The organism is Amaricoccus sp., assembly GCF_017993425.1.
Classification (GTDB): domain Bacteria; phylum Pseudomonadota; class Alphaproteobacteria; order Rhodobacterales; family Rhodobacteraceae; genus Amaricoccus.
This window is the reverse complement of the sequence record NZ_JAGOMQ010000008.1, coordinates 57,462-113,904: the sequence shown is the minus strand read 5'-3', so window position 1 is coordinate 113,904 and position 56,443 is coordinate 57,462. Positions and strand designations below refer to the sequence as shown.

Sequence of the window (56,443 nt, the reverse complement as noted above, 5' to 3'; positions counted from 1 at the left end):
CTCGATCGCCGCCCGCCACACGCCGTAGGCCTCCGGCCCGGCGACCGTCGGCCAGAGGCGGATCACCTCCGCGACCGCGGCCGGCAGGCCGCGCTCGATCCGCGCGCCCCCGGCCGCGACCCGCTCCAGCGCCGCGGCGAAGGCCGCCGCCGGGGCCTCGTCGGTCGGCAGGACCTCCGCGTCCTCCAGCACGAGGAGCCGCGTCCGCGCCAGCGTCGCCCCGCCGAGGTCCGCCGCCGGCCCGCCGGACAGCGCCGCGAGCATCAGGCCCGCATCCTCGACCGAGCGGCAGAGCGGCCCCACCGTGTCGAAGCCGGGCCGGAGCGGCGTCGCCCCGTCGAGCGGCAGCGCGCCGTGGGTGGGCTTGAAGCCGACGAGGTCGTTCCAGGCCGCCGGCACCCGCGCCGAGCCGGCGGTGTCCGAGCCGATGGCGGCGGCGGCCAGCCCGAAGGCGACCGAGGCGGCGGCGCCGGAGGACGAGCCGCCCGGCGCGAGCCCGGGGTCGTTGATGTTCGGCGAGGTGGCGGTGACCGGGTTGATGCCGAGGCCGGAGAAGGCGAGCTCGGAGAGGTGCGTCTTGCCGAGGCTGACCAGCCCGGCCCGCGCCGCGCTGGCCACCACCGCGCCGTCGCGCGCCGCGACCCGGCCGCGCAGCAGCGCCGAGCCCGCCTCCGTCGGCTCGCCGGCGAGGTCGAAGAGGTCCTTCCAGCTGACGGGGACCCCGTCGAGCGGGCCGCGGCGCAGGCCGAGCCTTGCGCGCTCCGCCGCCGCCCCGGCCTCGGCGCGGGCGCGGGCGGGCGTGGCGCGCACGTAGATGCGCGCCGCCTCCGGGTGCGCGGCGATGGCGGCGAGATACGTCTCGGCGAGCGCGCGCGGGTCGATCGCGCCCTCGCCTATGCCGCGCCCGAGCTCCGCCGCCGTCATCCACAACCAGCGCTCGTCCACGGCCCGTCCCTCCGCCTTTGCGCCAGCCTAGCGAGGCCGCCGCCGGCCGGCAATGCGCGGCCGTCGGGGGCGGTGGCACGCCCCGACCGCCGGGTTGGCCGGGCAGCGGGTCGGCCGCCTGGCGGGACCTGATCTAGATAGAAACTGGCGCTTCGGGCGAGATTGGGCATTTGGACCCGAGGCGTTCGATCTGCCTTGCGAGAGCCTTTGCGCGGGTCAGGCCGCCACGAGGGGCGAGGCAGTACTCAGGGCGCGGCCGGTCAGGATGAGGCGGGCGCGCTCCCGCGCCGCTTTGTCGCGGCGGCGCGGGAAATGCCATAGCCTAGTAAGCGCCGCTGAAGTGCTTGGCGACACGCACCGCAAATAGCAACGCGTACAGGTAGAGTTCGATGAGGGAATACATCATGTTCTTCCTTCCATCCGGGGTTGCAAGAAGGTGAGTTCGATGGGCGCTGTGTCTCCGTGCGCCGCGCAGGGCATATGCAGTACCCCGTGTGACCGGCGCGTGACGTAATGGACGCTCTCCTGTCACGCCGAGACCGGCAGGGGCGAGTCTCCTACGGCAGACAGGGAGCCTCCCAGGGGGGCTAACGGAACAGCGCTATCCCTGAGATCACGAGAGCGCCGAGCGATAGCCAAAGGGCGATCTTGGCCGTTCTGGTTTGCTGTTCGGCCGCTGTCGCGGCACGCTCAGCGGCCGGCGCGGATTTCGCTGCCTCCGCCGCGGCGACCCGGTTCAGGGTTAGTTCTTCCGCCGCTTTGGCATCCGCGCTCTCACGGTCCCGAGTTTTGAGCCCTTCTTCTACAATCGGCTTTTTTCTTGGGCCGTATACGCCGGAAGCGAGCTTCATTCGGACCGATGCCTGGCCCTCGGCTTCCAGCTCTGGAATCAAAGCTTCCGGATCGTCCAACTGATCAACCCGCCTCTTTAAGTCGCACCCCCGGTCCGCCGCCGTTCTCGGGGGATGAACTCGACGCCGGCGGCTTCGAGCGCAGAGCGGACGGCGGCGACGCTACTCGCGCGCGGCTTGCGCACCCCCGCCTCGAAATCAATTACGGTTGTTCGCGACGCCCGCCGGGAACTCGCATTGTTTGCGGAGAGTATGGATAGCAGCGAAGCGGCTGGCGAAATGGCCGCGGCGATCCGGCGCTACGCAGATATGAAGGATGGCGGTCGATGAGGCGCGACCTCGTGACGGCCGACATCAGCCGCCGCTGGCTCCTCCGGGCCGCGCCTCTCATCGGGGTGGCGTCCGCAGTCCCGCTCGACGCGCAGCCGGCAACCATTGACCAGAAGATCGTTGACCTGATCGCCGATCTTGAGCGTGTCGATGGATGGGAAATGGGCTCCACCATCTGCGCCAAGCTCTGGGTCGCGAGCGAGCTGCGGGCGATTGCCGGCATGGAGGCAAGCCCCTTCGGCGAGGAGATCGACCAGTACCACGCGACGAGGGCTGAGTATCTGGCCAACGCGCAGCGGCGGAACGGGGAATCGCAGGCGTGACCGCTTCGGCCAGCCGTATCGCCTCGCGGGCGGCTGGCCGGTTGTTACCTTAGGGTCTTTTCCGCTTCCGCCGCTTCCGTCTAACCTGTTGTTTTTGTTGGTGCCCGGGGGCGGATTTGAACCACCGACACGCGGATTTTCAATCCGCTGCTCTACCCCTGAGCTACCCGGGCACGGGGACGGGGGCCGTCAAGCGGGGCCGTCGATAGGCCAGGGCGCGCGCGCTGTCCAGCGAAAAGTCCGGCGTCACAGGGGCTGGCCGCGCAGCAGGCGGGGCAGCGCGCCGCCGAGGCCGGCGGCCTCGCGGATCAGCGCGCGCCGCACCGCCGGCAGGCGGTTGACGAGGCCGAGGCCGAGGTCGCGCGCGAGCCGCAGCGCGGGGTTGTCGTTGGAGAAGAGCCGGTTCAGCCCGTCGGTCGCGGCGGCGAGCGTCGCGGCGTCGAAGCGGCGCCAGCGCTGGTAGTCGGCGAGCACGTCCGGGGCGCCCGGGTCCTGGCCGCGGCGGCGGGCGGTGGCCAGCACCTCGGCGAGCGCGGCGACGTCGCGGAGGCCGAGGTTCAGGCCCTGGCCCGCCAGCGGATGCACGCCGTGGGCGGCGTCGCCGACGAGGGCGACGCGGTCGGCGACGAGGCGCTCGGCGAGCGACAGGCCGAGCGGGTAGGAGAACCGCGCCCCGGCGAGGCTGACCGCGCCGAGGAAGTCGCCGAAGCGGGGGCGCAGCACGGCGAGGAAGCCCGCGTCGTCGAGCCCGGCGATGGCGGCGGCGCGCTCGCGCGTCTCGGTCCAGACGATCGAGCTGCGGTTCCCCGGCAGCGGCAGGATGGCGAGCGGGCCCTCGGGCGTGAAGAACTGGTGGGCGACCCCGCCATGCGGGCGCTCGTGCGCGACCGCGGCGACCAGCGCGGCCTGGGGGTAGTCCCAGCCGACCCGGGCGACGCCGGCGCGGCGCGCCGTGGCGCTCGCCCGGCCGTCGCAGCCGACGAGGAGGCGGCCGCGGAGCGTGCGCCCGTCGGCGAGCGTCGCCTCGGCGAAGCCGGGACCGGCCGCCTGGCCGACCACCGCGGCGCCGTCGAGGACGGCGATGCGGGGCTCGGCTTCGGCCGCCGCGGCGAGCGCGCGGCGCAGGAAGCGGTCCTCGAGGAAGTGGCCCATCGGCCCCTCGTCGATCTCGGCCCGGTCGAAGTGCAGGAACCATGGGCTCGCCCCCTCGCCGGCGCGGCCGTCGCTGACCACGATCTCCTCGATGGCCTGCGCCTGCGGGCCCAGGAGCCGCCAGAGGCCGAGGGCCTCGAACATCCGCCGGGAGCTGAGGGCGAGGGCGTAGGCGCGGCCGTCGAAGTCGTCGCGGCCGCGGTCGGCGGCGGGGGCGGCGTCGATCAGCGCGCTGGTCAGCCCGGCCGAGGCGAGGGCGAGGGCGAGCGTCGGGCCGTTCAGCCCGCCGCCGACGATCAGCACGTCGCGGTCGATCTCCATGCCGCCAGCTATCCCGGGCGGCCGCGGATTGTCCACCCGCCGCCCGGCCCGGGGGCGCCGGACGCCCGAACCCGGGGCCGGCCTCGCACGTGCGAGAGGGGGCATGTGCGCGATGCTGCTGGGGGAGCCCGGGCAGATGCGGACGGGGCGACTTCTCGGCCTCGCCGGCAGCATCGCGAGCGACTGGCCACGAGGGCGCACGCCCCGGCATCGTGCGGGACAGCGCAAGAGTCGTGCCGTGCGCCCGCGCTCACCCCCCGCGCGGCCCCGTGACCCATCCTCACTGGCGGCGCGGCCTCCGGCGTCCTAAATCTCGCGCGAGAGGAAGCCCGATGCCCGACACAACCCGCGCGGCGCACGAGACCCCGCGTCACCTGCGCCGCCTCGCCGACCTGATCGACGCCTTCGCCCGCGCCGACGGCCCGCCGCCCGACCGGCTGGGCCGCTTCCTCGTCTGGGCGCTGCGCGGCTCCTTCCCGGCCATCCTCGTCACGCTGGCCGTCACCGTCGCCGTCGGCGCAACGGAAGTCGGCTCCGCCTTCGTCGTCGGCTGGCTGATCGACCTCGCCGAGGCCAAGGGCCCGGCCGAGCTCATCCCCGAGACCTGGCCGCTCCTCCTCGCGGCGATGCTGTTCTTCCTCCTCGTCCGCCCCGGCCTGATGGGCCTCGGCGCCGTGCTGACCGGCGTCACCATCGGCCCGAACCTCTATCCCCTCGTCCTCTCGCGGCTCAACCGCCACACCCTCGGCCAGTCGCTCTCCTTCTTCGACGACGACTTCGCCGGCCGCATCGCCCAGAAGCAGCAGCAGACGGCGCGCGCCATCACCGAGGTCGTGTCGGAATCGGTCAACACCCTCGGCTTCGCCCTCTCCGCCGTCGTCGGCTCGGTGGCGCTCGTCGCCGCGGTCAACGCCTGGCTCGCCGCCGGAATGCTCCTCTGGATCGCCGCCTACGTGGTGCTGATCCGCCGCTTCCTGCCGCGCATCCGCAAGAGCTCCACCGACCGCGCCGCCGCCCGCGCCGTCGTCACCGGCCAGGTCGTCGACACCATCACCAACATCGCCACGGTGAAGCTCTTCAGCCACGGCCTCCACGAGGACGAGGCCGCGCTCGGGGCGCTGGCCGGCTACCGCGGCGCGACGATCCGCTTCGGCTGGGTCACCGCGAGCTTCCGCACCTGGCTGATGACGCTCGCCGGCGCGCTGCCCGTGCTCCTCATCGGCGGCGCGCTCCTGCTCTGGACCCGCGGCCAGGCCTCCCCCGGCGACATCGCCACCGCCGGCCTGATCGCCACGCGCCTCGCCCAGATGTCCGGCTGGGTCTCGATGACCGCCATGGGCATCTTCTCCAACATCGGCGAGATCGAGGACGGGATGCGCACGCTCTCGCCCCCCCACGCCATCACCGACGCCCCCGAGGCCGTCGCGCCCGAGGCGCTGCGCGGCTCGGTCGACTTCGACCACGTCCGCTTCGGCTACGGCCGCAAGACCCCGGCGCTGGCCGATTTCGACCTCCACGTCCGCCCCGGCGAGAAGGTCGCCCTCGTCGGCCGCTCCGGCGCCGGCAAGACCACGGCCGTCTCGCTCCTCCTGCGCCTCTACGAGGTCGAGGGCGGCGAGATCCGCCTCGACGGCGTCGACATCCGCGACATGACCCAGGACGCGCTCCGCGCCCAGATCGGCATGGTCCGCCAGGAGACGGCCATGTTCAACCGCTCGGCGATGGAGAACATCCGCTACGGCCGCCGCGACGCCACCGACGAGGAGGTCATCGCCGCCGCCAAGCGCGCCGAGGCCCACGACTTCATCCTGACCTTGCGCGACTTCAAGGGCCGCGAGGGCTACCGCGCCCATCTCGGCGAGCGCGGCGTGAAGCTCTCCGGCGGCCAGCGCCAGCGCATCGCGCTCGCCCGCGTCATCCTCAAGAACGCCCCCGTCCTCGTCCTCGACGAGGCCACCTCCGCCCTCGACAGCGAGGTCGAGGCGGCGATCCAGGACACGCTCGACACGGTGATGGAGGGCAAGACCGTCGTCGCCATCGCCCACCGCCTCTCCACCATCGCGCGGATGGACCGCATCGTCGTCCTCGACGAGGGCCGCATCGCCGAGGAGGGAACCCACGAGGCCCTCCTCGCCCGCTCCGGCCTCTACGCCCGCTTCTGGCGCCGCCAGTCCGGCGGCTTCCTCGACGTCGCCGCGGAGTGAAGCGTCAACCGGACACGACGCGCCCTGTCTCCTCTGTAATGCCTTGTTTTCGCAGTCTACTCCGCCGGCTGACAGCTGTCGCCAGCGCCGGCGCGGGAAGAAGAGGCGGCCGCGGAGCCGCCTCTGGAGATGACGTCGTGTCGATGGCGCGACGAGGACCGGCGACTTCCCAAAGGGACGGCCGCCATGCCCTCACGTGAGCAGGTAGCCGTCGTGCAGCGACAGATCGGCGCCCCGCACGACAAGGAAATAGTCGTCGGCGTCGGGGATGCCGTCGCCGAGGCCGTCGCCGTCCTGGTCGATCTGGAGGATGGTGTTCACGCGGCCGGGGAGAGTCTCGATCTCCTCCTGATAGACTTGGAAGTCCCTGCCGCCCTTCACGGCGTCGCGGAAACGGATCTGGTCCCTGCCCTCCTCGAAGGCGTTGAAGAGCACCGTGTCGGTATAGGCGCCGAGGTCCGCCCGCGTCACGAGGATCACGTCGCGGGCCCCGTCGCGCGGCTGCGACGAGTCGCTCTGGAAGAACTCGACGTCCGGGTTGATGGTGTCGTTGCCCGCCCCGCTGACCAGGATGTCACAGCCGACGCCGCCATCGATGAAGTCGTTCCCAGCGCCGCCATCGATGTAGTCGTTGCCCTCGTTGCCCGTCACGTACCGATCGTCTCCCGCGCCTGCGTAGATGCGGTCATTGCCCGCGCCGCCGACGAGCTCGAAGTCGATGAAGTCGGTTCCCTGCAGGAAGTCGTTCCCTTCGTCGCCGAAGGCGCCGGATTGCCAGTCCCCGCTGGCCCGGCCGATCAGCCGGTCATTGCCCGCGCCGCCAGACGAGAACCCGCCGATCAGCAGGTCGTCACCCCCGCCGCCGTAGAAATCGTCGAAGCCGCCGCCGCCGATCATCACGTCGCGGTGCTTCGTCCCGAAGACGCCGAGGATGCTGCTGAACTCCTCGAGGCCGGGCTCGACGCTTGCCGCGAAGAAGTCGGTCCCCCCGAAACCGTCGCGCGCCTTCCCGATGACCGCCACGGTCCGGACATCGCCGTCGGCGTCGGTGAAGGTACGGCTGCCGCGGAACGACATGTCGACGAAGACGCCCTTCTTCGCACCGCTATAATCGACGTAGGCGCTGACGAAAACGTCCGGGGAAGGGCCGACCCCGTAGAGGTCATTGCCGCGCGTGCCCATGAAGAACGCAAATACCTCGCCCCCGCCGCCGAACAGCGTGTCCTTTCCCGCCGTGCCCTTGAAGGTGACGCTGTCGAATTCGTTCGTGTCCCAATCCGGCGTGTAGGCGCCCGGAACGAGTTGGACGTTGCGCCCAGCCACGAGATGATCGGTCACGATGGAGCCATCGCTATTGGCTTGCGCGAGGAAGTCACGGCTGTTGTTGATCGACACGTCCCTGATGCTCCTCTGAATCTTCGGCCGGCGCGGAGCTTCGCCCACCCGCTTCTCGACGAGCCCGCGCCCGGAGCAGCCTGCGCCCCGCACCTTCCCCCGTCCCGAAATCGCGCCGAAGCGCAGCCGAAATTTGCGCCGCGTCTGCGTCCATCATTCGCCGGAGCGCGCTCCGGCCGCCGGAACGTGACGACCCGAAGGCCCACCCCGCGCCGTCCGGGCCGCCGCCCGGGAGGAACGCCCCGCGCACGCCGGCGTTGTGCGGCGGAACCCGAGCAAAGGAGCCCCCGATGGAGACGAACGAAATTCACCGCGGACGGATGATCGACCACGTCCAGCTCGTCGTCGCCGACCTCGAGGCCAGCCGCACCTTCTACGAGGGCGTGTTCATCGCCATCGGCATCCCCATGGGCGGCAAGGGCGAGGGCTATTTCTGGGCCGACGAGCTCTTCGTCTCGACCGCCGACAGCCCCGCCGCGCTCGGCGAGCTCACCGGCCGCGTCCACCTCGCCTTCCAGGCCCCCGACCACGCCGCCGTCGACGCCTTCCACGCCGCCGGCATCGCCTCCGGCGGCCGCGACAACGGCGCCCCCGGCGAGCGCCCGCACCACCCGGGCTATTACGCCGCCTACCTGCTCGACCCCGACGGCAACAACATCGAGGCCGTCTACCACGGCAAGCACGACCGCAGCGCCGACTCGGTCAAGATCACCTTCCCGGCCTAGCAGCCCACCCCTTGCCGGCCCCGCCCCGGCGGCTAAGCTCACGCGACCGCCCGCCGCCGGAGGAGACAGCGCGCCGATGACCGCCGGAGCCGCCCTCGCCGACCGCGTCTCCCGCGCGCCGATCCCGCACGACCCCGCCCAGGCCGCCGAGGCCGCCGCCCTCTTCGCCGACGTCGCCCCAGCGGCGCGCGAGCTCCTCGCCGCCACGGCCGGCTGCTCGCCCTATCTCGGCGGCCTGATGCGCCGCGACCCCGACTGGCTCCGCGCCGCCCTCGCCGCGCCCCCGGAGGAAACCCTCGCCGCCCTCCTCGCCGCCGCCGACCCGGCCGACCCCGCCCGCAGCCTGCGCGAGGGCAAGCGCCGCGTCGCCCTCCTCGCCGCGCTCGCCGACCTCGGCGGCGCCTGGGACCTCGACGCGGTCACCGGCGCGCTCACCGCCTTCGCCGACCGCGCCGTCGCCACCGCGCTGACCGCGGCGCTGACCGCCGAGATCGCCCGCGGCAAGCTCCCCGGCGTGACCGAGGCCGACCTCGCCGACGCCGCCGGCCTCTTCGTCCTCGCCATGGGCAAGATGGGCGCGGCCGAGCTCAACTACTCCTCCGACATCGACCTGATCGTCCTCTTCGACGAGACCCGCCACGACGACGACGCCTATGCCGACATCCGCCGCGGCTTCGTCCGGGTGACGCAGAAGCTCGTCAAGCTCCTCTCCGAGAACACCGCCGACGGCTACGTCTTCCGCACCGACCTGCGCCTGCGCCCCGACCCCTCCGTCACCCCGGTCTGCATCGCCACCGACCCGGCCGAGCGCTACTACGAGAGCATGGGCCGCACCTGGGAGCGCGCCGCCTTCATCAAGGCCCGCCCCTGCGCCGGCGCGATCGACGCCGGCTGGAGCTTCCTCGACCGCCTGCGCCCCTTCGTCTGGCGCCGCCACCTCGACTACGCCGCCATCCAGGACGCCCACGACATGCGGCTGCGCATCCGCGCCCACAAGGGGCTCGGCGGCCCGATCCGCGTCCCCGGCCACGACCTCAAGCTCGGGGCCGGCGGCATCCGCGAGATCGAGTTCTTCACCCAGACCCGCCAGCTCATCACCGGCGGCCGCGACCCGAGCCTGCGCTCCCGCCGCACCCTCGACGCGCTCGACGCCCTGACCGGCAAGGGCTGGGTCGAACGCCCCGTCCGCGATGCGCTCACCGCCGCCTATGTCGAGCACCGCACCCTCGAGCACCGCCTCCAGATGCTCGACGACGCCCAGACCCACCGGATGCCGAAGACCGAGGAGGAGCTCGCCCGCCTCGCCGACTTCTGCGGCGCCCCCGACCGCGCCGCCTTCGCCGAGGCCCTGCGCGCCCGCCTCACCGAGGTCCACGCGCTGACCGAGCCGTTCTTCACCCAGGAGCGCGCCGCCGCGCCCGCCCCCGACCTGGCGGCGATCTTCGCCGACCCCGAGGCCGCCGCCGCCCGCATGGCCGACTGGCGCCGCTACCCGGCGATGCGCTCGGAGCGCGCCCGCTCGATCTTCAAGCGCATCGAGCCCGAGCTGCTCACCCGCCTGAAGGGCGCCGCCCAGCCGGACGCCGCCCTGATCGCGCTCGACGCCTTCCTCGCCCGCCTGCCCGCCGGCGTGCAGGTCTTCTCGCTCTTTGAGGCGAACCCGCCGCTCCTCGACCTCCTCGTCGACATCGCCGGCTCCACCCCCGAGCTCGCCCGTCACCTCGGCCGCAACGCCGGCATCCTCGACGCGGTGATCGGCGCCGACTTCTACAAGCCGCTCCGCGGCGCCGACGAGCTGCGCGCCGAGCTGACCGAGAGCCTCGCCGCGGTCCCCGACTACGAGCGCGCCCTCGACCGCGCCCGCGTCTGGATGAAGGAGCGCCAGTTCCGCATCGGCGTCCACCTTCTGCGCGGCCTCGCCGAGGCCGACGAGGCCGCCGCCGCCTATTCCGCCGTCGCCGAGGCCACCGTCGCCGCGCTGCTGCCCCGCGTCGAGGCCGAGTTCGCCCGCCGCCACGGCCCCGCCCCGGGCGCCGGCGCCGCCGTCGTCGCCATGGGCAAGCTCGGCTCGCGCGAGATGACGGTCTCCTCCGACCTCGACCTCCTCGTCCTCTACGACGCGCCCCCCGACGCCCAGTCCGAGGGCTCCCGCCCGCTCGCCGCGCCGGTCTACTTCGCCCGCCTCACCCAGTCGCTGATCGCCGCGCTGACCTCGCCGATGGCGGAGGGCGTCCTCTACAAGGTCGACATGCGCCTGCGCCCCTCCGGCCGCCAGGGGCCCGTGGCGGTCAGCCTCGCGAGCTTCCGCCGCTACCAGGCCGAGGAGGCCTGGACCTGGGAGCACCTCGCGCTGACCCGCGCCCGCGTCGTCGCCGGCCCGGCCGACCTCGGCGCCCGCGTCGCCGAGGCGATCGCCGGGACGCTCGCCCGCCCCCACGACGCCGCCAAGGTCCTCGCCGACGCCCGCGACATGCGCCGCCGCCTCGCCGAGGCCCATGCCGAGGCCGCGGCGAACCCCTGGGAGGTGAAGCTCGGCCCCGGGCGGATGATGGACATCGAGCTCCTCGCCCAGACAGGGGCGCTCCTCGCCGGCCTCGTCGGCGTCCGCCGCCCGCGGCAGATGCTCGACCGCCTCGCGCGATCCGGCTGGCTCCCCCGCGACGACGCCGCCCGCCTCGCGGCCCAGCTCGACCGCCTCGCCAGCCTCCAGCAGCTCGGCCGCCTCGCCGCCGACCACACGATCGACCCTTCCGAGGCCGGCGCCGGCCTCGTCCGCCTCGTCCTCGCCACCACCGAAGCCCCCGACCTCGCCGCGCTGAAGGCGCAGCTCGCCGAGGAGGCCGTGGCCGGCGCCGCCCTGATCAACGCCCGGTTGGCGGCAGGATGACCGGAGGTTGATGTCTATAGCACCAAGTGCTATATCACAGTTCGATGCGACGGAGTTCGGATGCGCATCTTCAAGACGAAGTGGTTCGGCCGCTTCGCGAGGCAGGAGAAGATCGCCGATGCGACGCTCGTGGAGGCAATCAGTCGCGCCGAACGGGGCGTCATCGACGCCGATCTTGGCCACGGGGTCATCAAGCAGCGGATCGCCCGTCCGGGCCAAGGCACGTCCGGCGGGTTCCGCAGCATCATCCTCTTTCGTCGCGAAAGCCGTGCCTACTTCGTCTACGGCTTCGCCAAGAGCGACCGAGGCAACATCCGGAAAGACGAGCTCGAAGCCTTCCGCAAGCTGGCGAGCGAGTTGCTCGATCTCGACGATGCCGCAATCGAGGCGGCCATGGCGAACGAGACGATCATGGAGGTGAAACATGACTGAGCCTTACAGGAGCGACGCCCTCGCCGCCGTCCACGAGACCGCCCTCGGACTCAGCGAAGCGGGCGTCCTTTCCCCGCGATCGATGAAGGAGTTCGACACGCTTTGCCTCACGCCGGTGGGGCCGCTGGCGCCGGAGGAGATCCGGGCCATCCGGGCGCGCGAGAACGTCAGCCAGGCGGTCTTCGCGCGCTACCTCAACGTCACGACCGGCCTCGTAAGCCAATGGGAGCGCGGGGAGAAGCGTCCGCGCGGCGCTTCGCTCAAGCTCCTCACTCTCGTGGCGACGAAGGGGCTCCAAGCTGTCTCCTGAACCAAGGCAGGAAGCCGGCCCTGCAAGGAGGATGCGTGATCGCGCGGCCTCCGGTCGCTCCTCTACGCGACACGCCTCGCCCGAGGCTGCGTGATGCGCCTCCCCATCGTCTACCACCCCGACTACATGGCCCAGCTCCGCCCCGGCCATCGCTTCCCGATGTCGAAATACGGCTACCTCCGCGAGGCGCTGGCCGCCCGCGGCCTGCTGCCTTCCTCCGGCGGCTTCCTCGCCCCGGCGCCGGCGCGCGTCGCCCAGGTCGCCGCCGTCCACGACCTCGGCTACGTCGAGCGCGTCGCGGGAGCGCGGCTGACGCCCGAGGAGGCGCGCCGCATCGGCCTGCCCTCCACGCCCGCGGTCGCCCGCCGCTCCTTCCTCTCCGCGGCCGGAACCCTGCTCGCCGCCCGCCTCGCCCTCGAGCACGGGCTCGCCTGCAACATGGCCGGCGGCTCGCACCACGCCGGCCCCGAGGGCGGCGCCGGGTTCTGCGTCTTCAACGACGTCGCGGTCGCCGCCCGCGCCCTCCTCGACGAGGGCGTGGTCCGCCGCGTGCTCGTGGTCGACTGCGACGTCCACCAGGGCGACGGCACCGCGCGCATCTTCGCCCGTGACCCGCGCGTCCTCACCCTCTCGCTCCACGCCGAGCGCAACTACCCGGCGCGCAAGGCCGTCTCCGACCTCGACTTCCCGCTCCCCGACCGCCTCGGCGACCGCGCCTATCTCGAGACGCTCGCCCTCGCCCTCGCCGCGACCGAGGCCTTCGCCCCCGATCTCGTCTTCTACAACGCCGGCGTGGACCCGTTCGAGGCCGACCGCCTCGGCCGCCTCGCGCTGACCTTCGAGGGCCTGCGCGCCCGCGACGCCCTCGTCCTCGCCTGGGCCCGCGCCCGGTCCCTGCCGGTCGCCGGCGTCCTCGGCGGCGGCTACGACGACGACCCCTGGCGCCTCGCCGCCCGCCACGCCCTCATCTTCGAGGAAGCCGCCCGCCTCGCCGCGTGACCCCGCGCGCGCCACTGCGCGGATTCACACTTCGTTAGATAGAAAATCAATGGGTTAGAGGGTTTTCACGCGTGAACACGGGGCGTGTTCACAGCATCGCCGGCACGACCTGGTCGGGCGGGCGGTGCCCGTCGGCATAGGTCTTGATGTTGATGATGACCTTCTCGCCCATCTCGATGCGGCCCTCGATCGTCGCCGAGCCCATGTGCGGCAGCAGGAGCACGTTCGGCAGCGCCCGCAGCCGCGGGTTGATGTCGTGGCCGTGCTCGTAGACGTCGAGCCCGGCCCCGGCCAGCTCGCCCGCCCGCAACATCCGGGTCAGCGCGTTCTCGTCGATCACCTCGCCGCGGGCGGTGTTCACCACGATCGCCGTCGGCTTCATCAGCTTCAGCCGGCGGGCGTTCATCAGGTGGAAGGTCGAGGGCGTGTGCGGCACGTTGATCGACAGGATGTCGATCCGCGTCAGCATCTGGTCGAGGCTCTCCCACCAGGTCGCCCCGTGCTCCTTCTCGATGTCGGGATGCACCCGCCGCCGGGCGTGGTAATGCACCTCGAGCCCGAAGGGATGCGAGCGCGCCGCGATGGCCCGTCCGATCGCCCCGAAGCCGAGGATGCCGAGCTTCTTGCCGGCGATGCGGTGGCCGAGGAGCGCGGTCGGGCTCCAGCCGTCCCAGTCGCCGCGCTGCATCAGCTGCGCCCCCTCCTGCAGCCGCCGCGGCACCGCGAGGATCAGCGCCATCGCCATGTCGGCGGTGTCCTCCGCCAGCACGCCCGGCGTGTTCGTCACCATGATCCCGCGCCGGAGCGCCGTGGCGACGTCGATATGATCGAAGCCCGCGCCGTAGTTCGCGATCAGCTTCAGCTTTGGGCCGGCGCGCGAGATCAGGGCCTGGTCGATCCTGTCGGTGATGGTCGGCACCAGCACGTCCGCCTCCGCGATCGCCTCGGCGATCGCCTCCGGCGCCATCGGCCGGTCGTCCGCGCTCAGAGTCGCATCGAAGAGCTCGCGCATCCGCGCCTCCACCATATCGGGGAGACGACGCGTCACGACGACTTTCAACCGGTTGTCGGCCATGCGGATTCCTGTTCCTCTCGCCGTGCGGTTCGGCTATGGTCGGCAGATAATTGCACGGGAGGGTCGGGGATATCCAGACACTTCCCGGCACGTCGAGGCGCCTTGAGCAGGGGTCCCGTCATGGCTCTGTCCGCCGCCCGCCTCCCCGGCGCGGTCCTCGTCCTTCTTCTCGCCGCGGGCGTCGCCCCGGACGGCCAGGCGCGCGCCGCCGCCGAGGCCGACCCGGCCGCCGCCGCGGCCCCTGCCGCCGATCCGGCGCCCGACCCGGCCGCCGCCGCGGCCCCTGCCGCCGATCCGGCGCCCGACCCGAACGTCGGCCCGGTCACCGGGATGCCGCTCCCCCGCTTCGTCTCGATGCGCGCCGAGAGCGCCAACGCCCGCCGCGGCCCCAGCCTCGACCACAAGGTCGACTGGACCTTCGTCCGCCGCGGCATGCCGCTCGAGGTGACGGGGGAGTACGGCAACTGGCGGCGGGTCCGCGACGCCGACGGGGCCGGCGGCTGGGTCCACCACACGCTGCTCTCCGGCATCCGCACCGTCCTCGTCGGCGGCGACGCCCCGTCCGCGCTCCGCGCCGACCCGAGCGAGACCGCCCCCATCCGCGCCTTCGCCGAGCCGGGCGTCGTCGCCCGCCTCGAGCATTGCCGCGGCGACTGGTGCGAGCTCGGCGCCGACGGCGTCAGCGGCTGGACGCACCGCGCCGGCCTCTGGGGCGTGCTGCCCGACGAGACGATCGAGTAGGGGCGCGCTCAATCCTTCCAGAAGTCGTCGAAGTCCGGCGCGTCCCGCGTCTCCTTCGCCGCCGCGCAGAACCGCTCGCCGCCGAGCGCCCCCTCGGCGAGAAAGAGCCCCCGCGCCGTCCCCAGCGCGATCAGCACGTCGACATGGCGCTGCAGCTGCTGCTCCGCCGCCATCCCCTCCGGCACGTCCTGCAGGACGGCGTTCGTCGCCGTGGCGACCTGCGCCTCGTCGAGCGCATAGCCCTCGCAGAGGCTCGCCACCGCGCCGTGGTAGGCGATCACGTTGAGCTGCGCGAGCTCGTCGTCGCTCACGAGGCCGCCCGTCCCCGGCCCGGCGGCCTCCCAGGCGGCCTGCAACGGGTCGGAGGCAGCCGCCCCCGGCCCGGCCGCCGCCGCAACCGCCGCCGCGCACAGAAGACGCCGGATCATCAGAAATACTCCCAGGTGGCGTTGGCGGCGAAGCTGCCGTCGTCGTGGTAGCAGGCGCGCTGCTTGTTGTAGCAGGTCACCCCGGGCTTCGGGGTGAAATGCCCGCCGGGATGCGAGTGATGGTGGTGGTTGGCGATCGCCGCCCCGACCGCGACGCCGGCGATCCCCGCGGCGATGGCCGCCGCCGTCGCGTCGTTCGGATACGCCGGCTGGATTTGCACGGTGAGCGCCGCCGCCAGCGCCGCCGCGCCGGTAAGTCGTCTCATCGGAACCTCATGCATGGCTTGCAGCCCGGCCAAAGCCGGAGCGTGAGCCTGCCACCCCCGCGCGAGCCCGCCAACGATTCGTTTCCACGGGACGCGCCCGCGCTTTGCGGCTGGAAATTCCCCTTCCGCTCGCGGTATGCTGGCGCCATGAACCGGAAGGACAGGCTGGCCGACCCGAACCCGTCGAGCCCGCGCGAGCGCGCGGCAGCTTGGCTGACGGCCGGACAGCTGCGCCCGACGCGGCAACGCCTCGCCTTGGCCGAGCTGCTCGTCGGGGACGGCCGCAACCGCCACGTTACCGCGGAGGGCCTGCACGCCGCCGCCACCGAGCGCGGGGCGCCGGTCTCGCTCGCCACGGTCTACAACACCCTCCGCGCCTTCTGCAGCGCCGGCCTGATCGCCGAGGTGACGGTGGACGGGACACGGTCCTACTTCGACACGCGCATCGACGACCACCCCCACTACTACTGGGAGGAGGACGGCAGCCTGACGGACGCGCCGGGCGACGCCGTGCTGCTCGCCGGGGCGCCGCGCGCGCCCGAAGGCGCCGTCGTGTCGCGCGTCGACGTGGTGATCCGGCTGCGCCGCACTGCCTGACGAATCCCGCTCTGGCGGGACGTCGTTCCGCAAGATCCGCCCTGCGGAGAAGAATCACTTGCCCGCGGCGACGGTTGGCGGTTTCCATGCGGGGACACCCACCGGAGCCCGAGCTTGCGCCTCATCGCATGGCTTGCCATCGTGCTGTTCGCCACGCTGGCAGGGGCCGGCGTCGTGGTCGCGCCGGCGACCGAGACGGCGGTGCTGTCCGCGGGGTGCTTCTGGTGCGTGGAGGCGGATCTCAGCCGCCAGCCGGGGGTGCTGGACGTCGAGACCGGCTATGCCGGCGGCAGCCTCGAGGACCCGACGTTCCGCGCCGTGGTGTCCGGCACGAGCGGGCACGTGCTTGCGGTGCGGGTGACGTTCGATCCCGCGGCGACCACGTACGACCGGCTGCTCGTCGCGTATTTCCTGGCGATGGACCCGACCGACGCAGGGGGGCAGGCGTGCGAGCGGGGGCGGGCCTATGCCGCGACGGTGTTCTACGTCGACGGGACGCAGCAGGCGGCGGCGGGGCGGATGAAGGCGCGGGCGACGGAGGTGCTGGGACGGCCGGTCACGGTCGCGCTGCGGCCGGCGGGGCGATTCTGGAAGGCTGAGGAGCAGTATCAGGATTACGCCGTAAAGAACCCGCTACGTTACGATTATTACCGGCGGGCCTGCGGGCGGGATGCCCGGGTGCGCGAGGTCTGGAAGGGCGGCGGCGTAGCGATGGCCGGGGGGCTGCCGCTGCCGGGCGAGGATGCGACGGGCCGGCCGCAGTGAGGGACGCATGATCGGAGACGCGCTGACCATCGGCGATCTGAAGGAGATGGCGCGGCGGCGCGTGCCGAAGATGTTCTTCGACTACGCGGACAGCGGCGCCTGGACGGAGGGAACCTACCGGGCGAACGAGGCGGACTTCGCGAAAATCCTGCTGCGCCAGCGGGTTCTGGTCGACATGACCGATCGCAACCTCGCCTCCGAGATGATCGGCGAGCCGGTCGCCATGCCGGTGGCGCTGGCGCCGACGGGGCTGACGGGGATGCAGCATCCCGACGGGGAGATGCTCGCGGCGCAGGCGGCGGAGGCGTTCGGGGCGCCGTTCTGCCTCTCCACCATGTCGATCTGCTCGATCGAGGATGTGGCAGGCGCGACCCGCAAGCCGTTCTGGTTCCAGCTTTATGTCATGCGCGACCGGGACTTCGTGGAAGGCCTCATCGACCGGGCGAAGGCGGCGGGGTGCTCGGCGCTGGTGCTGACGCTCGACCTGCAGATCCTCGGGCAGCGGCACAAGGATCTCCGCAACGGCCTGTCGGCGCCGCCGCGGTGGACGCCGAAGCATGTGTGGCAGCTGGCGACGCGGCCGGCGTGGTGCCTCGGGATGCTGGGGACCGAGCGGCGGACGTTTCGCAACATCGTCGGACACGCGAAGAGCGTCACCGACCTGAAGTCGCTGCCGGTGTGGACGACGACGCAGTTCGACCCGAGGCTCGCGTGGACCGACGTCGGCTGGATCCGGGAGCGTTGGGGCAAGAAACTGATTTTGAAGGGAATTCTCGATCCCGAGGACGCCCGGCGCGCCGTCGATACGGGGGCGGACGCGATCATCGTCTCGAACCATGGCGGGCGCCAGCTCGACGGGGCGCGGTCGTCGATCTCGGCGCTGCCGCGGGTGGTGGAGGCGGTGGACGGGCGGATGGAGGTGCATATGGACGGGGGGGTGCGGTCGGGGCAGGACGTGCTGAAGGCGCTGGCGCTGGGGGCGAAGGGAGTGCATATCGGCCGGCCGTTCCTGTGGGGGCTCGGGGCCGGGGGACGAGCCGGGGTGGCGCGGGCGCTGGAGATCATCCGGCAGGAGCTGGACATCACCATGGCGCTGTGCGGGCGGCGGGACGTGCGGGAAGTGGATGCGGGCATCCTCGACCGGGGGTGAACGCGCAATTTTCCCCGTCAGTGGACATCCTTCTGAAACGGCAGGAAAAAGCGGGACTGGAATGTGGCTGGAATCCGGCTGGAATCCGGCTTGCCATTTTTTCATGTCGGCTTAACCCCGGGCCGGCTCCTTGCGGCGGGGGGACGGGCGCCTAGATCCGGCGGAACCCGGAGACGCACGCCCATGATCCCGATTTCCGTCCTCGACCTCGCGCCGGTGCCCGAGGGCTCCACCCCCACCCGCGCGCTCGCCAACACGCTCGACCTCGCGCGCCATGCCGAGGCCTGGGGCTATCATCGCTTCTGGCTCGCCGAGCACCACAACATGCCCGGCATCGCCAGCGCCGCGACCGCGGTGGTGATCGGCGCGGTCGCCGCCGCCACGCGCACGATCCGGGTCGGCGCGGGCGGGATCATGCTGCCGAACCACGCGCCGCTGACCGTCGCCGAGGCCTTCGGCACGCTGGCCGAGCTCTATCCCGGCCGCATCGACCTCGGCCTCGGCCGCGCGCCGGGCGGCGACCAGATCACCATGCGGGCGCTCCGCCGCTACATGGGCGGCGCCGACACCTTCCCGCAGGACGTGGTGGAGCTCTTGCGCTACCTCGGGCCGGCGAACCCGGAGGCGGCCGTGCGCGCCATCCCCGGCGAGGGGACCGGCGTGCCGGTCTGGATCCTCGGCTCGAGCCTCTTCGGGGCGCAACTCGCCGCGCATCTCGGGCTGCCCTACGCCTTCGCCTCGCATTTCGCGCCCGACGCGGTCGAGCAGGCGGCCGCCGCCTATCGCGAGATGTTCCAGCCCTCGGCCTGGCTCGACCGGCCGCGCTTCATGCTGGCGGTCAACGTCTTCGCCGCCGACAGCGACGCCGAGGGACGGCGGCTGATGACCTCGATGCAGCAGGCCTTCGCCAACCTGCGGCTCGGCCGGCCCGGGCGCCTGCCGCCGCCGGTCGACGACATCGACGCGGTTCTCGACCCGCGGGTCCGCGCCGGCGTCGAGCACGCGCTCGCCTTCTCCGCCGTCGGGACCGCGGCCTCGGTGCGGCGCGCGATCGACGGCTTCGTCGAGCGCTTCGCCCCGGACGAGCTGATCCTGACCGGGCAGATCCACGACCACGCCGCGCGCCTGCGCTCGTTCGAGATCGCGGCGGAGGCGCTGGAGGCCCGCGCGCTCAGCGCGGCCGGGGCGCGATGATCTTGCCGGGATTGAGCAGGCCGGCCGGGTCGATCAGGTCCTTGATCGCCCGGGAGAGCGCCTGCTTCACCGGATCGGCGTTGCGCTCGTAGGCGGCGCGCTTTTCCAGCCCGACGCCGTGCTCGGCCGAGAACGAGCCGCCGGCGGCGGCGAGGCCGGCATAGAGCACGTCCTCGATCGCGTCATGCGCGGCGTGGGAGACCGGGCCGTCGACCGGCACGGTGATGTGCAGGTTGCCGTCGGCGAGATGGCCGTAGACGTAAGGGGCCCAGGCCGGGTCCAGCGCGGCCAGTTCCGCCTCGATCCGCGCCACGTAGGCGTCGAGGACGCCGCCGGGGACGGAGACGTCGAAGGAGGGCGGCAGGCGGTGCAGCCGCTCGATCAGCTCGGTCTCCTCGCGCAGCCGCCAGATCCGCCGCGCCTGCTCGTCCGAGGCGGCGACCACGCCGTCGAGGACGCCGGCCTCCTCCCAGACGGCGGCGAGCCCCTCCTCCAGCGCCGCCTGCGCGGCGGCGGCGTCGCCGGCGGCGACCTCGACGACGAGGATGCACGGGGCGTCGAGCGGCAGGAGGCCCGGCTCGTAGCCGAGCCCGCCGCGCATGAACTCGGCGAAGCGGCGCCACAGGATCTCGGCGGCGCGCAGGGAGGCGGAGGGCGCGGCGAGGAAATGCGCGACGATCCGCTGGGCGCTCGCGGCGTCGGGCAAGCCGACGAGGGCGACGGCGCTGGCGGCGGGGAGCGGCTCCAGCCGCAGCGCGGCGCGGGTGACGACGCCGAGCGTGCCCTCGGCGCCGATGAAGAGGTGCTTGAGGTCGTAGCCGGCGCTGGTCTTGAGCACCCGCGTCAGGTCGCGCAGCACGCGGCCGTCGGGCAGCACGACCTCGAGGCCGAGCACGCGGTGGCGCATCGTGCCGTTGCGGAAGGCCATGGCGCCGCCGGCGTTGGTCGAGATCATGCCGCCGATGGTGCAGCTGCCGCGGGCGGCGAGGTCGATCCCGGGATCGAGGCCGACCGCGGCGCAGGCCTCCTGCAGCGCGGCCAGCGTCACGCCGGCCTCGACGACGGCGACGCGGGCGGCGGGGTCGATCGCCTCGATCCGCTGCATGGCGCCGAGGTCGCAGATCACCTGCCCCGGCGCGGCAGCGGCCCCGCCGGCGAGGCCGGTGCGGCCGCCCTGGGGGACGAGCGCCACGCCGTTCGCGCCGCACCAGCGCACCAGCGCGGCGACGGCGTCGGCGTCGGGGGGGCGGACCAGCGCGGCGGCGGCGAGGTTGCGCGCGTCGGCGCCGGGGTCGCGGGAGGCGAGCTCGTCCGCGTCGCGGACGGTCGCGCCCGGAACGGCGGCGCGCAGCCCGGCGAGGAGGCTCGCGTCCATTGCCGGCGCGGTCAGGCCGCGGCCTTGCGCGCCCGCGCCGCCGCCCGCCAGCGCAAGAGGTCGCGGGCGAGGATGACGAGGACGGTGATGGTGATGAGGATCACCGAGATCGCCGCGATCGCCGGGTCGATGTTGTCGCGCATGCCGTTCCACATCTGCCGCGGCAGGGTGACGACGCTGAACGAGGTGATGAAGATGGTGACCGCGATCTCCTCCCAGGAGAGGATGAAGGCGAGGAACGCCGCCGAGATGATGCCGAAGCGGGCATTCGGCAGCACCACCCAGAAGATCGACTGCCAGAGCGAGGCGCCGAGGCCGCGGGCCGCCATGTCGATGCGCCGGTCGACGCGGGAGAGGGCGACGAGGAAGGTGACGAGGGCGAAGGGCGTCGCCACCACGACATGCCCGAGCACGACGCCGCCGATGGTGTCGAAGGCGATCCAGGGGATCACGTCGACCATCGAGGTCTCGAAGAAGTAGATGATGATTGCCGAGACGACCGGCGGCATCACCATCGGCAGGAACACCAGCGCCGCGAGCGCGATCGAGAAGCGGTTGCGCACGTACCAGAGGCCGAGCCCGAAGAGCACGGCGAGGATCGTGGAGATGACCGCGCTGATGACGCCGATGAGGAGGCTGAGCCGGATCGACTCGCCCCAGATCGGGTTGGTGAACAGCGCCTCGTAGTGGCGGAGCGAGTAGTTCCCCTTCGGCATGGAGAGGAAGCGCTCCGCGGTGAACGAGACCGGGATGATGGCGAGGAGCGGCATCAGCAAGAAGATGATGGCGACGTAGACGATGAGCGCGCTCATCCATCCCGGCTTGTCGGTTCCCGTCTGCGGTCTTGCCATCGCCGTCACCCGAAGAGCTTGTCGAGCCGCACCACCTTGTAGAGCACGAACCCGAGGATCACGACGACGACGAGGAGCATCACCGAGAGCGCCGCGGCGAGGCCCCAGTTCACCGTCTGGAAGAGCTGGAGGTAGATGAACTCGGCGACCATGACGCTGCGGCCGCCCGAGAGGATGGCCGGGGTGATGAAGAAGCCGAGGGCGAAGACGTAGACGATCACCGCCGCGCCGAAGATGCCGGGCAGCGTCATCGGCACGGTCACCGTCCAGAAGATGCGCATCCGCCCGGCGCCGAGGCCGCTCGCGGCCTGGAGGACGCGGGCGTCGACCTGGCGCATGGCGGAGGCGAGCGGGAAGACCGCGAAGGGCACGAGGAAGTGGGTCATGCCGACGATGGACCCGAACTCGTTCCTGACCATCGGCAGGGGGCGCGAGATGATGCCGATGTCCATCAGCGCCGAGTTGATGATGCCGTTGTTGCGCAGCAGGATCAGCCAGCCGAAGGCGCGGATCAGGACCGAGATCCAGAAGGGGATCAGCACGCAGTACTCGATCAGCCGCTGGCGGCTCGGGGGGCCGAAGACCCAGTTGTAGGCGATGGCGTAGGCGAGCGTCACCGAGGCGAGCGTGACGATGGCGCAGACGCGGACGGTGCGCAGGACGACGGCGCGGACGGTCTCGTCGGTGAAGACGCGGACGTACTGGCCGAGGCCGGGCTCGGGGTCGGTGAAGCTCCACTTCGCGACCCCGAGGAACGGCAGGACGTAGACGAAGAGGAGAAGGAGCGGCAGCGGCGCGAGCAGGATCGCGTAGCGTCCCCAGGCGTTCGACATCGCAGCCGCTCCTCCTTCCGATCAGGCCGAGACGAGGGCCAGGAACTTCTCCAGCGCCGCCGAGTAGTTGTCGGCGTACCAGTCCTGGTCGAGATTGATCTGCACCGCGACCGCCTCGGGCGAGACGCAGTTGAGGTGGCGCTGGTCCTCGGGGATCAGCGCGTCGGCCTCGGGGTTGGCGGGGCCGTTGCCGAGGGCCTCGAAAAGGACGACCTGGCTCTCGGGCTTCTGGGTGCTGGCGATGAAGTCCATCGCGGTGGCCGGGCCCGCGGGGTTGCCCTTGAGCGTGATCCAGCTCGACGGGTTGAGGAACGCCTGGTCGAAGGTCCACTTGATGCGGCCGCCGGTGTCGCGGCTGAGCAGGCTCGCGCGGGTGTTCCAGATGTAGCCCATCGCCGCCTCGCCCTCCATCAGGAGCTGCTGGCTCTCGGCGCCGGAGCCCCAGAAGCTGATGATGTCGGGCTTGAGCTGCTCGATCTTGGCGAGCGCGCGGGGGACATCGAGCGGGTAGAGGTCGGCCGGGGCGACGCCGTCGGCGATCAGCGCCGCCTCGAGCATGCCGTTCATCCACTTGTACATGGTGCGCATGCCCGGGAACTTCTCGGTGTCCCAGAAGTCGGCGGGCGACACCGGCGGCGCGTCGCCGAAGATCTCGGAATCGTAGGCGAGGACGTAGCTGAAGAAGTAGGAGGGCGTGACGAACTCGCGGTCCCAGCCCTTGCGGACCTTGTCGCGGCTGAGCTTCGACCAGTCGAGCGGCTCGAGCGCGCCCTTCTTGCCGAAGGCGATGCCGACGTTGGCGTCGGCGTCGATCACGTCCCAGATGATGGTCTTGCTGGCGATCTGCGCCTGGATCGCGCCCTCGGTCGGGCCGCTGCCGTCGATCTTGACCGGAATGCCGGTCGCCTCGGTGAAGGGCACGCCGAAGGCGTCGCCATAGGCCTGGATCGCGTCGCCGCCCCAGTTGCAGAGCACGAGCTGGTCGGCCGCGAAGGCCATGTTGGCGCGCAAGGAGAGCGGCACGCTGAGCAGCAGCGAGGCCGCCTTGACGAAGTTGCGCCGGCTGATGTCGCCCGCGGCGGCGCGGCGCAGCAGAATCTCGAAGCAGTCCTGTTGGAAGTGGTTCCTCATTCTTTTGACCTTCCCTGTCGTCATTCGTCGTCGGCCAGGATGTAGCCGCCGTCCACGGGCCAGCAGACCGTCACCGCGGCGCCGACCGGAAGCTCGGCGGCGGCGGAGCGGTCCGGGGCCGACAGGACCAGCCGCTGCCCGCCCGGCAGCGTCACCTGGAGGTTCATCTCCGCGCCGTTGTAGACCTTGTCGGCGATCGTCCCGGAGACCGCGTTGTCGCCCGGGCCGGGATCGCCGACCCGCAGGTGCTCCGGCCGCACCGCCAGCACGAGATGCCCCGCCTGCCGCGCCCCCTCGGCGATCGGGGCCGAGAGCGCGCTCTCGCCGTGCCGGCCGGTGGCGCGCCCGCCGGAGACGGCGCAGTCGACGATCGGCACGAGGTTGATGCGCCCGAGGAACTCCGCGACGAAGCGGCTCGACGGGCGGAGGTAGACGTCGCGCGGCGCGCCGATCTGCATCAGCCGGCCGTGGTCGAAGATCGCGATCCGATCGGAGAGCGCCAGCGCCTCGCTCTGGTCGTGGGTGACGAAGACGAAGGTGGTGCCGGTCTCGCGATGCACCCGCTTCAGCTCGCTCTGGAGCCCCTCGCGCAGGCTCTTGTCGAGCGCCGAGAACGGCTCGTCGAGGAGCAGCACCGGCGGATCGAAGACCAGCGCGCGCGCCAGCGCCACGCGCTGCTGCTGCCCGCCGGACAGCCCGTCGGGGCGCTTGTGCGCGTGGCCGGCGAGGCCGACGCGCGTCACCATCTCCTCGACCCGCTTCTTGATCTGGTCGGAGGGCACCTTGCGGACGCGCAGCGGGAAGGCGACGTTGTCGGCGACGCTGAGGTGCGGGAAGAGGGCGTAGCCCTGGAACACCATGCCGAAGTTGCGCTTGTCGGCCGGGCGATGGGTGATGTCGACGCCGTCCTCCTCGATGCGCCCGCTGGTCGGCTCGGTGAAGCCGGCGAGCGACATCAGGAAGGTGGTCTTGCCGGAGCCCGAGGGGCCGAGCAGCGTCACGAACTCGCCGGCGGAGATCGTGAGGTTGAGATCCCGGAGCGCGTGGAAGCTGCCGTACGTCTTGCCGAGGTTGACTGCGCTGAGTTGCGAGGCTCGGTGTTCGTGCGCGACCAACGCGTTCCCTCCCGGTAGGCTCGCGGCGACGATAAGGCCAAGTTCCCGCGTCCCGCAACGCCTTTCGCGCGGCCCTACACGGGCCTTCCACCGGCCGGGACGCCGCACTAGCATGGGCCGCGAGGAGCCGGCCGGAGACAGGCGGGCGTCGGGGAGGAGGCTCATCCATGTCCGATCGCGAGGACGTCGCGGCCCGCCGCGAGGACGCAGCCGCCCGCTGGGTCGACGACAACGCCGGCCGCCTCTCGGAATGGACCCGCACGATCTGGGACAAGGGCGAGACCGCGTGGCGCGAGTACGATTCCGCCGCCTGGTACGTGGCGCGGCTGCGCGAGGAGGGCTTCGAGGTCGAGGAAGGCTCGGCCGGGATGCCGACCGCCTTCGCCGCGCGCTGGTCGAACGGCCCCGGCGCGACCGCCGCGGCCTATGCCGAGTACGACGCCGTCCCGGGCAACTGCCAGGCGGCGAGCACGCGGCGCGAGCCGCGCCCGGGGCTCAACGTCCATGCCGGCGGCCATACCGACCCGCATTCCGCGCTCGGGACCAGCGCGCTCGGCGGCCTCCTCGCCGCCAAGGCCGCGATGGAGGCGACCGGGCTCGCCGGCACGCTGCGCTTCTTCGGCGAGCCGGCGGAGAAGGTCCGCGGCTCGAAGCCGATCCACGCCGCCGCCGGCTACTACGACGGGATCGACGGGCTGGTCAGCTTCCATCCCTGCTACATGCTGCCGCTCTGCAACACGGTGAGCTGGGACACCCATTGCGGCGCGGCCTATGCGATGGTCTACCGCTTCGCCTGCGACAGCCCGGAGACCTGGCTGCCGCGGACCGAGGGCCAGCCGATCCCGCAGGCCCACAGCGCCGTGCGCGCGCCCGGGGCCAACGACGCGCTCTTCTACATGTACAACACGTCCAAGGCGCTCCGGGACTCGATCCTCCCCCATACCGGCGGCTGGTCGATCAGCGAGGCGATCCTGACCGCGGGACAGGCGACCGCCGACAACCTTCCGGCGCGGCTGGCGGAAATCCAGTACATCCTCCGCGTCCCCACCGTGGAGATGGCCGAGCAGGCGACGCTGATCCTCGACCGCAACGCCGCCGCCGCGGCGCAGCTCGCGCATTGCGGCTGGGAGCGCATCTGGGTCTCGAAGTCGCGCCCCGGCCTCGCCAACCACGCGATCTCGCGCATGGTCTACGACAAGCTCGCCGCCGTCGGGGCCCCGCGCTGGGGCGAGGCGGCGAAAGCGATCGCCCGCGAGATGCAGGAAGCGGTCGGCCTCGCACCGATGGCCGAGCCGTTCCTGCCCGACTGCGAGCGGCTGATGGACCCGGAGGAGGCCGAGCGCATCCTGCGCCGCGACCTGCCGCCCTCCCAGGTGAACTACACGTCCGACGACTACACCGACATGTGCTGGCACACGCCGACGGCGCGGCTCTACGTGGCGCGGCCGATGCTGTCGGGGCCGCCGGGCTTCGCCTATCCGGACTGGGTGATGAACGCGCTCGGCGGCATCGCCGAGACGATCGACCCGATGGTGAGCTGCGCCGCGAAGACGGTCGCGCACTCCCTCCTCGCCATCCTCGGCGACGCGGACCTGCGCGCGGCGGCGCGGGCCGAGTTCGAGGAGCGCACCGGCGGCGGCGTCGGCGGATCGCGCTGGATCCCGCCGCTCTGCGACTACGCTCCGCCGATCGGCCTGCGCTGGCCGGAATACGTCACGACCGTCCGCGGTCGCGAATGGTGGATCCCGACCGCCGGCTACTGAGGGGACGCAAGGCCATGCGCGAGCTCTACGACCATCGCCCCAGCCACGCGGCGCGGAGCCCGTTCGCCGACCTCGCCCTCGTCGGCGGGCGGATCTGGACGGGCGATCCGGGCCTGCCCTGGTGCTCGGCGCTCGCCGTCGCCGGCGGGCGGCTCGTGGCGCGCGGCGATCGCGCCGACATCGACCACGCGATCGGCCGGTCGACGCGGGTGATCGACCTCGGCGGGCGCTTCGCCATGCCGGGCCTCTACGACATGCACACCCACCCCGACCTCGCGCTGGCGCCCCGCTACGCCGAGGACCTCGACATCGGCATCGTCGACCCGACGCCGGAGCAGGTCCGCGACGCGGTGCTCGCCTATGCCGCGAAAAATCCCGGCCGCGAATGGATCTACGGCCAGTACTTCGTGCGCTACACCTTCCGGCAGGCGGGGCTCGTGCCGGGCAAGGACTGGCTCGACAGCGTGCTGCCCGACCGCCCGGTCGCGCTCCTCGACCGGATGTGGGGCACGATGATGGTGAACTCCGAGGCGCTGCGCCGCGCCGGGATCACCGCCGCCACCCCCGACCCGACCAACGGCTACATGGAGCGCGACCCGGTCTCGGGCGAGCCGACCGGCCTCCTGATCGACGGCGCCTATGCGCTGATCCACGCCGCCATGCCGCCGACGCCCGTCCCGGTGCTGCAGGCCGCCTATCGCGACGGCGTGCGCTACCAGTCGGCGCGCGGCGTGGTGGCGACGAAATACGTCCACGTCTGCGAGAACCGCCTCGACGCGCTCCGCAACCTCGACCACGCCGGCGAGCTGACGCTGCGGGTCGAGGCGGCGATCAGCTGGCAGGACGACATCTTCCCGGTGAAGCGCCGCTGGGAGCTGATCGCCGGCGAGCGGCACTGGTACCGCTCGGCGCGCCTCGACGCCAACGCGGTGAAGTTCCACTTCGACGGCACGGTCGAGCCGCGGTCCTCCTTCCTGATGACCCCATGGGCCGGCAACGACGCCTGGCTCGGCAAGCTCAACCTGACGCCCGAGCACCTCGCCGACATGGTCTGGGACATGGACCGCAAGGGCATCCGCGTCATCGCCCACTGCACCGGCGACGCCGCCTCCGACACCTTCCTCGACGCGGTGGCCGCCGCCCGCCGCCGCCCCGGCGGGCTCGGGGTGCGCCACCAGTGCGCCCACAGCACCATCCTCTTCGGCTCGAACCTCGCCCGCTTCCGCGACCTCGGCGTCACGGCCGAGTTCTCCCCCGTCTCCTGGTACCCCTCCAGCTTCGTCTCGGGCGCGCGGCAGGGCTACGGGCCCGAGCGGCTGGCGCGGGCCTACGACATCAAGGGCGTGCTGGACGCCGGCGGGGTGGCGGTGATCGGCACCGACTGGCCGGTCAGCGTGCTGGACCCGTGGATCGCCCTCGAGACCATGGTCACCCGCGCCAATCCCTGGGGCGAGGTCGAGGGGACCTTCGGCGCCCCGATCCCGCTCGAGCAGGCGATCCGGGTGATGACCCTGAACGGCGCCTGGTCGATGGACCGCGACCACCTCGCCGGCACGCTCGAGGTCGGCAAGGCGGCCGACGTCATCGTGCTGGACCGCGACCTCTTCGCCATCGAGCCGCGCGGCAACATCGTCGCCACGAAGGTCGACCTCACCTTCGCCGACGGCCAGCTCGTCCACGACCGCCTCGGCGGCCACGACGCGGTCTGGCAGGGCGAGGCGCCGCAGCTGTGGTGAGCCCCCGCCGACCCGCCCGCCACGGCGTCAACCTTCGTGAACGAAGCGTTGACGCAACGGGAATTGTCTTGCCTTTACAACGACAAGACCCGCGTTTCACGCGTGATACAGCGTGTTTCCCCGGGATGCGCGCCGACCCTCGCCCCCGGCGGGCGGGCGCCCGGCCATGACCCCCCTCCCCGTCACCGTCGTCGGCGGGTTCCTCGGCGCCGGCAAGACCACGCTCGTCAACCACGTCCTCGCCGGCGACCACGGCCTGCGCGTCGCGGTGATGGTCAACGACTTCGGCGCGGTGAACATCGACGCCGCCCTCCTCGCCTCCGCCGAGGGCGGCGTCGTCAGCCTCGCCAACGGCTGCGTCTGCTGCGCGCTGAACGCCGGCCTCGTCGACGAGCTGGAAGCCCTCCTCGCCCGCAACCCCGACCTCGACCACGTGCTCATCGAGGCGAGCGGCGTCGCCGACCCGTGCCGCATCATGGACACGGTCCGCCACGCCCGCTTCCGCGGCCGCCTGCGCCCCGACGCCGTCGTCGTCCTCGCCGACGCGGCCGGCTTCGACGCCGCCCGCGCCGCCGCCCCCGGCCTCGCCGAGACCCAGCTCGACGCCGCCGACCTCGTCGTCCTCAACAAGACCGACCTCGCCGCCCGCGCCGCCCTCGACGCCTGGCGCGCCCGCTGGCTCCCCCCCGGCGCCCGCGTCGTAGAGACCGAGAACGCCCGTGTCCCCCCCGAGATCCTCTTCGACGCCCCCGCCACGCCCCACGCGCCGCACCGCCCCGACCACCAAGCGCCCGCCGCCGCGGCGAGCGACGCCCCGGCCCCGCACCGCGGCCGCGCGACGCCGACCGCCGCCGACCGGCTCAACGACGCCCATGCCCCGCACGCGACGCCCACCACCGCCGCCCTGGCAAGCGACGCCCCTGCCCCGCACGAACACGCCCACGCGACGCCCACCATCGCCGCGCCGGCAGGCGACGCCCCTGCCCCGCACCACCACGACCATGCGCCCGCCCCCGTCGCCCGGACCGGCGACGCCGCCGAACCGCACCGCCACGCCCACGCCACGCCGACCACCGCCGCCTGGACCAGCGACGCCCCCGTCGACCTGCGCGCCCTGCAAGCCGTGCTCGCCACGCTCCCCCCCTCCGTCTACCGCGCCAAGGGCGTCGTCGCCGCGACCGACGGCCGCACCCTCGCCGTCCACCTCGTCGGAACCCGCCTCGCCTTCGACCCGCTGCGCGCCCCCCCGCCGGGCCTCGCAAGATCGACCCTCGTCCTGATCGGCTTCGGCGCGGCGCCGGACTGGGACGCCATCCTCGCCCGCCTCGACGCCTGCGCCCGGGAGGAAGCCCTATGAAGACCTGCGGCGAAGTCCTCGTCGAGCTGCTCGAGGCCTACGGCATCGACACCGTCTTCGGCATCCCCGGCGTCCACACCGTCGAGCTCTACCGCGGCCTGCCGGCGACCCGCATCCGCCACGTCACCCCCCGCCACGAGCAGGGCGCGGGCTTCATGGCCGACGGCTACGCCCGCGCCACCGGCCGCCCCGCCGCCTGCTTCATCATCTCCGGCCCCGGCATGACCAACATCGTCACCGCCATGGGCCAGGCCTTCTCCGACTCGATCCCGATGCTGGTGATCTCCAGCGTCAACATCTCGAACGAGCTCGGCATGGGCGAGGGCCGCCTGCACGAGCTCCCCGACCAGAGCGGCCTCGTCCGCGGCGTCTCCGTCTTCAGCCACCGCCTGCTCCGCCCCGCCGACCTCCCCGCCGTCCTCGCCCGCGCCTTCGCCGTCTTCGACAGCGCCCGGCCCGGCCCCGTCCACATCGAGCTGCCCCTCGACGTCATCACCGCGCCTGCCGGCGACCTCCCCGTCGCCGCCCGGCGCACCCGCTTCCGCCCCGGCCCCGACCCCGACGCCATCGCCGAGGCCGCCGCCCTCCTCGCCGCCGCGCGCGACCCCTTCGTCGTCCTCGGCGGCGGAACCGCCGGCGCCGCCCCCGCCGCCCGCGCCCTCGTCGAGCGCCTCGGCGCCCCGACCGCGCTCACCGTCAACGCCAAGGGCGTGCTCCCCCCAGGCCACCCGCTCAGCCTCGGCGCCGGCCTCCCCTTCGCCCCGGTCCTCGCCGCGCTGCAATCCGCCGACGTCGTCGCCGCCATCGGCACCGAGCTCGGCGAGACCGACACGATGCTCTTCGGCGCCACCCTCGCGCTCGCGGGCAAGCTCGTCCGCATCGACATCGACCCCGAGCAACTGACCCGCAACGCGCTCCCCGACGTGGCGATCGCTTCCGACGCCGGCCTCGCCATGCAGGCCCTCCACGACGCCCTCGCCCCCCGCGACCCGGCTCCGGGCGCCGCCCGCGCCGCCGCGCTCCGCGCCGCCGCGGCGGCGGAGCTGCGCCCCGACTACGCGCTCCACGGCCGCGTCCTCGACGCCGTGGCCGAGGCGCTGCCCGGCGTCGTCATCGCCGGCGACTCGACCCAGCCGGTCTACGGCGGCAACCTCGCCTACGACCCCGCCGGCCCGCGCGCCTGGTTCAACTCCTCGACCGGCTACGGCACGCTCGGCTACGGCCTGCCCGCCGCCTTCGGCGCGCGGCTCGGCCTGCCGGAGGCGACGCCCGTCGTCGCGCTGATCGGCGACGGCGGCATCCAGTTCACCATCGGCGAGCTCGCCACCGCCGTCGAGCTCGGCCTCCCCGTCCCGATCCTGCTCTGGAACAACCGCGGCTACGGCGAGATCAAGCAATACATGATCGACCGCGACATCCCGCAGATCGGCGTCGACATCTACACTCCCGACTTCCAGACCATCGCCCGCGGCTTCGGCTGCCGCGCCATCCGCGCCACGAGCTTCGCCTCCCTCCGCGACGCGCTGCGCGAGGCGGTGCGCGCGGCCGGCCCGACCATCATCGAGATCGACGACCCGGACGTGCGGAGCTGGACATGAGCCTCGACGCGCTGATCCACCGCAAGGCGAGCCTCTTCATCGACGGCGCCTTCCGCGAGGCCCCGGGCGGGCGGCCCCTCGCCGTCGTGGACCCGTCCACCGGCGCGGCCTTCGCCGAGATCGCCGCCGGCGGCGCCGCCGAGGTCGCCGCCGCCACCGGGGCGGCCGCCGCGGCCTTCCCCGGCTGGGCCGCGACGGACGGCGCCACGCGGGCCGGCTACCTGCGCGCCTTCGCCGCCGGGCTCCGCGCCCGCGCGCCGGATCTGGTCGCGCTCCAGATGCTGAACAACGGCAAGCCGCGGATGGAGGCGGAGATCGACCTCGGCGACGCGGCCGCGACCTTCGACTACTACGCCGGCCTCGGCGAGGATCTCGACCGCCGCCAGGACACCCCGGTCCCCCTGCCCGACCCGGCCTATGCCGGCCGGACGCGGTTCGAGCCGATGGGCCCCGTCGGCATGATCGTGCCGTGGAACTTCCCGCTGGTCACCAGCGCCTGGAAGATCGCGCCGGCGCTCGCGGCCGGCTGCACCGTGGCGCTCAAGACCTCGGAGTTCACCCCGCTCGCCGAGCTCGCCTACGGCGACATCGCGCTCGAGGCGGGCCTGCCCCCCGGCGTCCTCAACCTGCTCACCGGCGCGGCCGAGGCAGGCGCCGCGCTCGCCGCCGACCGGCGGCTGCGCAAGCTCTCCTTCACCGGCTCGAACGCCGTGGGGGCCAGGGTGATGGCCGCCGCCGCGGCGCGCTGCCTGCCCGTCTCGCTGGAGCTCGGCGGCAAGTCCCCGATCGTCGTCTTCGCCGACGCCGACCTCGACCACGCCATCGACTGCATCGCCGGCGGCGTCTTCTACAACGCCGGCCAGATGTGCTCGGCCACCTCGCGGCTCATCGTCGAGGAAAGCGTCGCCCCCGCCCTCCTCGACCGCCTCGCCGCCCGCGCCCGCGCGCTCGCCGTCGGCCCGCCTGAGACCGGCGCCGACATGGGCCCGATCACCACGCGCGCGCAATACGACAAGGTCGCCCGCTATCTCGAGCGCGCCCGCGCCGAGGGCCTCGACCTCGTCGCCGGCGGCGAGACGCTCGCGGGCGACGGCTTCCTCGTCGCGCCGACCGTCTACGCCGACGTCCCCGAGGCGAGCTTCCTCTGGCGCGAGGAGATCTTCGGCCCGGTCCTCGCGACCCGCACCTTCCGCGACGAGGCCGAGGCGATCCGGCTCGCCAACGACACCGACTACGGCCTCGTCGCCACCATCGTCACCGCCGACCCGATCCGCGCCGACCGCGTGGCGGCGCGGATGGAGGCCGGCCACGTCTGGATCAACTCCCTTCAGGCGATCTTCCCCAACACCGCCTGGGGCGGCTTCAAGGCGAGCGGCATCGGCCGCGAGCTCGGCCCCTGGGGCCTCTCCGCCTATTACGGCGTCAAGCACGTCACCGCCGCCACGCAGCCGCCCGGCTGATACAGGTTTCCGGCCGATCGCCCCGGACGGCCGCGTCGGCGGTCGCCCATGACCCGGCGACATCTCCAGAGGGCGCCGGCGGGGAATTGGGGCGCCCGATGCGCCCGCCCTGGCGGCGCAATTGCCAACCCGCCGTCAAAAAGTGGCAAGCCGGATTCCAGCCAGATTCCAGCCGGATTCCAGCTCGTTTTTTCCGAGCCTTTTCAGGCCGCTTTGCCCCTTCCGGAGAAGATCAGGCCAAAACCTCCGCCACGGCCCTCTCCGCCCCTGCCGCCGCCGGCTCCATCGCCGGCCGGTCGAGGATGTCCGCGTCGATCCCCCGGATGTCCCGCCGCCCGCAGAGCGCCATGGTGATGTCGAGCTCGTTGCGCAGGATCTCGAGGCACCGAGCCACCCCCGCCTTGCCCCCGGCCCCGAGCCCGTAGAGGAACGGCCGCCCGATCCACACGCCCTTGGCCCCCAGCGCCACCGCCTTGAGGATGTCCTGCCCGGACCGCACTCCCCCGTCCATGTGGACCTCCACCCGATCCCCGACCGCATCGACGATGCCTGGCAGCGCCGAGATCGACGAGCGCGCCCCGTCGAGCTGGCGGCCGCCGTGGTTCGACACGATGATCGCGTCCGCCCCGCTGTCGAGCGACATCCGCGCGTCCTCCGGGTCGAGAATTCCCTTCAGAATCAACTTGCCGCCCCATTTCTCCTTGATCCACTCGACGTCCTTCCACGACAGGCGCGGATCAAACTGCTCCTTGGTCCAGGAGGAGAGCGACGAGAGATCGCCGACGTTCTTGGCGTGGCCGACGATGTTGCCGAAGCTGTGGCGCTTGGTGCCGAGCATCTTCAGGCACCAGCCCGGCCTTGTGGCGAGCTGCCAGGCGTGCTTCGGCGTCCACTTGGGCGGGGCGGAGAGGCCGTTTCGCAGGTCCTTGTGCCGCTGCCCGAGGATCTGCAGGTCGAGCGTCAGCACCAGCGCCGAGCACTTCGCCGCCTTGGCGCGGTCGATCAGGTTCTCGATGAAGGCGCGGTCGCGCATGACATAAAGCTGGAACCAGAACGGCTTGCGGGTCTCGGCTGCCACGTCCTCGATCGAGCAGATCGACATGGTCGAGAGGCAGAACGGCACCCCGAACGCCTCCGCCGCCTGCGCCGCGAGAATCTCGCCGTCGGCGTGCTGCATCCCGCAGAACCCGGTGGGCGCGAGCGCCACCGGCATGGCGACCGGCTCGCCGACCATCTCGGTGGCGAGGTTGCGGTCGGTCATGTCGACCAGAACCCGCTGGCGCAGCAGGATTTTCGCGAAATCCTCCTCGTTGGCGCGATAGGTTCCCTCCGTCCAGGCGCCGCTGTCGGCGTAGTCGAAGAACATCTTCGGCACGCGCCGGCGCGCCATCTCCTTGAGGTCGGCGACGGTGAGGGCGTTACTGGGCATGCGCGTTCTCCGCTTCCGCTGCGCGCCAATGGGCGCATTTCGTGGTCTGGCCGATGCCGGGATTGAGGCTGTTGGTCGGGTCGAGCGACCGGTAGAAGCCCGCGAGCTCGGGCTTGGCGTGGTAGAGGTGCCCGACATTGTGCTCCGCCGGATACTCGGCGCCCCGCTGGTCGAGCAACTTCCACATCGCATGCTCCAGCGCGAGACAGTCGACGCCCTTTCGCGCCACGTAGTCCTGATGAAAGACGTGGCAGAAGAAGTGCCCGTAGTAGAGCTTCCTCTCGATCTGCGCGTCGATCTCGGGCGGCAATCTTTCCACCCAGTCCCGATCGTCTCGCCGCAGCGCGATGTCGAGGGCGACGATATCCTCGACGGTCGACTGATGCACTGCGCGATACCGCACCGCCGCCCCGGCGACCGCGAAGCGGTGCAGGAACGCCGCCTTGCCCTCCTTCGGCGTGCATTCGAAGAAATCGCCCGTCGCCGAGGGGAAGAGCGTCGCGAGATAGGCCCGCGCCTCGGCGATCCCCGCCCCGCCCATGCGCAGCAGCAGGTGGTGCTCGAAGCGGTCGCGGAAGGCGTTCATCCGCGCCGGCAGGTGCTGCGGGAACAGAGCCGCCACGCCCTGCGCGAGGCGGTCGGTCAGCGTCGCCCCGAGGCCGAGCCGGTCGGTCAGCGCGTCCGCCCGCGCCTTGGCGGCGAAGAGGGCGGGCATCCGGTCGGTGCCGGCCTTCTCGATGAAGAGGAAGGTGTCCTTGCCGTATTTCGCAGCGACATCATAGGCGTCGCGGTGGATGTACTCCCCGGCGACCGGCAGGCTCTCGAACCGGGCGAGCATGTGGCGCCGGATCTCGGTGAGCTCGTCGGGATCGTTCGTCCCGACATAGAACACCGCCGTCTCCTTCTCCGCCTCGAAGGTGTCGAGGCGCACGGCGAACACCGCGAGCTTGCCCGCGCAACCGGCGGCCTCCCGCAGCCGCCGCGGATCGGCGTTGAAGCGCGCCGGCGTCGCCGCATCGACGTCGCGGACATGCGCGGCGTATTCCCGGTCGGACCCCCAGGCCTCCGTCGGCCCGGGCTCCGGCAACTCGCCGCGCTCCACGCGGGCGAGGATCTCCTCCGGGTCGTTGCCGAGCGGCAGGCCGAGGTGGTTGACCAGCGCGACCGAGCCGTCCTCGCGGACCTCGGCGTAGAGGGCCATCTCCGTATAGGCCGGGCCGCGGTGGATCAGCGCGCCGCCCGAGTTGTTGCACACCCCGCCGAGCACCGACGCCCCGATGCAGGAGGAGCCGATCACCGAATGCGGCTCGCGCCCCAGCGGCCGCAGCGCCTTCTCCAGCGCGTCGAGCGTGGCCCCCGGCAGGCAGACGACCTGCCGCCCGCCGTCTATCAGGTGGACGCCCTTGAGCCGGCGCAGGCTGACGAGCACGATCTCGCGGTCATAGTCGTCGCCCCACGGAGTGGAGCCGCCGGTCAGGCCGGTGTTCGCCGCCTGGAAGATCACGACGCGCCCCGCGGCGATGGCGGCGTTCAGCACCCGCCACTGCTCGACGAGGCTGCCGGGGCGGACCACCGCGGCGACCGGACCGGAGCCGTAGCGGAAGCCGCGGGTGTAGCCGCGCACGTCGCGCTCGGCCGTCAGGACATGGGCGGGGCCGACGATGCGGCGCAGCGCGTCGAGCAGCCCGTGTCGCGTGGTCATGGCGTTTCCCCTCGGTCGTTGGAGGTCCGGGGAGCGTCGCGCCCCCCGGACCGGGCCCTCAGTTGGCGGCCGGGGCGGCCTCGACCACCTCGGGCACCATCGAGGTGAACGGGTGGACGTAGGCCTGCGCCATCACGAGGCAGCCGACGAGGCAGGCGAGCGCGATCGAGTGGAAGAACACGAACCGGAGGATCGAGCCTTCGTGCCCGTACCACTTGGTCGCCGTCGAGGCGACGACGATCGACTGGGCGTCGATCATCTTGCCCATGACGCCGCCCGAGGAGTTCGCCGCCGCCATCAGCACCGGGTTGAGGCCGAGCTGCTGCGCCGTCACCTTCTGCAGGCCGCCGAACAGCACGTTCGACGCGGTGTCCGACCCGGTGACCGCCACGCCGACCCAGCCGAGCAGCGTCCCGAAGAACGGATAGAGCCAGCCGGTGTTGGCGAAGGCGAGGCCCATCGTCGCGTCGAGGCCCGAGTAGCGGGTGACGTAGCCGAGGGCCAGCATGCAGGCGATCGTGAGCAGCGAGAAGCGGATCATGTAGAGCGTGCGCCCGTACATCCTGAGCAGGCCCATCGGCGAGTAGCCGAGCACGAAGCCCGAGACGAGGCCGGCGAACAGGATGCCGGTTCCGGTCATCGACAGGATGTTGAAGGCGTAGACCGCGGCCTCGGGATGCGGCTCGGCGGAGACCGGCGGCATCTTCTGGATGAGCTGGTCGACGCCGGGGATCGCCCACTTCGCCACCCAGATCGAGTCGAGGAAGGCCTTGGCCTGCGGCACGCCCCAGATGAAGACGAAGATCGACAGGATCACCCACGGCAGCCAGGCGCGCAGCACGGCGCTGCGGTCCGGGCTCAGGTGGTCGTTGTGGGCGACCTCGCCCGCGTCCTTGGACGACCAGTCCTTCGGCGCCTCGGTGATCGGGTTCCGCGGCTGCCAGACCCGCAGGAAGCCGGCGAGGCAGACCATGGAGACGATCGCCGCCACCACGTCCACCAGCCACGGGCCGTGGAAGTTGGAGACGAGGTATTGCGGAATGGCGAAGGCGGCGCCGGCCACCAGCAGCGCCGGCCAGACCTCGATCATCCGGCGGAAGCCGACGAAGGCCCAGATCAGCCAGAACGGCACGATCAGCGAGAAGAACGGCAGCTGCCGGCCGATCATGCCGGAGAGCTCCATCAGGTCGAGCCCGGTCACCGCCGAGAGCGCGATCACCGGCGTGCCGAGCGCGCCGTAGGCGACCGGCGCGGTGTTGGCGATCAGCGACAGGCCGGCGGCCGAGAGCGGCGAGAAGCCGAGGCCCATCAGCATCGCCGCGGTCACGGCGACGGGGGTGCCGAAGCCGGCCGCGCCCTCGAAGAACGCGCCGAAGGAGAAGGCGATGAACAGGAGCTGCATCCGCCGGTCATCGGAGATGTTGCGGATCGAGCGGCGCAGGACGTCGAATTCCCCTTTCTCGTTCGTGAGCTGGTAGAGGAAGATGACGTTGAGGATGATCCACCCGATCGGCATCAGGCCGTAGCCGGCGCCGAAGATCGCCACCATGCCGGCCTTGCCGGCGGGCATGCCGAAGGCGACCACGGCGACGAGGAGGGCGCTGGCGAGGCCGAGCAACGCCGCGAGATGGGCGCGCATCTCGAAGATGCCGATGGCGCCGAGCAGCACCACCACCGGCACCGCCGCCAGTAGCGTCGACAGCAACATGCTGCCGAATGGATCGTAGACTTGCGACCATATCATGTGGGAACTTCCTCCGGGCCAGGCGCGGCGTGGTCCCGGACGCGCCGGCCGCCGCAGGTGTCACTCGTGGTCGGGCTGGGAAGCGGCGCACGCGGGCGGGCCTCCGGGGCTGCGGGCAGGCCCCGGGGAGACGGGGCCGGTTTCCTCCTGTGCGGTCCCGGTACTTTTCATGACCGGTGACGGAGACGTGGTAAATTAATCTTATCACGTCCGTCAACTGGAAAAATGGCTTCACCTTTGCGGCGGCGGCGGGTAGCCTCCGAGACCAACGCCTCGGGCCAAGGGACTGGAATCCCGCCGCGGCGCGGGAGCGACGGATGGCGAGGGACGGGATCAAGGGCGCGAGCGCGGCGGAGGCGACGGCGCGTCACATCGAGGATCTGATTCTCGAGGGATCGCTGCGGCCCGGCGAGGCGCTGCTGCCGGAGCGCGAGATGGCGATCCGGCTCAACGTGTCGCGCCCCACCCTTAGGCAGGGGATCAAGCTCCTCGAGGAGCGGGGGCTCCTCGTCGCGGAGGCGGGCGGCGGCCGGGTCGTGGCGGAGCTCGCGACGAGCGTGACGGACCCGCTCCTCGAGTTGCTGACGACGCGGGTCGAGGTGGTGGACGACTATCTCGAGCTGCGCGGGACGATGGAGGGGATGGCGGCGGCGCTGGCGGCGCGGCGGGCGAACGAGGTCGACCGGCAGACCTTGCGCGGCCGCATGGAGCGCATCGACGCGGCGCACGCCAAGGCCGACCCGCACGACGAGGCCGACGCGGACGTCGACCTGCATGTCGCGATCTACGAGGCGAGCCACAACATCGTGCTCCTGCAGGTCATGCGGGCGCTGTCGGGGATGCTGCGGCGGGGGGTCTTCCTGAACCGCGAGAAGCTCTACGCCCGGCCGGAGGTGCGCGAGGTGCTGCTGGAGCAGCACCGCGCCATCTTCGAGGCGATCCTCGCCCGCGATCCCGAGGCGGCGCGGCGGGCGGCGGAGGACCACATGACCTACACCAAGCGGGTGCTCGACGAGATCGCCGCGGCGGACGCGCGGCTGGAGATCTCGCTGCGCCGGATCGACGGCGGCAGCATCGGCGCAAGGGGCCGCCAGCGCCGGGAAGAATAGCTCCGCCCGGCTTGCGCCGGCCGGACCCAAGCGCCGCGTCGGCGTGGCGCAAGCGGGAGCGTTCCGCCCGCGGCGCGCTGGACCGTCGCACGGGTTTCGCCGTCTCCCCGCACCACGGTCACGGGCGGACCGGGGCCGACGCCGCTGCGGGATCAGTAGCCTTGCTGGCGGTCGACCTGGTGGAGGAACGGCAGGCCGGCCTCGCCGCGGCGGATGTTGTCGGCGACGACGCCGGCGGCGGTGGCGGGGCGGGTCGCGGAGGCGATGTGCGGGGTGACGGTCACCCGCGGATGGGCCCAGAAGGGATGCGCCGGCGGCAGCGGCTCGTCGCGGAAGGCGTCGAGGGTCGCGTGGGCGAGCCGGCCGGCGTCGAGGGCGGCGAGGAGCGCGGCGTCCTCGATCAGCGCGCCGCGGCCGGGGTTGAGGAGGAAGGCGCCGGGCGGGAGAAGCGCGAGCCGGGGCGCGTCGATCAGGCTCTCGGTGGCGGGCGTCGCGGGGAGGAGCAGGACGACGATCTCCGAGCGGCCCAGCAGCGTGGCGAGGCCGGCCTCGCCGGAATGGGCGGGGACCGGGGCGTCGGGCTTCGGGCGGCGGCTCCAGCCGGCGACGTCGAAGCCGAGGCCCTTCAGCGCCAGCGCGCAGGCGAGGCCGAGCTCGCCGAGGCCGAGGATGCCGACCTTGCGGTCGCGGGCAAGGGGCGCGACGACGTCGTTGCGCCAGACGCCGTCCTGGCCGAGGACGTGGGCGTCGGTCCCGAGGTGGTGGCGCAGGACATGGGCGGTCACCCACTCGACCATGCCCTCGCGCAGGCCGGGGTCGACCATGCGGCAGAGCGGCACGCGGATGGTCGGGTTGCCGACGATCTTCTCGACGCCGGCCCAGAGGCTGAGCACCGCCCTGAGCCGGGCGAAGGGCGCGAAGTCGGCGAGGCCGCCCTCGGGGCTGTAGGCGACGTAGTCGACCGTCGCGGGGTCGGCGGCGTCGACGACCTCGACGACAAGGCCGCGGGCGGCGAGGGCGTGCTCGAGGCAGGGGCGCCAGACCGGCCAGTCGGCGGGCGGGGCGGAGAAGAGAAGACGGGTCATTCCTTGCCCCTCGGCCGGTGGACATGGGCGCTCTGGGCGAGGCCGAAGGCGGCCATCAGCACGAGCATGGAGGAGCCGCCGTAGGAGACGAGCGGCAGGGGCACGCCGACGACCGGCATCATGCCCATGACCATGCCCATGTTCACCGCGAAGAACAGGAAGAACATGCTGGCGACGCCGCCGGAGACCAGCGCGCCGAAGCGGTCGCGGTTCGACATGGCGGAGGCCATGCAGAACACCACGACGAGGGCGAGGAGCACGAGGAGGCCGAGGGCGCCCATGAAGCCGAAATCCTCGGCGAGCGAGGTGAAGATGAAGTCGGTGTGGCGCTCCGGCAGGAAGTTCAGCCGCGACTGGGTGCCCTGCATGAAGCCCCGGCCCGTCAGGCCGCCGGAGCCCATGGCGATCTTGGCCTGGGAGATGTGGTAGCCGGCGCCGAGCGGGTCGGCCTCCGGGTCGAGGAAGGTGAAGATGCGGCGGTACTGGTAGTCGTGGAGGAGCTGCCAGGACGTGCCGTGCGACTTCAGGACGGCGGTGACGAGGCCGGCGACCGAGGCGACGGCGGCGAAGAAGTACCAGAGCGAGACGCCGGCGAGGAACATCACCGCCCCCCCGCCGGCGACGAGCAGGATCGAGGTGCCGAGGTTCGGCTGGATCAGCACGAGGCCCACGGGGGCGAGGATCAGCGCGAGCGGCGGGATCAGCCAGAGCGGGCGGGAGACCTTGGCCGGGTCGAGCCAGGCGTACCAGGAGGCGAGCGCCAGAACGAGGGCGACCTTCATCACCTCGGACGGCTGGATCTGGATCGGGCCGAGGCTGATCCAGCGCTGGGCCCCCATGCCGATCACCCCGAAGAACTCGACGAGGACGAGGAGGCCCATGGCGCCGAGATAGGCGAAGGGGGCCATCGCCCGCCAGAAGCGGATGTCGATCATGGCGATGACGAGCATCCCGGCGAAGCCGACGGCGAAGCGGATCATCTGCGCCCGCGCCCAGGGCTCCATGGAGCCGCCGGCGGCCGCGTAGAGCATCAGGCAGCCCGCCGCCGCCACCGCGATCAGCACCAGCGCCAGCGGCCAGTCGAGGGCGAGGAGCTTGCCGAAGGGGCCCCGGGGGGCGTGGGCGTCGGGGGATCTCATGCGCGGCGCCGGGCATGGGCTATCACGCGTGATAGCGGGCTTATATGATTGAATTTATTAGATAATGTGAGCTCTATATTTTCTGGCGTCTCGCGGGCGGGCGCCGCCGACCCGCCGATTCTGGCAAGTGACAAGATCGGCGCGCGCCTGCCTGCCCCGGGCAGGCGCGCGCCGATCTGCCCGGCCGCGGGGGCAGCGGATGGCCCCTCGGCTTCCGCGCTCACGCGCTCCAGCCGACGAACCGATGCGACGCAGCGCGTCGCCAAGGGTCGGTTCGTGAGGATCCTGAGACGTTGCGACAGGTCCTGTCTTCGGGGCCGGACCGGGGAGGTCGTCGACGGGAGCCTCACGCCCGGCTCCGCACGTCTTCCGCCGGATCGGTCTCCGGCAGCGGCTTCAGCCCCTTCATCATCGCCTCGGCGGCGCCGCGCTGGTCGGGGGGATAGGCGGAGAGCGGCGGCAGCTCGCCGTAGAGGGCGCGCAGCAGGATGTCGCGGGCGACCGGCGCGGCCACGGCGGAGCCGCCGCCGCCGTGCTCGACGATCTGGGCGATGGCGTATTTCGGCCGGTCGTAGGGGGCGAAGGCGACGAAGAGCGCGTGGTCGCGGCGGTTCCACGGCAGCTGCTCGTTGCGGGTCACGCCGGCGGCGCGCTCGGCGGCGGTGATGATGCGGACCTGGCTGGTGCCGGTCTTTCCGGCCATGACCATCGTCGGATCGGCGATGCGCGAGCGCCCGGCGGTGCCGCCGTCGTTGACGACGGCGTACATCCCGTCCCTGACCCGGCGCAGCCAGCTCTCCTCGACCCCGAGCGCCTGCGGCGCGGCGAGGGGCGCGGGCTCGCCGCCGACGGCGCGGACCAGCCGGGGAGCGACGTCCGTGCCGGTGGCGACCCGCGCGGCCATCACCGCGAGCTGGAGCGGCGAGGCGAGCGTGAAGCCCTGGCCGATGCCGTAGTTGAAGCTGTCGCCGGTCGTCCACTTCTCGTCGCGGTTCGCCGCCTTCCACGCGGCGTCGGGCATCAGCCCCTCGGAGACGGCGGGCATCGGCAAATCGTGGCGCATGCCGAGGCCGAGGCGCCTCGCCATCGCCGAGATGCCGTCGGGGCCGACGCGGCGGGCCATCTCGTAGTAGTAGCAGTCGCAGGACTGCGCGAGCGAGCGGCGGAGGTCCACCCCGCCATGGCCGCCATGCTTCCAGCAATGGAAGCGGCGGTTGCCGAGCGCGGTGAACCCGGGGCAGTTCACCCCGTCGCCGGGGCGGACGAGGCCGGCGTCGAGGGCGGCGAGCGCCACCACCATCTTGAAGGTCGAGCCGGGCGGATAGGCGCCGGAGACCGCCTTGTTGGAGAGCGGGCGGTATTCGTCGCCCAGGAGCGCGTTCCACTCGGTCGAGCCGATGCCGAAGACGAAGCTGTTCGGATCGAACCCCGGCGAGGAGGCGAGCGCCACGATGTCGCCGTTCGTCACGTCGATCACCACGGCCGAGGCGCTCTCGCCGGCCATGCGCTGCATGGCGAAGTTCTGCACGCCCTTGTCGATGGTGAGCTGGATGTCCTTGCCGGCGGTGCCCTCGACGCGGCCGAGCTCGCGCACCACGCGCCCGCCGGCGGAGACCTCGATACGCATGTTGCCGGCCTGGCCGCGCAGCTCGGTCTCCAGCCGCTGCTCGACGCCGGTCTTGCCGATCTGGAAGCGCGGGATCTGCAGGACCGGGTCGGGATCCTCGATGGCGGCGAGGTCCTTCTCGGAGACCGGGCCGACATAGCCGACGACATGCGCGGTCGAGTAGGCGTCGGGGTAGAAGCGCGACAGGCCCACCTCGGCGATGACGCCGGGCAGGACGGGCGCGTTGGCGGAGACGCGCACGACGTCGTCCCAGGTCAGGTGCTCGGCGACAACGACGGGGACGAAGGCCGAGCGCGCCGCCATCTCCTTCAGCGCCCGCTCGCGGGCCTCGGGGGCGAGGACGACGATGCGGCCCAGCCGGTCGAGGATCGCCTCGGGGTCGCGGGCCTGCTCGCGGACCATGACGATGCGGTAGTTCTGGCGGTTGACGGCGAGCGCCCTGCCCTCGCGGTCGTAGATCAGGCCGCGCGCCGGCGGGATCAGCCGGATGTTGACGCGGTTCTCCTCGGCGAGGAGGGCGTAGCGCTCGTTGTCGACGATCTGGAGCTGGCGCATCCGGGCGGCGAGCGCGCCGACGGTCCCGAGCTGGATGCCGAGGAGCATCAGGCCGCGGCGGGTGATCCGCGGCGGGGGCGCGGCGGGCGGCCTCACGGCAGGCGCCCCGGGCGGGCGGGGGCGGCCGGGCTGCGGCGCAGGCGCATGCCGACGCCCCAGGCGAGGACGAGGACGACGAGCGGATAGGCGAGCGCGGTGGCGGCGGCCTCGCGCAGGAGCGCCGGCAGGCCGGGGCCGTCGAGGAAGACGAGCTGCATGGCGGCGTGGGCCGAGAGCGCCCAGGCGAGGGCGAGGCCGGCGACGGTGAGCCATTCGCCGACGAAAGGCCCGGAGCGGAGCGTGGCGGCGCTGGCGCGCAGCGCCTCGGTGGCGGCGACGAGGGCGAGGGCGCCGAGGCCGACGGGGCGGTCGAGGGCGAGGTCGGCGGCGAGGCCGAGGGCGACGATCGCCCAGAGCGGCGCCCCGGCCGGTCGGCGCAGCGCCCAGGCGCAGGCGAGGCAGAAGACGAGGTCGGGCGTCGGCCAGTCGCCGAGGGCGCCGGAGGCGGGGACGAGCGCGAGGTGGATGGCGACGGCGCCGAGGAGGAGCACGGCCGCCGTCTCGACGGCGGGGGCGAGGCGGGGGGCGATCATCGGCGGCCCCCGGCCGGGACCACGGGTCCGGCGACGGCGACGGCCGGCGGCGCGACCCGAAGCATGAGACCGAGGCGGGCGGTCATCGGCCGGCGCCTCCGACGGGGGCCTCGGGGCGGGCGGCGACGAGGGGGCCGATCAGGTCGCCCGGGCCCTCGACGGTGGCGGCGGGCTGCTGGCGGATGACGCGGACGAAGTCGAGGCGGCGGTACTCGGCGGCGGGCAGGACGCGCAGGCGGCCGTCGGGGCCGGCCACCACCTGGCCGATCAGGATCTCGGGCGGCAGCAGGCCGCCGTCGCCGGAGGTGACGACGCGGTCGCCGGGGCGGATCTCGTCGGGCTGCTCGAGGAGGTCGAGGGTCGGGGCGGCGCGGTTGTCGCCGGCGAGGATGGCGCGCTGGCCGGAGGGGCGGACGGTGGCGGGCACCCGCGAGGAGGCGTCGGTCAGCAGGATCACCCGCGCAGAGCGCTCGCCCACCCCGGCGACGCGGCCGACGAGGCCGCGGCCGTCGACCACCGCCGCGCCGTCGGCGACGCCGTCGCCCCGGCCGACGTTGACCATGACCGAGTGGCGGAAGGGCGAGCCCGAGTCGGCCATCACCTCGCCGGTGACGAAGCTGAGGCGCGGGTTGAGGCGGACGTTGTTCAGCGCGAGGAGCTGGGCGTTCTTCTGCTCGAGCTGGAGCGCGGCCTCGCGCCAGCCCTGCATCCGTTGCAGCTCGCGGCGCAGCTCCTCGTTCTGGGCGTAGACGCGGGCGTAGGAGCGGAAGTCGGAGACGAGGCCGGCGGCGGCGGCGAGCGGCTTCAGCGTCCAGTCGAAGCTCGGGACGAAGCGGTCGACGAGGCTGACGCGCAGCTGCTCGACGCGGGCGTTGTCGATGCGCCAGACGAGGAAGATCGCGACGAGGCCGAGGGTGACGGCGCCGACGATCACCCGGCGCACGCCGCGCAGGTAGTCCGGGGTCTGGTCGCCGTGGAAGGACACGCGGTTGCGCCTCTGGCTGCCCGGCGGGCGGGTCTTCGCGCCCGCCTGGTTTCGAAGGGGCGGGTCTTGCCCCCGCCTCAGTTGCCGAAGTCTATCACATGGGCGAGCTGGGTTTCAAACTCGAGGCTCTTGCCGGTGCCGAGCGCCACGCAGTTGAGCGATTCCTCGGCGATCGAGATGGCGAGCCCGGTATGCTCGCGGAGCGCGAGGTCGATGTCGCCGAGGAGGGCGCCGCCGCCCGTGAGCATGACGCCGCGGTCGACGATGTCGGCGGCGAGGTCGGGGGGCGTCTGCTCGAGCGCGGTGATGACGGCCTCGACGATGGTCTGCACCGTCTCGGCCAGCGCCTCGGCGACCTGGCCCTGGTTGATCTCGATCTCCTTGGGCACGCCGTTCAGGAGGTCGCGGCCGCGCACCTCCATCCGCTGGCCGCGGCCGTCGTCGGGCATGCGGGCGGTGCCGATCGTGGTCTTGATCCGCTCGGCCGTCGCCTCGCCGATCAGCAGATTGTGCTGGCGGCGCAGGTAGTTGATGATCGACTCGTCCATGCGGTCGCCGCCGACGCGCACGCTGCGGGCATAGACGACGTCGCCGAGCGAGAGGACGGCGACCTCGGTGGTGCCGCCGCCGATGTCGACGACCATGTTGCCGGTCGGCTCGGTGATCGGCATCCCCGCCCCGATCGCGGCGGCGATCGGCTCGGCGATCAGCCCGGCGCGGCGGGCGCCGGCGGAGAGCATCGACTCGCGGATCGCGCGCTTCTCGACCGGCGTGGCGCCGTGGGGGACGCAGCAGATGATCTTCGGCTTCGACCAGCCGCTGCGCTTGTGGACCTTGCGGATGAAGTGCTTGATCATCTCCTCGGCGACGTCGAAGTCGGCGATGACGCCGTCGCGCATCGGCCGGATCGCCTGGATCGAGCCCGGGGTGCGGCCGAGCATCAGCTTCGCCTCCTCGCCGACGGCGAGCACGCGCTTCTTGCCGTCCTTGAGATGGTAGGCGACGACCGACGGCTCGTTGAGGACGATGCCCTTGCCCTTGACGTAGACGAGCGTGTTCGCCGTTCCGAGGTCGATGGCCATGTCGGACGAGAACAACCCGCTCAGTGCGCCAAACATGCGTCCGCCCTTTCCTGCCCGACGGCGCGTTATAGGCCCGGCGCGCGAAGAGGGTAAAGGCCCCGGATGACGCTCCGGAAGCCCCGCAGCTCACATATTTTTCAACTTATGCACGAATGACACGGACAGCCATCGCCCCGCCTGCGGGCGGGCGCGCTCAGGCGGCGCTCGCCGCGGCCGCCGGCGGGCTCAGTTTCGCCCGGTCGAGCGCGGCGGGCTGCACGGCCTCGAACATGCGGTCGAAGATATCCAGCGCCTCCTCCCGCGTCACGACGCCGTCGCGCACCGCCGGCCAGTCCGCGGCCTCCTCGCGGCGAACGACGACGGGCTGCGGCCAGATCGGCACGGCGGTCCCGCCGAGCGCGGCCAGCGCCGCGGTCCGGTGCTGCCCCACCTGCACCCGGGCGCGCCACTCGGCGCCGGACGACAGGATCTCGGCCCTGACCAGCCCGTCGACGCCCGGCAGGAGGCGGAACCCGTCGGCGGAGATCGCCGCGACCACCGCCTTCAGCCGCGCGAGGTCGCTCCGACCCTTCTCGGGCGAGGTCGGGCCGAAATAGGCGAAGCCCGCGCCCTTCTCGCGGTGCTTGGGCGACAGCCGCTTGCGCTTCTGCACGTTGCGCGCGCTCGCCGACATCCACGGGAAGCGCCAGGTCTCCGGCGCCCCCTGAAGGCCCGCGTGCGACGACGGGAGCCCCATGATCTCGGCCGCGTTGCGCGGCTGGAACGCCGCGTGGAAGCGCGCGAGCGGGCTGCGCTCGTAGTCAAGCTCCGGGTCGGAGAGGAGCGCGATGCAGGTCTCGACCAGCGGATGGCCGCTCTCGCGGGTGATCGCGAACGCGGCCGGGCCCAGCCCGCGGCAATGAGCGAGCGGAGCGTCCATGACGAAGCGCCTGCCCGCCGCACGCTCCAGCGCCTGCGCGCCCGTGAGACCGAATCCGCGAAGATCGACCGGGGGACCATCCGTCAGGAGCTCGCGACCTTCCGGCAGGTCCCGGGGCGCCGCCCCTCCGCCAAATAGCTTTGCCGCAAAATCCCAAGCGCCGCCCAGCCGCATAATACCGTCCGACCCCACAATGCCTCCTGTCATCAGACCGTCACATATCCATCTCCCGATCCTGTCGGCTGTCAACGGCAAAGACCTCCCGCCCGGGGCGGACGCCCGGGCCGGTTAACGGACCCGGAAGCCCCCGCCGCGGAAGCGCGCGTTCGCCCCCGCCCCGCCCCGTCGCGCGGCAAAGGTTGGCCCGGCGGCGGGGAAATGCTAACAGGCCGGCCGCGGCGCGTCGCCAGCCGCCCAGAGGTTGCCCCGTGCCGGACGTCCCGCCTCCCGCCCTCGCCGCCGACGCGCCGGCCCCCGCGCGGCCGCCCTGGAGGGCGCGCCCTTGAGCGAGGCCACGATCGTCTTCCTCGTCCTCGGGGCGACGGTCGCGCTCTTCGTGTGGAACCGCCTGCCGGTCATCGTCGTCGCGGTCGGCAGCGCGGTGGCGCTGCATCTCACCGGCGTGCTGACGCTCAAGGAGGCGCTCGCGGGCTTCGGCGACCCGGTGATCGCCTTCGTCGCGGCGCTCTTCATCGTCACGGCCGGGCTCGAGGCGACCGGCGTCACCACCTGGGTCGGCCGGCAGGTCGAGCGCATCGTCGCCGGCTCGCGCACGCGGCTCCTCGTGGTGGGAATGCTCGCCGTGGCGGCGCTCTGCCCGCTCATCAACGCGAGCGGCGCGGTCGGCGCGCTCCTGCCCGTGGTCATGCTCCTCGTCGTGCGCCTCGGCGACGACCCGAGCCGGCTCTTGATGCCGATCGCCTTCGCCGCCGGGGCGGGCTCGCATCTGGCGCTGACCGGCTCGCCCAAGAACGTGCTGATCGCCGACGCGGTGGCGGACGCCGGCGCGGGCGCGATCGGGTTCTTCGACTTCGCGCTCGTCGGGCTGCCGCTCCTCGGGGGCACGGTGGCGATCGTCCTCCTGTTCGGCCGGCGGCTGGTGCCGCGCCGGGCGCCTGCGAGCCTGCCGCCCGACCTCAGCCGCTACGCCGAGACGATGGTGGAGCAATACCGCCTCGCGGCCGACGTGTTCCGGCTGAAGATCCGGCGCGGCTCGCCGCTCGCCGGCAGCCGGGCGACGGCGCTCGACCTCGGGCCTTATCCCGGCCTGAGGCTGGTGAGCGCCACCGACGGCCGCGGCGCGCCGCGGCTGGCGCGGCCGCTCTCGGCCGGCGACTTCCTCGTCCTGCGCGGCGACGCCGCCGCCGCCGAGCGGCTCGCCGCGGCGCTCGACCTCAAGCTCGAGGCGATCTCGCGCGAGCGCGCCGCGCGCAACCTCGTCAACCGCAACGCCGGCGTCGCCGAGGCGGTGATCCCGCCGCGCTCGCGCTTCGTCGGCCAGACGGTGTTCCCCGGCATGGTGACCTCCACGGGCGACGTCGTCATCCTCGCAGTGCAGCGAGGCGGCGAGGCGGTCGAGGGCGAGACCACGCTGCAGGCAGGCGACCATGTCCTCGTCCAGGGCGGCTGGGACACCATCGACGCGCGCAGCGCCATGCCGGGCGTGCTCCTCGTCGCCACGCCCGCCGAGCTCAAGCGCCAGACCGTCGCTCTCGGGGTCGGCGCCAAGGCGATGCTCGCGGTGACGGCGGCGATGGTCGCCGCGATCGCCGGCGGCCTGGTCGCGCCGGCGGTGGCCGCGCTCGCGGCGGCGGGCGCGACGCTGACGCTCGGGATGGTCAGCGTCGAGCGCGCCTATCGCGCGATCAACTGGACGACGGTCATCCTGATGGCGGGCATGTTCCCGCTCTCGACCGCGATCGAGCATTCCGGCGCCGCGGCGATGATCGCCGACGGCCTCGTCGACGTCGCCGGCCGCGGCTCGCCGCGGCTCCTGCTCGCCTGCGTCTTCGGGATCGGCGTGCTGCTCGGCGCGATCATCTCCAACACCGCGACCTGCCTGATCCTGATCCCGATCGCCACCATCTCGGCGGCGTCCTTCGGCGTCTCGCCGGCGCCGGCGCTGATGTGCCTCTCGGTCGCCACCTCCGCCTCGTTCCTCACCCCGGTCTCGACGCCGGTCAACACCATGGTCATGGGCCCGGCCGGCTACCGCTTCGGCGACTACTGGCGGCTCGGCCTGCCGCTGACCGCGCTCTACGGCCTCGTCGCGATCTGGCTCGTGCCGCTGATCTGGCCGTTCTGAGCCTCCCCTCGCCCGGAGCGGGATCCGCGTGCCCCCCTCACGCAAGCGCCGTCGCGAGCCTCTGTCGCCAACCCTGTCGCCAACCCTGTTGCAAAACCGTCGCCGAGCGCGGTTAAGTGGGCGCGACGCCCCGCGGCTTGCGACGGGGCGCACGATCGCCCGCAGCGGCGACGCGCCAACAGAGGGGACCACGAATGACGCGCCTGATGTCCACCAGCTTCCTCGCCGGCCTCGCGCTGGCGGTCGCCCTGCCCGCCGCCGCCCAGACCCTCGACGAGCTGGTCGCGGGCGCCAAGGCCGAGGGGATGCTCACCACCGTCGCCCTGCCCCACGACTGGTGCAACTACGGCGGCGTCATCGAGGGCTTCAAGGCGAAGTACCCGTTCCTGACCATCAACGAGCTCAACCCCGACGCCGGCTCGGCCGACGAGCTCGAGGCGATCCGCGCCAACAAGGACAACAAGGGCCCGCAGGCCCCCGACGTGATCGACGTCGGCTTCTCCTTCGGCCCGGCGGCGCGCGAGGAGGGGCTGCTGATGCCCTTCAAGGTCTCGACCTGGGACACCATCCCCGAGAACGTCAAGGACGCCGACGGCTACTGGTACGGCGACTACTACGGCGTGCTCTCCTTCGCGGTGAACAAGGACCTCGTCGAGGAGAACCCGCTCGACTGGGACGACCTGCTGAAGCCCGAGTTCGCCCAGTCCGTCGCGCTCGCCGGCGACCCGCGCGCCTCGAACCAGGCGATCCTCGGCGTCTACGCGGCCGGCCTCTCCAGGGGCGGCGCGGCCGGGGCCGAGGCGGGCGAGAAGGGCCTCGAGTTCTTCGCCGAGCTCAACAAGGCCGGCAACTTCGTCCCCACCATCGGCAAGTCCGGCACCATCGCCCAGGGCCAGACGCCGGTCGTGGTCTGGTGGGACTACAACGCGCTCTCGGGGCGCGACACGCTCGCCGGCAACCCGCCGCTCGACGTGGTGATCCCGGCGACCGGCGTCGTCGCCGGCGTCTACGTGCAGGCGATCTCGGCCTTCGCGCCGCACCCGAACGCCGCCAAGCTCTGGATGGAGTACCTCTACTCCGACGAGGGCCAGATCGGCTGGCTCAAGGGCTACTGCCACCCGATCCGCTTCCTCGACCTCGCCGGCCGCGGCGTGATCCCGCAGGAGCTGCTCGACGCGCTGCCCCCGGCCGAGGCCTACGAGAACGCCGTCTTCCCCTCGCTCGACGAGCAGGCGGCGATGAAGGAGGTCATCACCGGCAAGTGGGACGGCGTGGTGGGCGCGAACGTCCAGTAAGGGCGCGGGGGCCCGCCCGGGCCCCCTCCCCCGGTCCCGCCACATGAGCGCACCGCGCACCTGGGCCTGGCTCGGCGTCACGCCGTTCCTCGCCTTTGCGCTCCTGTTCCTGATCCTGCCGACGATGCAGATCGTCGTCGGCGCCTTCCGCACGACGGACGGCGGCTTCACGCTGCGCTACGTGGCGGGGCTGTTCCAGCCCTCGATCCTCGCGGCGTTCTGGATCTCGATCAAGGTCAGCGTCGCCTCGGCGCTGCTCGGCTGCCTGATCGGCTTCTTCATCGCCTGGGCGATGACGATCGGCGGGCTGCCGGGCTGGCTGCGCGGGCCGATCTCCACCTTCTCCGGCGTCGCCTCGCAGTTCGCCGGCGTGCCGCTCGCCTTCGCCTTCCTCGCCACGCTGGGGCGGCTGGGGCTGGTGACGATCATGCTGCGCGAGTGGTTCGGGGTGAACCTCTACGCGCTCGGCTTCAACCTGCTGTCGTTCTGGGGGCTGACGCTCACCTACCTGTTCTTCCAGATCCCGCTGATGATCCTGATCATCACCCCGGCCCTCGACGGGCTGAAGCGGGAATGGCGCGAGGCGGCGGAGATCCTCGGGGCCTCCGGCCTGCAATACTGGCGCATGGTGGCGCTGCCGATCCTGTGGCCGTCGCTGCTCGGGACCTTCGCGCTGCTCTTCGCCAACGCCTTCGGGGCGGTGGCGACGGCCTATGCGCTGACCGGCTCGTCGCTCGGGATCGTGCCGATCCTGCTCTTCGCGCAGATACGGGGCGACGTGCTCGGCGACCCGCATATCGGCTACGCGCTCGCCTTCGGCATGATCGTGGTCACCGGGATCGCCAACGCGATCTACATCGTCATGCGCACCCGCGCCGAGCGGTGGCTGAAGTGAGCCGCCGCCGCCCCCTGGCGGAGGTTGCCGGCCGACACACCACACGACAGGAGCCGGTCGCCGCCCGAGGCTGCGGCGCTCGCCCCGACCGAAGCGGGCTCTGCCCGCGAGGCTGCGGCGCGACGAGCGAAAGCACGGCTTTCGCCGCGCCGACGGCCGGAGCGCATTGGCGCGGAGGCCGTGGGGGGTCCAGATTTCCACGCACCGCGCAATCCGGCCGTGATCGCCCCGGCGAGCGCGGCGACGCGCTCGCCCCCCGCAGGGGCGATCGCGGACGGATTTGCCACGGGTCAAATCCGTCTGGCTTCACCGTCCCGCACCCTCCCGACCGATATTTCTCTCCACTGTCGTGTAGTGTGCCGGCCGGCCACACTGCACGACACCTGTCTGCCCTGCTGACTCCACGAGGCCCCGAGCGACCGAAGCGGGCTTGCCCGCGAGGCCACGGCGCGACAGGCGAAAGCATTGCTTTCGCCGCGCCGACGGCTGGAGCGCGGTTGCGCGCGGAAGCCGTGAGGGGCGCAGATTTCTCCGGAAGCGCGCAATCCGTCCGTGAGCGCCCCGGCGAGCGCGGAATCGCGCTCGCCCCCCGAGGGGCGATCGCGGACGGATTTGCCACGGGTCAAATCCGTCTGGCGTCAGTGTCGCGACCTGCTTCCGGCCGGGCTTCGGCTCTACTGTCGTGTAGTGTGGCCGGCCGGTTGACGCCGGAGAAAATCCCCTGTGGCATCAAGGTCTTGACCACACTATCACGCGTGTTAGCCTGCGAGCGCGCCCGCCACGGCGGCGGCGCCCGGGCCTGCCGCGCCGGACGGCGCGCATGAGGGCGGGAACGAGGCTCTGGGCCTGGGTCGCCTTCGTGATCGGCGTCCTCTACTTCTTCCTGCCGCTGATCGGCACGCTGGAGTTCTCGCTCCGGATGCGGCGCGGGGTCTATTCCCTCGACGCCTACCGGGCGGTGTTCTCCGATCCGCGGTTCCACGCGACCTTCCTCTACTCGACGGTGATGGCGCTCCTGACCATCGTGGTCGGGGTGGCGCTGGTGGTGCCGACCGCCTACTGGGTGCGGCTGAAGCTGCCGCGGTGGCGGCCCGTGGTCGAGTTCATCACGCTGCTGCCGCTGGTCATCCCGGCGATCGTCATCGTGTTCGGCTATATCCGGCTCTACAACACGTCCTCGATCCTGCCGCTGACCGGGACGGCGGGGGGGACCAACTTCCTGCTGCTGATGGGCTACACGACGCTGGCGCTGCCCTACATGTACCGCGCCGTCGACACCGGGCTCCGCACCATCGACGTGGCGACGCTGACCGAGGCGGCCGAGAGCCTCGGGGCGAGCAAGCTCACGGTGCTGCGGCGGGTGATCCTGCCCAACGTCATGGTCGCGGTCCTCTCCGGGGCGTTCCTGACCTTCGCCATCGTGATCGGCGAGTTCACGCTGGCCGCCCTCCTCAACCGCCCGGCCTTCGGGCCTTTCATGCAGCTCCTCGGCGCCAACCGCGCCTACGAGCCGGCCGCGCTGGCCGTGATCGCCTTCGCCATCACCTGGGCCTGCATGGGCCTGATCTCGCTGGTGACGCGGCTGCAGAAATTCACCCCCGCGCCGAGGTGACGATGGCGTTTCTCGAGCTCTCCGCCCTGCAGAAGCATTTCGGGGCCAACCATGTGGTGCGCTCCTTCGACCTCGCGGTCGACAAGGGCGAGTTCATCACGCTGCTCGGCCCCTCCGGCTGCGGCAAGACCACGGTGCTGCGCATGGTGGCGGGGTTCGAGACGCCCTCGGCCGGGGCGATCCGCATCGACGGGCGCGACGTGACGGGCCTGCGCCCGAGCCAGCGCGACATCGGCATGGTGTTCCAGGCCTATGCGCTCTTCCCGAACATGACGGTGGCCGAGAACGTCGCCTTCGGGCTCCGGGTCGCCGGACGGCCGCGCGCGGAGATCGACGCGCGGGTGCGCGAGATGCTCGGGATCATCCACCTGCCCGAGCTCGGCGAGCGCTATCCGTTCCAGCTCTCCGGCGGGCAGCAGCAGCGGGTGGCGCTGGCGCGCGCGCTGGCGGTGCGGCCGAAGGTGCTGCTGCTCGACGAGCCGCTCTCGGCGCTCGACGCGAAGATCCGGGTGTCGCTCCGGACCGAGATCCGGGCGATCCAGCGCAAGCTCGGCATCACCACGATCTTCGTCACCCACGACCAGGAGGAGGCGCTCTCCATGTCGGACCGCATCGTGGTGATGAACGGCGGCGTGGCGGAGCAGGTCGGGCCGCCCTTCGAGATCTACAACCGGCCGGCGACGCGCTTCGTCGCGGGCTTCGTCGGCACGCTGAACCAGATCGAGGCGCGGGCGGTCGAGCCGGGCGCCGGGCGGGTGACGGTCGGCGACGCGGAGATCGCGCTCGGCCGGCCGGTCCCGGCGGCGGCGGGCGAGGCGGTGGCGCTGGCGCTGCGGCCGGAGGCGGTCGGGCTGGCGGCGCGGCCCGGCGACACGCGGCTCGCCGGCACGGTGTCGGAGGTGAGCTTCCACGGCTCGGTGGTGCGCATCCGCGTCGACGTGGCGGGCGGCAGCGTTGCGCTCGACACCTTCAACAACGCGGCCTCCCCGCCGCCGGCGCTCGGCGAGCGGGTGGAGATCGCCTTCGCGCCCTCCGACATCCTGGTCCTCGGCGCCTGACGTCCGCCCGGCTCGCGCCGGCCGGACCCAGGCGCCGCGTCGATGTCGCGCCTGTGGCGGCGTTCCGCCCGCGGCGCGCTCGACCGTTGCGCCGGCGGCGCCGTCTCCCCGCCCCCGCGGCCAGGAACGGAGGCGGACGGGAGTCAGGAAGGCTGGCGGCCGGCGAGGACGAAGCCGCGGCTGGGGCGGCCGCCGCCGGGGCGGCGCATGGCGTCGTGGAGGACGGCGGTCTCGACCCAAGTGGGGGGATACTTGGCGCGGGCGACGTCGAGGACGAGGAAGCGGTCGGCGGCGCCGTTGTAGGCGGCGAGCGGCGAGATGTGGCCCTTGCCCTGCTGGCCGAGCGCCGGGCGGTCGTAGTTCACGGCGGCGAAGCGGTCTCCCGTCGCCAGCGCGGCGCGAGCGAGGTCGCGGAAGGCGTCGACGCCGGTCTCGTCGACATAGCGCGTCTCGACCGCGAGCCCGTGCGCCGCGAGCGCCCGGGCGAGGATCGCGAGCGGCATTCCCGCCCGGGCGACGCGGTTGCGGGCGCGGAGCCGCGCCACCTCGGGGGTGAAGACGTTGCTCTGGTCGAAGGGACGCAGGCGGCGGACGCCGTCGGGCGCCTCGTGGAGCGCGTTCAGCAGGATCGCCATGGTCGCCGGGCCGCAGAAGGCGGGATGGACCTGCCCCACGAAATGCCGGTCGAGCGCGGCATAGCCGGCGCGCGCCTCGGCCCCGGCGAGCAGCGCGGCGCCCTCGAAGCCGTCGAGCGGGATCAGATCCTCGCGCAGCGGCAACGGCTCGGCGGAGACCTTGCGGACCGCCAGCGCGCCCAGGAACAGCAGCCAGATCGGGGGCAGCGCCACTTCAAACTCCCGCAGCAACAACGGAGACGTTAACGGCCGGAGCCTCCACGTCGCAAGCAAACCTACGGTTAATCGCCTCTCACGGTAGCGTGAGCGCCACCCCGGCGGCCTCGAGCAGCGCGCCCTCGCGCACCAGCCGCGCCGCCGCCTCCAGCTCCGCGGCGAGGCTGCGGTCGACGCCGAGCGGCGGGATCTCGGCCCGGAGCCGCGCCAGCGCCGCGGCGAGCGGCGGGCTCGTGGTCAGCGGCGCGCGGAACTCCACCCCCTGCGCCGCGCAGAGCGCCTCGATCCCGAGGATGCGCTCGAGGTTCGCCACCATCGGCGCGAGCCGCCGCGCCCCGTGCGCCGCCATCGAGACGTGGTCCTCCTGGTTGGCGCTCGTCGGCGTCGAGTCGGTCGAGCAGGGATGCGCGAGATGCTTGTTCTCGCTCATCAGCGCCGCGGAGGTCACCTCGGCGATCATGAAGCCGGAGTTCAGCCCCGGATCCGGCGTCAGGAACGGCGGCAGGTCGAAGGAGAGCGTCGGGTCGACCATCAGCGCCACCCGCCGCTGCGCGATCGCGCCGATCTCGGCCAGCGCCAGCGCGATCACGTCGGCCGCGAAGGCGACCGGCTCGGCGTGGAAGTTGCCGCCCGAGACGATGCCGTCGGCGAGCACCAGCGGGTTGTCGGTCGCCGCGTTCGCCTCGACGACCAGCGTGGCGGCCGCCTGCCGCAGCAGGTCCATCGCCGCCCCGGTCACCTGCGGCTGGCAGCGGATGCAGTACGGGTCCTGCACCCGCGTGTCGCCCTCGCGATGGCTCTCGCGGATCGCCGACCCGGCCATCAGCCCGCGCATCAGCGCCGCCGCCTCGATCTGGCCGCGATGCCCGCGCAGCGCATGGATCTCCGGCCTGAGCGGCGCGGTCGAGCCCATGATCGCGTCGGTGGAGAGGCACGAGACGAGGAGCGCGCTCGAGGCCGCCCGCCAGCCGTCGAGCAGGCCCGCGAGCGCCCAGGCGGTGGAGAACTGCGTGCCGTTGATGAGCGCGAGCCCCTCCTTCGGCCCCAAGGTCACCGGCGCGAGCCCGGCCGCCGCCAGCGCCCCGGCGCCCGGCAGGACCCGCCCCGCGACCTCGGCCTCGCCCGCGCCGATCATCACCGCCGCCATGTGGGCGAGCGGCGCGAGGTCGCCCGAGGCGCCGACCGAGCCCTGCGCCGGGACGACCGGCACGACGCCGCGCGCCAGCATCCCCTCGATCAGCGCCACGATCTCCCAGCGCACCCCCGAGGCCCCCCGTCCGAGCGACAGGAGCTTCAGCGCCATCATCAGCCGGACGATCCGCACGGGCGTCGCCGGCCCGACCCCGGCGCAGTGCGACAGGATCAGGTTGCGCTGGAGCGCCGCCGCGTCGCCCGCGGCGATCTTCACGCTCGCGAGCTTGCCGAAGCCGGTGTTGACCCCGTAGACCGCCGCCGCGCCCGCCGCCGCCCCGGCGATGCGCGCCGCCGCCGCCTCGACGTCCGGGCGCGCCGCCGGGTCGAGCGCCGCCGCCGCGCCGCCGAGGACCGCCGCCAGCGCCGCGAGCCCCGTCCCGCCCGGGACCAGTGTCTCGCCCGGGATCAGCGTCACGCCCATGGCGCCGGCCGCTTCTCGAGGAAGGCCCGCAGCCCCGCCTGCGCCTCGTCGGTCTCCCAGACGTCGGCGAGCGTGGTGATCGTCGCCTCGATCACCGCCTCGTCGATCCGCGGGCCGAGGCTGCGCGCCAGCCGCTTCGCCGCCGCCGCCGCGCCCGGCGCGACCGAGAGATACGGCTCAACCTCCGCCGCCACCGCGCCGTCGAGGTCCTCGGGGAGCGCGATGCGGTTGACGAGCCCCAGCCCCTTCGCCTCGTCGGCCCCGAAGACCCGCGCCGAGAAGAACACCGCCCGCGCCCGCCCCTCGCCCATCCGCGCCACCACATAGGGCGCAATGGTGGCGGGGATGATCCCGAGCCGCGTCTCGGTCAGCCCGAAGCGCGCGTCCGCGGCGGCGACCACGCAATCCGCCACCGCCATCATCCCCACCCCGCCGCCATAGGCCGCGCCCTGCACCCGGGCGATCACCGGCTTCGGCAGGGTGTTGAGCGTGAAG

General features: G+C 72.6%; 48 protein-coding genes and 1 tRNA gene (2 of these 49 only partly in view). 23 read left to right on the top strand and 26 right to left on the bottom strand.

Translation table 11 applies throughout. From position 1 onward, the window contains the following. Positions 1 to 924, bottom strand: partial view of an amidase gene (locus tag KBB57_RS05885; protein WP_290747614.1) — the 5' portion only. 387 nt of this gene lie to the left of the window's left edge; 924 of the gene's 1,311 nt are visible here — the first part of the coding sequence; its start codon is at positions 922 to 924; its stop codon lies off the left edge, out of view. A gap of 608 nt (positions 925 to 1,532) precedes the next feature. Continuing rightward, positions 1,533 to 1,856, bottom strand: coding sequence for a hypothetical protein (locus KBB57_RS05880; protein ID WP_290747607.1), 324 nt, complete (start codon positions 1,854 to 1,856; stop codon positions 1,533 to 1,535). A gap of 266 nt (positions 1,857 to 2,122) precedes the next feature. Between KBB57_RS05880 and KBB57_RS05875 the strand changes: the two genes are divergently transcribed. Beyond that, positions 2,123 to 2,449, top strand: a complete 327-nt coding sequence (locus KBB57_RS05875; RefSeq protein WP_290747606.1) for a hypothetical protein — start codon at positions 2,123 to 2,125, stop codon at positions 2,447 to 2,449. Positions 2,450 to 2,547: 98 nt separating this feature from the next. On the opposite strand, the gene KBB57_RS05870 is transcribed toward KBB57_RS05875, so the two are convergent. Together KBB57_RS05870 and KBB57_RS05865 are read right to left on the bottom strand one after the other, a co-directional pair. Beyond that, positions 2,548 to 2,622: transfer RNA gene (locus KBB57_RS05870), tRNA-Phe, on the bottom strand. A 73-nt stretch (positions 2,623 to 2,695) separates the two neighbouring features. After that, the gene (locus tag KBB57_RS05865) at positions 2,696 to 3,922 is read right to left on the bottom strand and encodes an FAD-dependent monooxygenase (RefSeq protein ID WP_290747605.1); all 1,227 of its coding nucleotides are present in this window, start codon (positions 3,920 to 3,922) and stop codon (positions 2,696 to 2,698) included. Between the two features lie 332 nt (positions 3,923 to 4,254). On the opposite strand from KBB57_RS05865, the gene KBB57_RS05860 reads away from it, so the two are divergent. Then, positions 4,255 to 6,126, top strand: coding sequence for an ABC transporter ATP-binding protein (locus KBB57_RS05860; protein WP_290747604.1), 1,872 nt, complete (start codon positions 4,255 to 4,257; stop codon positions 6,124 to 6,126). 192 nt (positions 6,127 to 6,318) lie between these two features. Here the strand turns inward: KBB57_RS05860 and KBB57_RS05855 are convergent, their stop codons facing one another. Then, positions 6,319 to 7,521, bottom strand: coding sequence for a hypothetical protein (locus KBB57_RS05855; protein ID WP_290747603.1), 1,203 nt, complete (start codon positions 7,519 to 7,521; stop codon positions 6,319 to 6,321). 290 nt (positions 7,522 to 7,811) lie between these two features. Here KBB57_RS05855 and KBB57_RS05850 point away from each other — a divergent pair, with 290 nt between their 5' ends. The 5 genes from KBB57_RS05850 to KBB57_RS05830 all read left to right on the top strand — a co-directional run bounded on the left by KBB57_RS05850 (position 7,812) and on the right by KBB57_RS05830 (position 12,874). Then, a complete protein-coding gene (locus KBB57_RS05850; protein WP_290747602.1) occupies positions 7,812 to 8,246 on the top strand; it encodes a VOC family protein in 435 nt (144 codons plus the stop codon). A gap of 76 nt (positions 8,247 to 8,322) precedes the next feature. Continuing rightward, positions 8,323 to 11,133 (top strand): bifunctional [glutamine synthetase] adenylyltransferase/[glutamine synthetase]-adenylyl-L-tyrosine phosphorylase, encoded by a 2,811-nt coding sequence (locus KBB57_RS05845; protein WP_290747601.1) that lies wholly within the window; start codon positions 8,323 to 8,325, stop codon positions 11,131 to 11,133. Between the two features lie 60 nt (positions 11,134 to 11,193). Further along, a complete protein-coding gene (locus KBB57_RS05840) occupies positions 11,194 to 11,565 on the top strand; it encodes a type II toxin-antitoxin system RelE/ParE family toxin (RefSeq protein ID WP_290747600.1) in 372 nt (123 codons plus the stop codon). Further along, complete coding sequence (locus KBB57_RS05835) at positions 11,558 to 11,875, top strand: DNA-binding transcriptional regulator (protein ID WP_290747599.1); 318 nt, start codon at positions 11,558 to 11,560, stop codon at positions 11,873 to 11,875. The genes KBB57_RS05840 and KBB57_RS05835 overlap by 8 nt, the downstream gene beginning before the upstream one ends. Positions 11,876 to 11,968: 93 nt before the next feature. Next, on the top strand, positions 11,969 to 12,874 hold the full coding sequence (locus tag KBB57_RS05830; protein WP_290747598.1) for a histone deacetylase: 906 nt from the start codon (positions 11,969 to 11,971) through the stop codon (positions 12,872 to 12,874). Between the two features lie 88 nt (positions 12,875 to 12,962). On the opposite strand, the gene KBB57_RS05825 is transcribed toward KBB57_RS05830, so the two are convergent. Then, positions 12,963 to 13,949, bottom strand: a complete 987-nt coding sequence (locus KBB57_RS05825) for a D-glycerate dehydrogenase (protein WP_290747597.1) — start codon at positions 13,947 to 13,949, stop codon at positions 12,963 to 12,965. 120 nt (positions 13,950 to 14,069) lie between these two features. Here KBB57_RS05825 and KBB57_RS05820 point away from each other — a divergent pair, with 120 nt between their 5' ends. Continuing rightward, positions 14,070 to 14,690 (top strand): SH3 domain-containing protein, encoded by a 621-nt coding sequence (locus KBB57_RS05820; protein ID WP_290747596.1) that lies wholly within the window; start codon positions 14,070 to 14,072, stop codon positions 14,688 to 14,690. An 8-nt stretch (positions 14,691 to 14,698) separates the two neighbouring features. On the opposite strand, the gene KBB57_RS05815 is transcribed toward KBB57_RS05820, so the two are convergent. Together KBB57_RS05815 and KBB57_RS05810 are read right to left on the bottom strand one after the other, a co-directional pair. Continuing rightward, positions 14,699 to 15,118: a hypothetical protein gene (locus tag KBB57_RS05815; RefSeq protein WP_290747595.1), complete on the bottom strand. Its 420-nt coding sequence runs from the start codon at positions 15,116 to 15,118 to the stop codon at positions 14,699 to 14,701. Then, on the bottom strand, positions 15,118 to 15,384 hold the full coding sequence (locus KBB57_RS05810) for a hypothetical protein (RefSeq protein WP_290747594.1): 267 nt from the start codon (positions 15,382 to 15,384) through the stop codon (positions 15,118 to 15,120). The genes KBB57_RS05815 and KBB57_RS05810 overlap by 1 nt, the downstream gene beginning before the upstream one ends. A 147-nt stretch (positions 15,385 to 15,531) precedes the next feature. Here KBB57_RS05810 and irrA point away from each other — a divergent pair, with 147 nt between their 5' ends. The 4 genes from irrA (at position 15,532) to KBB57_RS05790 (ending at position 19,090) form a co-directional block, all read left to right on the top strand. Continuing rightward, complete coding sequence (gene irrA / locus KBB57_RS05805; RefSeq protein ID WP_290747593.1) at positions 15,532 to 15,981, top strand: iron response transcriptional regulator IrrA; 450 nt, start codon at positions 15,532 to 15,534, stop codon at positions 15,979 to 15,981. 114 nt (positions 15,982 to 16,095) lie between these two features. Beyond that, positions 16,096 to 16,746 (top strand): peptide-methionine (S)-S-oxide reductase MsrA, encoded by a 651-nt coding sequence (gene msrA / locus KBB57_RS05800; protein ID WP_290747592.1) that lies wholly within the window; start codon positions 16,096 to 16,098, stop codon positions 16,744 to 16,746. 7 nt (positions 16,747 to 16,753) lie between these two features. Further along, positions 16,754 to 17,896: an alpha-hydroxy acid oxidase gene (locus KBB57_RS05795; RefSeq protein WP_290747591.1), complete on the top strand. Its 1,143-nt coding sequence runs from the start codon at positions 16,754 to 16,756 to the stop codon at positions 17,894 to 17,896. 183 nt (positions 17,897 to 18,079) lie between these two features. After that, a complete protein-coding gene (locus KBB57_RS05790) occupies positions 18,080 to 19,090 on the top strand; it encodes an LLM class flavin-dependent oxidoreductase (RefSeq protein WP_290747590.1) in 1,011 nt (336 codons plus the stop codon). Here KBB57_RS05790 and KBB57_RS05785 read toward each other — a convergent pair. The 5 genes from KBB57_RS05785 to KBB57_RS05765 are packed head-to-tail and all read right to left on the bottom strand — an operon-like array spanning position 19,068 to position 24,395. Continuing rightward, positions 19,068 to 20,465 carry an FAD-binding oxidoreductase gene (locus tag KBB57_RS05785; protein WP_290747589.1) on the bottom strand — a complete coding sequence of 466 codons (1,398 nt, stop codon included), beginning with the start codon at positions 20,463 to 20,465 and terminating at the stop codon, positions 19,068 to 19,070. The genes KBB57_RS05790 and KBB57_RS05785 overlap by 23 nt on opposite strands. Before the next feature lie 11 nt (positions 20,466 to 20,476). After that, positions 20,477 to 21,277, bottom strand: coding sequence for an ABC transporter permease (locus tag KBB57_RS05780; RefSeq protein ID WP_290747588.1), 801 nt, complete (start codon positions 21,275 to 21,277; stop codon positions 20,477 to 20,479). A 44-nt stretch (positions 21,278 to 21,321) separates the two neighbouring features. Next, positions 21,322 to 22,149 (bottom strand): ABC transporter permease, encoded by an 828-nt coding sequence (locus KBB57_RS05775; RefSeq protein ID WP_290747587.1) that lies wholly within the window; start codon positions 22,147 to 22,149, stop codon positions 21,322 to 21,324. A 21-nt stretch (positions 22,150 to 22,170) separates the two neighbouring features. Continuing rightward, complete coding sequence (locus KBB57_RS05770) at positions 22,171 to 23,280, bottom strand: ABC transporter substrate-binding protein (RefSeq protein ID WP_290747586.1); 1,110 nt, start codon at positions 23,278 to 23,280, stop codon at positions 22,171 to 22,173. A 20-nt stretch (positions 23,281 to 23,300) separates the two neighbouring features. Further along, positions 23,301 to 24,395, bottom strand: a complete 1,095-nt coding sequence (locus KBB57_RS05765; RefSeq protein ID WP_290747585.1) for an ABC transporter ATP-binding protein — start codon at positions 24,393 to 24,395, stop codon at positions 23,301 to 23,303. A gap of 167 nt (positions 24,396 to 24,562) precedes the next feature. On the opposite strand from KBB57_RS05765, the gene KBB57_RS05760 reads away from it, so the two are divergent. The 5 genes from KBB57_RS05760 to KBB57_RS05740 all read left to right on the top strand — a co-directional run bounded on the left by KBB57_RS05760 (position 24,563) and on the right by KBB57_RS05740 (position 32,309). After that, the gene (locus KBB57_RS05760; RefSeq protein WP_290747584.1) at positions 24,563 to 26,158 is read left to right on the top strand and encodes an amidohydrolase; all 1,596 of its coding nucleotides are present in this window, start codon (positions 24,563 to 24,565) and stop codon (positions 26,156 to 26,158) included. Between the two features lie 14 nt (positions 26,159 to 26,172). Then, positions 26,173 to 27,894: an amidohydrolase gene (locus tag KBB57_RS05755; RefSeq protein WP_290747583.1), complete on the top strand. Its 1,722-nt coding sequence runs from the start codon at positions 26,173 to 26,175 to the stop codon at positions 27,892 to 27,894. A 166-nt stretch (positions 27,895 to 28,060) separates the two neighbouring features. Continuing rightward, entirely contained in the window at positions 28,061 to 29,251 is a 1,191-nt protein-coding gene (locus KBB57_RS05750; protein ID WP_290747582.1) for a GTP-binding protein, read from the top strand. Continuing rightward, positions 29,248 to 30,849: a 5-guanidino-2-oxopentanoate decarboxylase gene (locus KBB57_RS05745; protein WP_290747581.1), complete on the top strand. Its 1,602-nt coding sequence runs from the start codon at positions 29,248 to 29,250 to the stop codon at positions 30,847 to 30,849. Before KBB57_RS05750 ends, KBB57_RS05745 begins: the two co-directional genes overlap by 4 nt. Continuing rightward, on the top strand, positions 30,846 to 32,309 hold the full coding sequence (locus KBB57_RS05740) for an aldehyde dehydrogenase family protein (RefSeq protein ID WP_290747580.1): 1,464 nt from the start codon (positions 30,846 to 30,848) through the stop codon (positions 32,307 to 32,309). Before KBB57_RS05745 ends, KBB57_RS05740 begins: the two co-directional genes overlap by 4 nt. Positions 32,310 to 32,541: 232 nt before the next feature. Here the strand turns inward: KBB57_RS05740 and KBB57_RS05735 are convergent, their stop codons facing one another. Genes KBB57_RS05735 through KBB57_RS05725 form a run of 3 tightly spaced genes read right to left on the bottom strand, consistent with a single transcriptional unit; the run spans position 32,542 to position 37,184 of the window. Beyond that, positions 32,542 to 33,738, bottom strand: a complete 1,197-nt coding sequence (locus tag KBB57_RS05735; protein WP_290747579.1) for an alpha-hydroxy acid oxidase — start codon at positions 33,736 to 33,738, stop codon at positions 32,542 to 32,544. Beyond that, on the bottom strand, positions 33,728 to 35,440 hold the full coding sequence (dld, locus tag KBB57_RS05730) for a D-lactate dehydrogenase (RefSeq protein ID WP_290747578.1): 1,713 nt from the start codon (positions 35,438 to 35,440) through the stop codon (positions 33,728 to 33,730). Before dld ends, KBB57_RS05735 begins: the two co-directional genes overlap by 11 nt. Positions 35,441 to 35,498: 58 nt before the next feature. Continuing rightward, a complete protein-coding gene (locus KBB57_RS05725) occupies positions 35,499 to 37,184 on the bottom strand; it encodes an L-lactate permease (protein WP_290747577.1) in 1,686 nt (561 codons plus the stop codon). Between the two features lie 317 nt (positions 37,185 to 37,501). Between KBB57_RS05725 and KBB57_RS05720 the strand changes: the two genes are divergently transcribed. After that, a complete protein-coding gene (locus KBB57_RS05720) occupies positions 37,502 to 38,293 on the top strand; it encodes an FCD domain-containing protein (protein ID WP_290747576.1) in 792 nt (263 codons plus the stop codon). 152 nt (positions 38,294 to 38,445) lie between these two features. Here the strand turns inward: KBB57_RS05720 and KBB57_RS05715 are convergent, their stop codons facing one another. From KBB57_RS05715 to KBB57_RS05685, 7 genes are all read right to left on the bottom strand, one after another. Further along, positions 38,446 to 39,378, bottom strand: a complete 933-nt coding sequence (locus KBB57_RS05715; RefSeq protein WP_290747575.1) for an NAD(P)-dependent oxidoreductase — start codon at positions 39,376 to 39,378, stop codon at positions 38,446 to 38,448. Next, positions 39,375 to 40,517 carry a rod shape-determining protein RodA gene (gene rodA, locus KBB57_RS05710; RefSeq protein WP_290747574.1) on the bottom strand — a complete coding sequence of 381 codons (1,143 nt, stop codon included), beginning with the start codon at positions 40,515 to 40,517 and terminating at the stop codon, positions 39,375 to 39,377. The genes KBB57_RS05715 and rodA overlap by 4 nt, the downstream gene beginning before the upstream one ends. Positions 40,518 to 40,863: 346 nt before the next feature. Then, a complete protein-coding gene (mrdA, locus tag KBB57_RS05705) occupies positions 40,864 to 42,747 on the bottom strand; it encodes a penicillin-binding protein 2 (RefSeq protein ID WP_290747613.1) in 1,884 nt (627 codons plus the stop codon). Positions 42,748 to 42,791: 44 nt separating this feature from the next. Further along, positions 42,792 to 43,331 (bottom strand): rod shape-determining protein MreD, encoded by a 540-nt coding sequence (locus tag KBB57_RS05700; protein ID WP_290747573.1) that lies wholly within the window; start codon positions 43,329 to 43,331, stop codon positions 42,792 to 42,794. 82 nt (positions 43,332 to 43,413) lie between these two features. After that, the gene (gene mreC, locus KBB57_RS05695; protein WP_290747572.1) at positions 43,414 to 44,316 is read right to left on the bottom strand and encodes a rod shape-determining protein MreC; all 903 of its coding nucleotides are present in this window, start codon (positions 44,314 to 44,316) and stop codon (positions 43,414 to 43,416) included. Positions 44,317 to 44,393: 77 nt separating this feature from the next. Continuing rightward, a complete protein-coding gene (locus tag KBB57_RS05690; RefSeq protein ID WP_290747571.1) occupies positions 44,394 to 45,434 on the bottom strand; it encodes a rod shape-determining protein in 1,041 nt (346 codons plus the stop codon). Between the two features lie 157 nt (positions 45,435 to 45,591). Beyond that, positions 45,592 to 46,317: a hypothetical protein gene (locus tag KBB57_RS05685; RefSeq protein WP_290747570.1), complete on the bottom strand. Its 726-nt coding sequence runs from the start codon at positions 46,315 to 46,317 to the stop codon at positions 45,592 to 45,594. A gap of 502 nt (positions 46,318 to 46,819) precedes the next feature. Between KBB57_RS05685 and KBB57_RS05680 the strand changes: the two genes are divergently transcribed. The 5 genes from KBB57_RS05680 to KBB57_RS05660 all read left to right on the top strand — a co-directional run bounded on the left by KBB57_RS05680 (position 46,820) and on the right by KBB57_RS05660 (position 53,482). Then, positions 46,820 to 48,622 (top strand): SLC13 family permease, encoded by a 1,803-nt coding sequence (locus tag KBB57_RS05680; RefSeq protein ID WP_290747569.1) that lies wholly within the window; start codon positions 46,820 to 46,822, stop codon positions 48,620 to 48,622. Positions 48,623 to 48,816: 194 nt separating this feature from the next. Then, positions 48,817 to 49,917 (top strand): ABC transporter substrate-binding protein, encoded by a 1,101-nt coding sequence (locus tag KBB57_RS05675; protein WP_290747568.1) that lies wholly within the window; start codon positions 48,817 to 48,819, stop codon positions 49,915 to 49,917. Positions 49,918 to 49,960: 43 nt separating this feature from the next. Continuing rightward, positions 49,961 to 50,812 (top strand): ABC transporter permease subunit, encoded by an 852-nt coding sequence (locus KBB57_RS05670; RefSeq protein WP_290747567.1) that lies wholly within the window; start codon positions 49,961 to 49,963, stop codon positions 50,810 to 50,812. Positions 50,813 to 51,632: 820 nt separating this feature from the next. Further along, a complete protein-coding gene (locus KBB57_RS05665) occupies positions 51,633 to 52,424 on the top strand; it encodes an ABC transporter permease (protein ID WP_290747566.1) in 792 nt (263 codons plus the stop codon). A 2-nt stretch (positions 52,425 to 52,426) separates the two neighbouring features. Beyond that, the gene (locus KBB57_RS05660; RefSeq protein WP_290747565.1) at positions 52,427 to 53,482 is read left to right on the top strand and encodes an ABC transporter ATP-binding protein; all 1,056 of its coding nucleotides are present in this window, start codon (positions 52,427 to 52,429) and stop codon (positions 53,480 to 53,482) included. 143 nt (positions 53,483 to 53,625) lie between these two features. Here KBB57_RS05660 and KBB57_RS05655 read toward each other — a convergent pair whose 3' ends face one another. The 3 genes from KBB57_RS05655 to KBB57_RS05645 all read right to left on the bottom strand — a co-directional run. After that, the gene (locus KBB57_RS05655) at positions 53,626 to 54,330 is read right to left on the bottom strand and encodes a phytochelatin synthase family protein (RefSeq protein ID WP_290747564.1); all 705 of its coding nucleotides are present in this window, start codon (positions 54,328 to 54,330) and stop codon (positions 53,626 to 53,628) included. A gap of 79 nt (positions 54,331 to 54,409) precedes the next feature. Then, positions 54,410 to 55,948 carry a histidine ammonia-lyase gene (gene hutH / locus KBB57_RS05650; protein WP_290747563.1) on the bottom strand — a complete coding sequence of 513 codons (1,539 nt, stop codon included), beginning with the start codon at positions 55,946 to 55,948 and terminating at the stop codon, positions 54,410 to 54,412. After that, positions 55,939 to 56,443, bottom strand: the 3' portion of a protein-coding gene (locus KBB57_RS05645) for a crotonase/enoyl-CoA hydratase family protein (protein WP_290747562.1). The gene runs 272 nt beyond the window's last position; the window shows 505 of its 777 coding nt (coding positions 273–777); its start codon lies beyond the right edge, outside the window; it ends in the stop codon at positions 55,939 to 55,941. Before KBB57_RS05645 ends, hutH begins: the two co-directional genes overlap by 10 nt.

Bases quoted from the DNA above. Each gene is read 5' to 3' on its own strand.
- KBB57_RS05875 (WP_290747606.1), top strand. From the start codon at position 2,123: ATGAGGCGCGACCTCGTGACGGCCGACATCAGCCGCCGCTGGCTCCTC.
- KBB57_RS05865 (WP_290747605.1), bottom strand. From the start codon at position 3,922: ATGGAGATCGACCGCGACGTGCTGATCGTCGGCGGCGGGCTGAACGGC.
- KBB57_RS05860 (WP_290747604.1), top strand. From the start codon at position 4,255: ATGCCCGACACAACCCGCGCGGCGCACGAGACCCCGCGTCACCTGCGC.
- KBB57_RS05850 (WP_290747602.1), top strand. From the start codon at position 7,812: ATGGAGACGAACGAAATTCACCGCGGACGGATGATCGACCACGTCCAG.
- KBB57_RS05845 (WP_290747601.1), top strand. From the start codon at position 8,323: ATGACCGCCGGAGCCGCCCTCGCCGACCGCGTCTCCCGCGCGCCGATC.
- KBB57_RS05840 (WP_290747600.1), top strand. From the start codon at position 11,194: ATGCGCATCTTCAAGACGAAGTGGTTCGGCCGCTTCGCGAGGCAGGAG.
- KBB57_RS05835 (WP_290747599.1), top strand. From the start codon at position 11,558: ATGACTGAGCCTTACAGGAGCGACGCCCTCGCCGCCGTCCACGAGACC.
- KBB57_RS05830 (WP_290747598.1), top strand. From the start codon at position 11,969: ATGCGCCTCCCCATCGTCTACCACCCCGACTACATGGCCCAGCTCCGC.
- KBB57_RS05825 (WP_290747597.1), bottom strand. From the start codon at position 13,949: ATGGCCGACAACCGGTTGAAAGTCGTCGTGACGCGTCGTCTCCCCGAT.
- KBB57_RS05820 (WP_290747596.1), top strand. From the start codon at position 14,070: ATGGCTCTGTCCGCCGCCCGCCTCCCCGGCGCGGTCCTCGTCCTTCTT.
- KBB57_RS05815 (WP_290747595.1), bottom strand. From the start codon at position 15,118: ATGATCCGGCGTCTTCTGTGCGCGGCGGCGGTTGCGGCGGCGGCCGGG.
- KBB57_RS05810 (WP_290747594.1), bottom strand. From the start codon at position 15,384: ATGAGACGACTTACCGGCGCGGCGGCGCTGGCGGCGGCGCTCACCGTG.
- irrA (WP_290747593.1), top strand. From the start codon at position 15,532: ATGAACCGGAAGGACAGGCTGGCCGACCCGAACCCGTCGAGCCCGCGC.
- KBB57_RS05795 (WP_290747591.1), top strand. From the start codon at position 16,754: ATGATCGGAGACGCGCTGACCATCGGCGATCTGAAGGAGATGGCGCGG.
- KBB57_RS05790 (WP_290747590.1), top strand. From the start codon at position 18,080: ATGATCCCGATTTCCGTCCTCGACCTCGCGCCGGTGCCCGAGGGCTCC.
- KBB57_RS05785 (WP_290747589.1), bottom strand. From the start codon at position 20,465: ATGGACGCGAGCCTCCTCGCCGGGCTGCGCGCCGCCGTTCCGGGCGCG.
- KBB57_RS05780 (WP_290747588.1), bottom strand. From the start codon at position 21,277: ATGAGCGCGCTCATCGTCTACGTCGCCATCATCTTCTTGCTGATGCCG.
- KBB57_RS05775 (WP_290747587.1), bottom strand. From the start codon at position 22,149: ATGTCGAACGCCTGGGGACGCTACGCGATCCTGCTCGCGCCGCTGCCG.
- KBB57_RS05770 (WP_290747586.1), bottom strand. From the start codon at position 23,280: ATGAGGAACCACTTCCAACAGGACTGCTTCGAGATTCTGCTGCGCCGC.
- KBB57_RS05760 (WP_290747584.1), top strand. From the start codon at position 24,563: ATGTCCGATCGCGAGGACGTCGCGGCCCGCCGCGAGGACGCAGCCGCC.
- KBB57_RS05755 (WP_290747583.1), top strand. From the start codon at position 26,173: ATGCGCGAGCTCTACGACCATCGCCCCAGCCACGCGGCGCGGAGCCCG.
- KBB57_RS05750 (WP_290747582.1), top strand. From the start codon at position 28,061: ATGACCCCCCTCCCCGTCACCGTCGTCGGCGGGTTCCTCGGCGCCGGC.
- KBB57_RS05745 (WP_290747581.1), top strand. From the start codon at position 29,248: ATGAAGACCTGCGGCGAAGTCCTCGTCGAGCTGCTCGAGGCCTACGGC.
- KBB57_RS05740 (WP_290747580.1), top strand. From the start codon at position 30,846: ATGAGCCTCGACGCGCTGATCCACCGCAAGGCGAGCCTCTTCATCGAC.
- KBB57_RS05735 (WP_290747579.1), bottom strand. From the start codon at position 33,738: ATGCCCAGTAACGCCCTCACCGTCGCCGACCTCAAGGAGATGGCGCGC.
- dld (WP_290747578.1), bottom strand. From the start codon at position 35,440: ATGACCACGCGACACGGGCTGCTCGACGCGCTGCGCCGCATCGTCGGC.
- KBB57_RS05725 (WP_290747577.1), bottom strand. From the start codon at position 37,184: ATGATATGGTCGCAAGTCTACGATCCATTCGGCAGCATGTTGCTGTCG.
- KBB57_RS05720 (WP_290747576.1), top strand. From the start codon at position 37,502: ATGGCGAGGGACGGGATCAAGGGCGCGAGCGCGGCGGAGGCGACGGCG.
- KBB57_RS05715 (WP_290747575.1), bottom strand. From the start codon at position 39,378: ATGACCCGTCTTCTCTTCTCCGCCCCGCCCGCCGACTGGCCGGTCTGG.
- rodA (WP_290747574.1), bottom strand. From the start codon at position 40,517: ATGAGATCCCCCGACGCCCACGCCCCCCGGGGCCCCTTCGGCAAGCTC.
- mrdA (WP_290747613.1), bottom strand. From the start codon at position 42,747: ATGCTCCTCGGCATCCAGCTCGGGACCGTCGGCGCGCTCGCCGCCCGG.
- KBB57_RS05700 (WP_290747573.1), bottom strand. From the start codon at position 43,331: ATGATCGCCCCCCGCCTCGCCCCCGCCGTCGAGACGGCGGCCGTGCTC.
- KBB57_RS05690 (WP_290747571.1), bottom strand. From the start codon at position 45,434: ATGTTTGGCGCACTGAGCGGGTTGTTCTCGTCCGACATGGCCATCGAC.
- KBB57_RS05685 (WP_290747570.1), bottom strand. From the start codon at position 46,317: ATGGACGCTCCGCTCGCTCATTGCCGCGGGCTGGGCCCGGCCGCGTTC.
- KBB57_RS05675 (WP_290747568.1), top strand. From the start codon at position 48,817: ATGACGCGCCTGATGTCCACCAGCTTCCTCGCCGGCCTCGCGCTGGCG.
- KBB57_RS05670 (WP_290747567.1), top strand. From the start codon at position 49,961: ATGAGCGCACCGCGCACCTGGGCCTGGCTCGGCGTCACGCCGTTCCTC.
- KBB57_RS05665 (WP_290747566.1), top strand. From the start codon at position 51,633: ATGAGGGCGGGAACGAGGCTCTGGGCCTGGGTCGCCTTCGTGATCGGC.
- KBB57_RS05660 (WP_290747565.1), top strand. From the start codon at position 52,427: ATGGCGTTTCTCGAGCTCTCCGCCCTGCAGAAGCATTTCGGGGCCAAC.
- hutH (WP_290747563.1), bottom strand. From the start codon at position 55,948: ATGGGCGTGACGCTGATCCCGGGCGAGACACTGGTCCCGGGCGGGACG.